At 62.9% G+C, this 57,318-nt stretch carries 49 protein-coding genes and 1 other RNA gene (1 of these 50 only partly in view); 35 read left to right on the top strand and 15 right to left on the bottom strand.

The genetic code is table 11. The annotated features are described in order from the left end of the window. The 18 genes from rsmI to lpxC form a co-directional block, all read left to right on the top strand. On the top strand, window positions 1-473 hold the 3' portion of the coding sequence (gene rsmI, locus GIB19_RS22150) for a 16S rRNA (cytidine(1402)-2'-O)-methyltransferase (RefSeq protein ID WP_027594007.1). It extends 403 nt beyond the left edge of the window; 473 of the gene's 876 nt are visible here — the last part of the coding sequence; its start codon lies beyond the left edge, outside the window; it ends in the stop codon at window positions 471-473. 67 nt (window positions 474-540) lie between these two features. Beyond that, window positions 541-914: RNase P RNA component class A (gene rnpB, locus GIB19_RS22145), an RNA gene on the top strand. 308 nt (window positions 915-1,222) lie between these two features. Beyond that, on the top strand, window positions 1,223-1,678 hold the full coding sequence (mraZ, locus tag GIB19_RS22140) for a division/cell wall cluster transcriptional repressor MraZ (protein WP_004575120.1): 456 nt from the start codon (window positions 1,223-1,225) through the stop codon (window positions 1,676-1,678). Then, window positions 1,675-2,622: a 16S rRNA (cytosine(1402)-N(4))-methyltransferase RsmH gene (gene rsmH / locus GIB19_RS22135; protein ID WP_446731405.1), complete on the top strand. Its 948-nt coding sequence runs from the start codon at window positions 1,675-1,677 to the stop codon at window positions 2,620-2,622. The genes mraZ and rsmH overlap by 4 nt, the downstream gene beginning before the upstream one ends. Continuing rightward, complete coding sequence (gene ftsL / locus GIB19_RS22130) at window positions 2,619-2,912, top strand: cell division protein FtsL (protein WP_027594009.1); 294 nt, start codon at window positions 2,619-2,621, stop codon at window positions 2,910-2,912. The genes rsmH and ftsL overlap by 4 nt, the downstream gene beginning before the upstream one ends. After that, window positions 2,912-4,648 carry a peptidoglycan D,D-transpeptidase FtsI family protein gene (locus tag GIB19_RS22125; RefSeq protein ID WP_172960429.1) on the top strand — a complete coding sequence of 579 codons (1,737 nt, stop codon included), beginning with the start codon at window positions 2,912-2,914 and terminating at the stop codon, window positions 4,646-4,648. Before ftsL ends, GIB19_RS22125 begins: the two co-directional genes overlap by 1 nt. Continuing rightward, the gene (locus GIB19_RS22120) at window positions 4,645-6,135 is read left to right on the top strand and encodes a UDP-N-acetylmuramoyl-L-alanyl-D-glutamate--2,6-diaminopimelate ligase (protein WP_265968567.1); all 1,491 of its coding nucleotides are present in this window, start codon (window positions 4,645-4,647) and stop codon (window positions 6,133-6,135) included. The genes GIB19_RS22125 and GIB19_RS22120 overlap by 4 nt, the downstream gene beginning before the upstream one ends. Further along, window positions 6,128-7,495, top strand: a complete 1,368-nt coding sequence (locus tag GIB19_RS22115; protein WP_274887979.1) for a UDP-N-acetylmuramoyl-tripeptide--D-alanyl-D-alanine ligase — start codon at window positions 6,128-6,130, stop codon at window positions 7,493-7,495. Before GIB19_RS22120 ends, GIB19_RS22115 begins: the two co-directional genes overlap by 8 nt. Further along, window positions 7,495-8,577 carry a phospho-N-acetylmuramoyl-pentapeptide-transferase gene (gene mraY, locus GIB19_RS22110; protein ID WP_027594013.1) on the top strand — a complete coding sequence of 361 codons (1,083 nt, stop codon included), beginning with the start codon at window positions 7,495-7,497 and terminating at the stop codon, window positions 8,575-8,577. Before GIB19_RS22115 ends, mraY begins: the two co-directional genes overlap by 1 nt. A gap of 6 nt (window positions 8,578-8,583) precedes the next feature. Next, the gene (gene murD / locus GIB19_RS22105; RefSeq protein ID WP_099455899.1) at window positions 8,584-9,930 is read left to right on the top strand and encodes a UDP-N-acetylmuramoyl-L-alanine--D-glutamate ligase; all 1,347 of its coding nucleotides are present in this window, start codon (window positions 8,584-8,586) and stop codon (window positions 9,928-9,930) included. Next, window positions 9,927-11,141 (top strand): putative lipid II flippase FtsW, encoded by a 1,215-nt coding sequence (ftsW, locus tag GIB19_RS22100; protein WP_027594015.1) that lies wholly within the window; start codon window positions 9,927-9,929, stop codon window positions 11,139-11,141. The genes murD and ftsW overlap by 4 nt, the downstream gene beginning before the upstream one ends. Next, window positions 11,131-12,210 (top strand): undecaprenyldiphospho-muramoylpentapeptide beta-N-acetylglucosaminyltransferase, encoded by a 1,080-nt coding sequence (gene murG / locus GIB19_RS22095; RefSeq protein WP_099430365.1) that lies wholly within the window; start codon window positions 11,131-11,133, stop codon window positions 12,208-12,210. Before ftsW ends, murG begins: the two co-directional genes overlap by 11 nt. Continuing rightward, window positions 12,203-13,651 (top strand): UDP-N-acetylmuramate--L-alanine ligase, encoded by a 1,449-nt coding sequence (murC, locus tag GIB19_RS22090; protein WP_027594017.1) that lies wholly within the window; start codon window positions 12,203-12,205, stop codon window positions 13,649-13,651. The genes murG and murC overlap by 8 nt, the downstream gene beginning before the upstream one ends. Beyond that, complete coding sequence (locus GIB19_RS22085) at window positions 13,648-14,604, top strand: D-alanine--D-alanine ligase (protein WP_099430364.1); 957 nt, start codon at window positions 13,648-13,650, stop codon at window positions 14,602-14,604. Before murC ends, GIB19_RS22085 begins: the two co-directional genes overlap by 4 nt. Before the next feature lie 5 nt (window positions 14,605-14,609). Beyond that, complete coding sequence (locus GIB19_RS22080; protein ID WP_027594019.1) at window positions 14,610-15,479, top strand: cell division protein FtsQ/DivIB; 870 nt, start codon at window positions 14,610-14,612, stop codon at window positions 15,477-15,479. A gap of 14 nt (window positions 15,480-15,493) precedes the next feature. Continuing rightward, entirely contained in the window at window positions 15,494-16,756 is a 1,263-nt protein-coding gene (gene ftsA, locus GIB19_RS22075; RefSeq protein WP_027594020.1) for a cell division protein FtsA, read from the top strand. Between the two features lie 55 nt (window positions 16,757-16,811). Next, the gene (gene ftsZ / locus GIB19_RS22070) at window positions 16,812-18,008 is read left to right on the top strand and encodes a cell division protein FtsZ (RefSeq protein ID WP_003251871.1); all 1,197 of its coding nucleotides are present in this window, start codon (window positions 16,812-16,814) and stop codon (window positions 18,006-18,008) included. 112 nt (window positions 18,009-18,120) lie between these two features. Further along, window positions 18,121-19,032 carry a UDP-3-O-acyl-N-acetylglucosamine deacetylase gene (gene lpxC, locus GIB19_RS22065; protein WP_027594021.1) on the top strand — a complete coding sequence of 304 codons (912 nt, stop codon included), beginning with the start codon at window positions 18,121-18,123 and terminating at the stop codon, window positions 19,030-19,032. A gap of 52 nt (window positions 19,033-19,084) precedes the next feature. On the opposite strand, the gene GIB19_RS22060 is transcribed toward lpxC, so the two are convergent. Next, window positions 19,085-19,540 (bottom strand): DUF721 domain-containing protein, encoded by a 456-nt coding sequence (locus tag GIB19_RS22060; RefSeq protein ID WP_027594022.1) that lies wholly within the window; start codon window positions 19,538-19,540, stop codon window positions 19,085-19,087. Window positions 19,541-19,848: 308 nt separating this feature from the next. Between GIB19_RS22060 and secA the strand changes: the two genes are divergently transcribed. From secA to GIB19_RS22040, 4 genes are all read left to right on the top strand, one after another. Continuing rightward, on the top strand, window positions 19,849-22,584 hold the full coding sequence (secA, locus tag GIB19_RS22055; protein WP_099430363.1) for a preprotein translocase subunit SecA: 2,736 nt from the start codon (window positions 19,849-19,851) through the stop codon (window positions 22,582-22,584). 193 nt (window positions 22,585-22,777) lie between these two features. Further along, on the top strand, window positions 22,778-23,995 hold the full coding sequence (argJ, locus tag GIB19_RS22050) for a bifunctional glutamate N-acetyltransferase/amino-acid acetyltransferase ArgJ (RefSeq protein WP_027594024.1): 1,218 nt from the start codon (window positions 22,778-22,780) through the stop codon (window positions 23,993-23,995). Between the two features lie 136 nt (window positions 23,996-24,131). Beyond that, a complete protein-coding gene (locus tag GIB19_RS22045; protein WP_274887970.1) occupies window positions 24,132-24,764 on the top strand; it encodes a glutathione S-transferase family protein in 633 nt (210 codons plus the stop codon). Further along, on the top strand, window positions 24,761-25,705 hold the full coding sequence (locus GIB19_RS22040) for a Nudix family hydrolase (RefSeq protein WP_274887969.1): 945 nt from the start codon (window positions 24,761-24,763) through the stop codon (window positions 25,703-25,705). Before GIB19_RS22045 ends, GIB19_RS22040 begins: the two co-directional genes overlap by 4 nt. Before the next feature lie 140 nt (window positions 25,706-25,845). Here the strand turns inward: GIB19_RS22040 and GIB19_RS22035 are convergent, their stop codons facing one another. The 3 genes from GIB19_RS22035 to GIB19_RS22025 are packed head-to-tail and all read right to left on the bottom strand — an operon-like array spanning window position 25,846 to window position 29,401. Continuing rightward, the gene (locus GIB19_RS22035; RefSeq protein WP_274887968.1) at window positions 25,846-26,412 is read right to left on the bottom strand and encodes a cob(I)yrinic acid a,c-diamide adenosyltransferase; all 567 of its coding nucleotides are present in this window, start codon (window positions 26,410-26,412) and stop codon (window positions 25,846-25,848) included. Between the two features lies 1 nt (window position 26,413). After that, window positions 26,414-28,444, bottom strand: coding sequence for an ATP-binding protein (locus GIB19_RS22030; protein ID WP_085273638.1), 2,031 nt, complete (start codon window positions 28,442-28,444; stop codon window positions 26,414-26,416). A 39-nt stretch (window positions 28,445-28,483) separates the two neighbouring features. After that, window positions 28,484-29,401 (bottom strand): putative 2-dehydropantoate 2-reductase, encoded by a 918-nt coding sequence (locus GIB19_RS22025; protein ID WP_186677725.1) that lies wholly within the window; start codon window positions 29,399-29,401, stop codon window positions 28,484-28,486. A gap of 100 nt (window positions 29,402-29,501) precedes the next feature. Between GIB19_RS22025 and GIB19_RS22020 the strand changes: the two genes are divergently transcribed. The 3 genes from GIB19_RS22020 (at window position 29,502) to GIB19_RS22010 (ending at window position 32,407) form a co-directional block, all read left to right on the top strand. After that, on the top strand, window positions 29,502-29,987 hold the full coding sequence (locus GIB19_RS22020; protein ID WP_027594030.1) for a YajQ family cyclic di-GMP-binding protein: 486 nt from the start codon (window positions 29,502-29,504) through the stop codon (window positions 29,985-29,987). Window positions 29,988-30,101: 114 nt separating this feature from the next. Next, window positions 30,102-30,944, top strand: a complete 843-nt coding sequence (locus tag GIB19_RS22015; RefSeq protein WP_027594031.1) for a mechanosensitive ion channel family protein — start codon at window positions 30,102-30,104, stop codon at window positions 30,942-30,944. A gap of 218 nt (window positions 30,945-31,162) precedes the next feature. After that, complete coding sequence (locus GIB19_RS22010; protein WP_027594032.1) at window positions 31,163-32,407, top strand: MFS transporter; 1,245 nt, start codon at window positions 31,163-31,165, stop codon at window positions 32,405-32,407. Window positions 32,408-32,554: 147 nt separating this feature from the next. On the opposite strand, the gene GIB19_RS22005 is transcribed toward GIB19_RS22010, so the two are convergent. Both GIB19_RS22005 and GIB19_RS22000 read right to left on the bottom strand, forming a co-directional pair. Continuing rightward, a complete protein-coding gene (locus GIB19_RS22005) occupies window positions 32,555-34,102 on the bottom strand; it encodes an AmpG family muropeptide MFS transporter (protein ID WP_027594033.1) in 1,548 nt (515 codons plus the stop codon). Between the two features lie 43 nt (window positions 34,103-34,145). Next, complete coding sequence (locus tag GIB19_RS22000) at window positions 34,146-34,499, bottom strand: MGMT family protein (RefSeq protein ID WP_027594034.1); 354 nt, start codon at window positions 34,497-34,499, stop codon at window positions 34,146-34,148. A 153-nt stretch (window positions 34,500-34,652) separates the two neighbouring features. On the opposite strand from GIB19_RS22000, the gene GIB19_RS21995 reads away from it, so the two are divergent. From GIB19_RS21995 to groL, 5 genes are all read left to right on the top strand, one after another. Then, on the top strand, window positions 34,653-35,663 hold the full coding sequence (locus tag GIB19_RS21995; protein ID WP_274887966.1) for a DUF481 domain-containing protein: 1,011 nt from the start codon (window positions 34,653-34,655) through the stop codon (window positions 35,661-35,663). A 75-nt stretch (window positions 35,664-35,738) separates the two neighbouring features. Then, window positions 35,739-36,470, top strand: a complete 732-nt coding sequence (locus GIB19_RS21990; RefSeq protein WP_099430359.1) for a HugZ family pyridoxamine 5'-phosphate oxidase — start codon at window positions 35,739-35,741, stop codon at window positions 36,468-36,470. Window positions 36,471-36,534: 64 nt separating this feature from the next. After that, the gene (locus GIB19_RS21985) at window positions 36,535-36,999 is read left to right on the top strand and encodes an FxsA family protein (protein ID WP_027594037.1); all 465 of its coding nucleotides are present in this window, start codon (window positions 36,535-36,537) and stop codon (window positions 36,997-36,999) included. Window positions 37,000-37,245: 246 nt separating this feature from the next. Then, window positions 37,246-37,539, top strand: coding sequence for a co-chaperone GroES (locus GIB19_RS21980; RefSeq protein WP_012274036.1), 294 nt, complete (start codon window positions 37,246-37,248; stop codon window positions 37,537-37,539). A 48-nt stretch (window positions 37,540-37,587) separates the two neighbouring features. Next, a complete protein-coding gene (gene groL / locus GIB19_RS21975) occupies window positions 37,588-39,231 on the top strand; it encodes a chaperonin GroEL (RefSeq protein ID WP_265970262.1) in 1,644 nt (547 codons plus the stop codon). Between the two features lie 253 nt (window positions 39,232-39,484). Here groL and GIB19_RS21970 read toward each other — a convergent pair whose 3' ends face one another. Beyond that, entirely contained in the window at window positions 39,485-40,213 is a 729-nt protein-coding gene (locus GIB19_RS21970) for a phosphatase PAP2 family protein (RefSeq protein ID WP_274887965.1), read from the bottom strand. A 181-nt stretch (window positions 40,214-40,394) separates the two neighbouring features. Here GIB19_RS21970 and colR point away from each other — a divergent pair, with 181 nt between their 5' ends. From colR to GIB19_RS21945, 5 genes are all read left to right on the top strand, one after another. Then, entirely contained in the window at window positions 40,395-41,078 is a 684-nt protein-coding gene (colR, locus tag GIB19_RS21965; RefSeq protein WP_003255215.1) for a two-component system response regulator ColR, read from the top strand. Next, on the top strand, window positions 41,068-42,378 hold the full coding sequence (locus GIB19_RS21960; RefSeq protein ID WP_099430357.1) for a sensor histidine kinase: 1,311 nt from the start codon (window positions 41,068-41,070) through the stop codon (window positions 42,376-42,378). The genes colR and GIB19_RS21960 overlap by 11 nt, the downstream gene beginning before the upstream one ends. Window positions 42,379-42,485: 107 nt before the next feature. Further along, a complete protein-coding gene (locus tag GIB19_RS21955) occupies window positions 42,486-43,166 on the top strand; it encodes a class I SAM-dependent methyltransferase (protein WP_027594041.1) in 681 nt (226 codons plus the stop codon). A 6-nt stretch (window positions 43,167-43,172) separates the two neighbouring features. Then, window positions 43,173-43,874: a lipopolysaccharide kinase InaA family protein gene (locus GIB19_RS21950; RefSeq protein ID WP_099430356.1), complete on the top strand. Its 702-nt coding sequence runs from the start codon at window positions 43,173-43,175 to the stop codon at window positions 43,872-43,874. Next, the gene (locus tag GIB19_RS21945; RefSeq protein ID WP_027594043.1) at window positions 43,871-44,098 is read left to right on the top strand and encodes a hypothetical protein; all 228 of its coding nucleotides are present in this window, start codon (window positions 43,871-43,873) and stop codon (window positions 44,096-44,098) included. The genes GIB19_RS21950 and GIB19_RS21945 overlap by 4 nt, the downstream gene beginning before the upstream one ends. 179 nt (window positions 44,099-44,277) lie before the next feature. Here GIB19_RS21945 and GIB19_RS21940 read toward each other — a convergent pair whose 3' ends face one another. The 8 genes from GIB19_RS21940 to GIB19_RS21905 all read right to left on the bottom strand — a co-directional run bounded on the left by GIB19_RS21940 (window position 44,278) and on the right by GIB19_RS21905 (window position 57,086). Then, window positions 44,278-47,334 carry a multidrug efflux RND transporter permease subunit gene (locus GIB19_RS21940; RefSeq protein ID WP_274887954.1) on the bottom strand — a complete coding sequence of 1,019 codons (3,057 nt, stop codon included), beginning with the start codon at window positions 47,332-47,334 and terminating at the stop codon, window positions 44,278-44,280. 12 nt (window positions 47,335-47,346) lie between these two features. Continuing rightward, window positions 47,347-48,525 (bottom strand): efflux RND transporter periplasmic adaptor subunit, encoded by a 1,179-nt coding sequence (locus GIB19_RS21935; RefSeq protein ID WP_274887953.1) that lies wholly within the window; start codon window positions 48,523-48,525, stop codon window positions 47,347-47,349. 273 nt (window positions 48,526-48,798) lie between these two features. Next, complete coding sequence (locus tag GIB19_RS21930) at window positions 48,799-49,896, bottom strand: DUF1513 domain-containing protein (RefSeq protein WP_274887952.1); 1,098 nt, start codon at window positions 49,894-49,896, stop codon at window positions 48,799-48,801. Window positions 49,897-49,898: 2 nt separating this feature from the next. Next, complete coding sequence (locus GIB19_RS21925) at window positions 49,899-50,963, bottom strand: imelysin family protein (RefSeq protein ID WP_099430352.1); 1,065 nt, start codon at window positions 50,961-50,963, stop codon at window positions 49,899-49,901. Between the two features lie 19 nt (window positions 50,964-50,982). Then, window positions 50,983-52,410 carry a di-heme oxidoreductase family protein gene (locus GIB19_RS21920; protein WP_274887951.1) on the bottom strand — a complete coding sequence of 476 codons (1,428 nt, stop codon included), beginning with the start codon at window positions 52,408-52,410 and terminating at the stop codon, window positions 50,983-50,985. A 273-nt stretch (window positions 52,411-52,683) separates the two neighbouring features. Then, window positions 52,684-54,024: an imelysin family protein gene (locus GIB19_RS21915; protein WP_274887950.1), complete on the bottom strand. Its 1,341-nt coding sequence runs from the start codon at window positions 54,022-54,024 to the stop codon at window positions 52,684-52,686. Window positions 54,025-54,171: 147 nt separating this feature from the next. Further along, complete coding sequence (locus tag GIB19_RS21910; RefSeq protein WP_027594050.1) at window positions 54,172-56,223, bottom strand: putative bifunctional diguanylate cyclase/phosphodiesterase; 2,052 nt, start codon at window positions 56,221-56,223, stop codon at window positions 54,172-54,174. Window positions 56,224-56,489: 266 nt separating this feature from the next. Next, on the bottom strand, window positions 56,490-57,086 hold the full coding sequence (locus GIB19_RS21905) for a superoxide dismutase (protein ID WP_027594051.1): 597 nt from the start codon (window positions 57,084-57,086) through the stop codon (window positions 56,490-56,492). Between the last annotated feature and the right edge of the window lie 232 nt (window positions 57,087-57,318).

Here is a 57,318-nt window from a genome sequence, read left to right as displayed (position 1 = left end):
TGCCCTCCGACCGTTTCATCTTCGAAGGCTTTTTGCCGGCGAAGACGGCGGGGCGCCGGGCACGCCTGGAGCAGGTGAAGGAAGAGCCACGTACGTTGATCTTCTATGAGGCCCCTCACCGCATCCTCGAGTGCCTCGAAGACATGGAGGCAGTGTTCGGTGCTGAGCGCCCGGCGCTGTTGGCGCGCGAGCTGACCAAAACCTTCGAAACCCTCAAAGGGCTGCCCTTGGCTGAGTTGCGTGCTTTTGTCGCGGCCGATAGCAATCAGCAGCGCGGAGAGTGCGTTGTATTGGTGGGCGGCTGGAGTGCGCCTGAGGGCGAGCAGGCCATCAGTGTCGAGGCGCAGCGTGTGCTGGACTTGCTGTTAGCGGAGTTGCCGCTCAAACGGGCGGCGGCACTTGCGGCGGAAATTACCGGCGTACGTAAGAACCTGTTGTATCAACTTGCCTTGGAAAAGCAGAAAGCACAGTAGTGGCAATTTGATATAGTTTACGGTATCGCTTGTTCTTGAGCGCGGCTGCCGTTAACCTTGTCAGCGGAGAGTCGATTGGACAGTCGCTGCCTGCTTTTGTTCCGCAGCTTTTGTTGCGAAACGGCAGGGGGAGGAAAGTCCGGGCTCCATAGGGCAGAGTGCCAGGTAATGCCTGGGAGGCGTGAGCCTACGGAAAGTGCCACAGAAAATAACCGCCTAAGCACTTCGGTGCCGGTAAGGGTGAAAAGGTGCGGTAAGAGCGCACCGCGCGACTGGCAACAGTTCGTGGCTAGGTAAACCCCACTCGGAGCAAGACCAAATAGGGTTCCATTAGGCGTGGCCCGCGTCGGAACCGGGTAGGTTGCTAGAGGCGTCCAGTGATGGCCGTCGTAGAGGAATGACTGTCCTCGACAAAACCCGGCTTACAGATCGACTCTCCACCTCTCCCTCCCTGCTTGAATCGATAGCAGGCGCGCTCTGGTAATACCGAAAAAATCTTACTCTTAATAAATCACTTTAACTTCGAACTCCATACGCTTGCGTGGGTTTGATTTTTCTCGTGTTTTTTTTCCGCCTGAACTCTTTCCACATTCCTTTATCGCGCTAAATCTCGGTCCTGTAAGGCTTTTCCTTATGAACGTGCCTTGACGGTGCAGCGGGCGGATTCCTATAGTGTGCGCAAGTGGCAGAAAGTGGGATGAAGTGGGTTTTCTGGCACAAAAAAGCTACCATTGTGGGGAATCGCAGCCGTGTTCCGCGGAGCCAACGCCGTCAGCCTCGATGCCAAAGGCCGTCTCGCCATGCCGAGCCGGTACCGCGACGAGCTCGATTCGCGTTGCAATGGTCAGCTGATCGTGACCATCGATGCTGTAGACCCCTGCTTGTGTGTCTACCCCCTCGATGAGTGGGAACAGATAGAAGCCAAGTTGCGTGCCTTGCCGTCGTTGCGTGAGGAAAACCGCCGCCTGCAGCGTTTGCTGATCGGTAATGCGGTTGACCTGGAGCTCGATGGCAGTGGGCGTTTCCTGGTACCGCCCCGCCTGCGTGAGTACGCCAAGCTCGACAAGAAGGCGATGCTGGTGGGGCAACTGAACAAATTCCAGCTGTGGGATGAGGATGCCTGGAACGCGGTTTCGGCAGCCGACCTTGCAGCTATTCAACAACCGGGCGCCATGCCCGACGAATTGCGTGACCTGATCCTGTGACCATAGATAGCGGCTTCAACCACATTACCGTCCTGCTCGACGAAGCTGTCGAGGCATTGGCCCTGCGCGCCGACGGTTGCTATCTGGACGGCACCTTTGGCCGTGGCGGACACAGCCGTCTGATCCTCAGCAAGCTCGGGCCGCAAGGGCGGCTGCTGGGCTTCGACAAAGATCCACAGGCGATTGCCACAGGGCAAGCGCTGGCGGCCGAAGACGGCCGCTTTGTCATTGTGCAGCGCAGCTTTGCCGAGTTGGGCGCGGAAGTGGCCGAACGCGGCCTGGCTGGCAAGGTCAGCGGTATCCTGCTTGACCTGGGCGTTTCCTCGCCGCAGCTGGATGATCCTGAGCGCGGCTTCAGTTTCCTCAATGATGGCCCGCTGGACATGCGCATGAACCCTGACCAGGGCATCAGCGCTGCCGAGTTCATCGCTACCGCATCCGTGGAAGAAATTGCCCGCGTATTCAAAGAGTACGGCGAGGAGCGTTTTGCCGGGCGCATGGCGCGCGCCGTCGTGGAACGCCGCGAAAAGCAGCCCTTCACCCGTACTGCCGACCTGGCCGAAGTGCTCAAGGTCGCCAACCCGGCGTGGGAAAAGGGCAAGAACCCGGCCACCCGCGCCTTCCAAGGCCTGCGCATCCACGTCAACAACGAGTTGGGTGACCTTGAGGCTGGGCTTGAGGCCGCGCTCGATGCGCTGGAAATCGGTGGTCGCCTGGCGGTCATCAGCTTCCACTCGCTCGAAGACCGCATCGTCAAATTGTTCATGCGCAAGCTGGTCAAGGGCGAGGCAGACAACCTGCCGCGCAACCTGCCGGTACAGCACAAGGTCTTCGAACCGAAAATCAAGCTCATCGGCAAGGCGCAGTTCGCGTCCGAGGCTGAGCTCAAGGCCAACCCGCGGTCGCGCAGCGCCGTGATGCGGGTGGCGGAGAAGCTGCGGTGAGCAGGCTGTTTGCCAAGCCATTGCCAGGCGGAAGCTTCCTGATGCTTCTGCTGTTCGTCGGTGTCCTGGTTTCGGCCATCGCCGTGTCCTACAGCGCCCACTGGAACCGTCAGTTGCTCAATACCCTGTACGGCGAATTGAGCGAGCGCGACAAGGCCCAGGCCGAATGGGGGCGCTTGATCCTTGAGCAAAGCACCTGGACCGCCCACAGCCGTATCGAGAGCCTCGCTTCCGAGCAATTGAAAATGCGCGTCCCTGCGGCTGACGAAGTGCGGATGGTGGCGCCATGATGAAGCTCGAAGGCGCACTCTACCCCTGGCGCTTCCGGGTAGTGATCGGTTTGCTGGCACTGATGGTGGGTGCCATCTGCTGGCGCATCATCGACCTGCAAGTCGTCGACCGTGACTTCCTCAAGGGCCAGGGTGATGCCCGCAGCCTGCGGCATATTCCGATTCCTGCGCACCGTGGCCTGATCACCGACCGCAACGGCGAGCCGCTGGCGGTCAGTACGCCGGTCACCACCCTGTGGGCCAACCCCAAGGAAATGCAGGCCGCCAAGGACCGTTGGCCGCAGTTGGCGGCTGCATTGGGGCAAAACGCCCAGCAGTTGACCGAGCGCCTGACCCAACAGGCCAACAAGGAATTCATCTACCTGGTCCGCGGGTTGACCCCGGAGCAGGGCCAGCAGGTGCTCGACCTGAAAGTGCCGGGCGTGTATGGCCTGGAAGAGTTCCGCCGTTTCTACCCGGCCGGTGATGTCACCGCGCACATGGTCGGCTTTACCGACCTCGATGACCACGGGCGTGAAGGGGTAGAGCTGGCCTACGACGAATGGCTGGCCGGCGTGCCGGGCAAGCGACAGGTGATCAAGGACCGGCGCGGCCGGCTGATCAAGGACATTCAGGTCACCAAAAACGCCAAGGCCGGTAAGACCTTGGCGTTGTCGATAGACCTGCGCCTGCAATACCTGGCCACCCGTGAACTGCGCAACGCCATTGCCGAACAGGAAGCCAAGGCCGGCAGCCTGGTGATCATGGACGTCAAGACCGGTGAAGTCCTGGCCATGGTCAACCAGCCGACCTACAACCCGAACAACCGCCGCAGCATGTTCCCTGCCGCGATGCGTAACCGGGCGATCATCGACGTGTTCGAGCCAGGTTCGACCGTCAAGCCGATCTCCATGAGTGCGGCGCTGCAGAGCGGGCGCTGGAAAACCACCGACAAGGTCGAGGTTTACCCGGGCAGCCTGCAGATCGGCCGCTACACCATCAAGGACGTTTCCCGCAGCGAGGGCCCGATCCTCGACCTGACCGGCATCCTGATCAACTCCTCCAACGTCGGCATGAGCAAGATCGCTTTCGACATCGGTGGCGAGGCCATCTACCGGGTCATGTCCCAGGTTGGCCTGGGGCAATACACCGGCCTGGGCTTCCCGGGCGAGCGGGTGGGCAACCTGCCTAACCACCGTGAGTGGCGCAAGGCCGAGACCGCGACCCTGTCCTATGGCTATGGCGTATCGGTGACTGCTTTGCAGCTGGTGCATGCCTACGCGGCGCTGGCCAACGACGGCAAGATGGTGCCGCTGTCGATCCTCAAGGTGGACAAGGCGCCCGAGGCTGTTCAGGCGATTCCGAAAGAAACCGCCGAAACCGTCCAAGGCATGCTGCAGCAGGTGATCGAGGCGCCGCGCGGGGTATTCCGTGCGCAGGTGCCGTTCTATCACGTGGGTGGCAAGTCCGGTACGGCGCGTAAGGCGACCGTTGGTTCCAAGGGCTACACCGAAAACGCCTACCGCTCGCTGTTCGCAGGCTTCGGCCCGATGAGCGATCCGCGTTACGCCATCGTCGTGGTCATTGATGAACCGAGCAAGGGCGGCTACTTCGGTGGTCTGGTTTCGGCGCCTGTGTTCAGCAAGGTCATGTCGGGCACCCTGCGTTTGATGAACGTGCCGCCAGACAACCTGCCGCCGCCACCCACCGCACAACCACAAGTCACTGCAGCTGCCGCCAAGGGAGGGCGTGGATGATGACAATGCCATTGAGCAAGCTTTTCGCCCACGCCAGCCGCGATCCGCTGATCCGCGAGCTGACCCTGGACAGCCGCGCCGTGCGTCCGGGTGACCTGTTCCTGGCCGTCCCGGGTGCCAAGGTCGATGGCCGCGACCATATCGCCGATGCCTTGGCCCGTCGTGCTGCCGCCGTTGCCTACGAAGAGCAGGGCGCTACCGTGCTGCCGATCACCGACGTGCCGCTGATTCCGGTCAAGGGCCTGATCGCCCAGCTGTCGGATATCGCCGGTCGCTTCTATGGCGAACCGAGCCGCCAGTTGAACCTGGTCGGGGTTACCGGCACCAACGGCAAGACCAGCGTGACTCAGTTGGTGGCGCAGGCGCTTGACGTGCTGGGCCAGCGTTGCGGCCTGATCGGCACCCTGGGTACCGGCTTCTACGGTGAGCTGCAGAGCGGCCGCCTGACCACGCCAGACCCAATCGCGGTGCAGTCGACGCTCTACGACCTGAAAAAGGGCGGTGCCAAGGCTGTAGCGATGGAGGTGTCCTCGCATGCCCTGGAGCAGGGGCGCGTCGCCGCGCTGGAATTCGATATCGCGGTCATGACCAACCTGTCCCGTGATCATCTGGATTACCACGGCAGCATGGAGGCCTATGAGGCCGCCAAGGCCAAGCTGTTCGCCTGGCGCAGCCTGCGCTGCCAGGTGGTCAACCTGGATGACGATTTTGGCCGCCGCCTGGCGCTGGCGTATGCCCGCCGTCCGAGTGCCGATCATATCGAGACCCGGCTGCTCAGCTACAGCCTGGAAAACCCGGAAGCGTCGTTGTATTGCCGTGAAGCCACCTTCGATGACGATGGCGTGCGCGCAATCCTCGTGACCGCCCAGGGTGAGCGTACCTTGCGCAGCCAGCTGCTTGGCCGCTTCAACCTGAGCAACATGCTTGCGGCCGTGGCCACGCTGCTGGCCCTGGATTACTCGCTGGACGAAATTCTCAAGGTCACCCCGCAGTTGCAAGGGCCGGTTGGCCGCATGCAGCGCTTGGGTGGCGGCGACAAACCGCTGGTGGTGGTTGATTACGCCCACACCCCGGATGCCCTGGAAAAAGTACTCGAGGCCCTGCGCCCACATGCGCACGGCAAGCTGCTGTGCCTGTTCGGCTGCGGTGGCGACCGTGACCGTGGCAAGCGCCCGCTGATGGCCGGTGTGGCCGAGCGCCTGGCTGACCGCGTGCTGGTTACCGATGACAACCCGCGCAGTGAAGACCCACTGCGGATCTTCGACGATATCCGCCCTGGTTTTGCCAAGCCAGACAGCGTCGAGTTCGTCGCTGGCCGCGGCGAAGCCATCGCCCACCTGATCGCCACTGCCGCAGCCGATGACGTTATCGTCCTTGCCGGCAAGGGGCACGAGGATTACCAGGAGATTCACGGCGAGCGCCACGATTTCTCCGATCTGGTCGAAGCCGAGAAGGCACTTGCAGCCTGGGAGGCTCCACATGCTTAAAGCCATGACACTCAGCCAGCTGACTACAGCACTGAGTGCTCGCCTGGTCAACGCCGACGCCAGCTTTAACGGCGTCAGCATCGACAGCCGCAGCGTCACTGCCGGGCAGTTGTTCGTCGCGCTGACGGGGCCACGCTTCGATGGCCATGATTACCTGGCCGATGTAAAAGCCAAGGGCGCCGTTGCCGCGCTGGTCGAGCGCGAAGTTGCCGATGTCGACCTGCCGCAGTTGCTGGTCGCCGACTGCCGTCTGGCCCTGGGCCAGCTCGGGGCGCTGAACCGCGCTGCGTTCGACAAGCCTGTCGTAGCCATCACCGGCTCCAGCGGCAAGACCACGGTCAAGGAAATGCTGGCCAGCATCCTGCGCACCCGGGGCCTGGTGCATGCCACCCGCGGCAACCTGAACAACGACCTCGGTGCCCCGCTGACCCTGCTGGAAATCGCCCCGGAGCACAGCGCGGCGGTGATCGAACTCGGCGCTTCGCGCATCGGTGAGATCCGCTACACCGTCGGCCTGACCCAGCCCCAGGTGGTCATCATCAATAACGCCGGCACCGCCCACGTGGGTGAGTTCGGCGGCCCTGAGAAAATCGTCGAAGCCAAGGGCGAGATCCTCGAAGGCCTGGGCGAGGGCGGCACGGCCATCCTCAACCTGGACGACAAGGCCTTTGGCATCTGGAAGGCACGTGCAGGGGCGCACACGGTCATCAGCTTCGCCCGCACTAACGTTAGCGCCGATTTCCATGCCACCGACATTGGTCGTGATGCGCGTGGTTGCCCGTCGTTCAAGCTGCATGGCGCCGGTGAAACCGTAGACGTGCAACTCAACGTGCTGGGCGAGCACAACGTCAGCAACGCGCTGGCCGCCGCCGCCGCTGCCCATGCCGTCGGTCTGAGCCTGAGCGGCATCGCCGCCGGGCTGAACGCCGTGCAACCGGTCAAGGGCCGCACCGTGGCGCAGATCGCGCCGAACGGTGTGCGCGTGATCGACGACAGTTACAACGCAAATCCCACCTCCATGTGCGCGGCCATTGATATACTCGCCGGCTTTTCCGGCCGCACCGTCCTGGTGCTCGGGGATATCGGCGAATTGGGCCAATGGGCGGAAGAAGGCCACCGTCAGGTGGGTGACTACGCGCGTGGCAAGGTCGACGCCCTGTACGCAGTGGGTACCAACATGACACATGCGGTCAAGGCGTTCGGCGCCAATGGCCGTCATTTCGCTACTCAAGCTGAGCTGATCGACGCGGTTAGCGCCGAAAATGCCAGCGACACCACAATCTTGATCAAGGGCTCGCGTAGCGCTGCGATGGAAAACGTCGTGGCGGCTTTGTGTGGTTCAAGCGGGGAGAAACATTAATGCTGCTGCTGTTGGCTGAGTATCTGCAACAGTTCCATAAAGGCTTCGCGGTCTTCCAGTACCTGTCCCTGCGCGGGATCCTGGGTGTACTGACCGCGTTGTCACTGGCGCTGTGGCTGGGCCCTTGGATGATCCGTACCCTGCAGATCCGCCAGATCGGTCAGGCTGTCCGTAACGACGGCCCGCAATCGCACTTGTCCAAATCCGGCACCCCCACCATGGGCGGCGCGCTGATCCTTTCCGCTATCGCCGTCAGCACCCTGCTGTGGGCTGACCTGTCCAACCGCTACGTGTGGGTCGTGCTGATCGTCACCCTGGCGTTTGGCGCCATCGGCTGGGTCGACGACTACCGCAAGGTGATCGAAAAGAACTCCCGTGGCTTGCCAAGCCGCTGGAAGTACTTCTGGCAGTCGGTGTTTGGCCTGGCTGCTGCGGTCTTCCTTTACAAGACCGCCCCGACCAGCGTCGAAACCACACTGATACTGCCGTTCATCAAGGATGTCACCATCCCGCTGGGCGTTGGCTTCATCGTACTGACCTACTTCGTCATCGTCGGCTCCAGCAACGCGGTCAACCTCACCGATGGCCTCGACGGCCTGGCCATCATGCCAACGGTCATGGTGGGCGGTGCATTGGGCATCTTCTGCTACCTGTCGGGTAACGTGAAATTCGCTGAGTACCTGCTGATCCCGTATGTGCCGGGTTCGGGGGAACTGATCGTGTTCTGCGGCGCATTGATCGGCGCCGGCCTGGGCTTCCTGTGGTTCAACACTTACCCGGCGCAAGTCTTCATGGGTGACGTTGGCGCGCTGGCGCTGGGCGCCGCGCTGGGCACCATCGCGGTGATCGTTCGCCAGGAAATCGTCCTGTTCATCATGGGCGGCATCTTCGTGGTGGAGACCCTGTCGGTGGTGATCCAGGTCGCCTCCTTCAAGTTGACCGGTAAGCGTGTGTTCCGCATGGCGCCGATCCACCACCACTTTGAACTCAAGGGCTGGCCTGAGCCACGGGTGATCGTCCGTTTCTGGATCATCACCGTGATTCTGGTGCTGGTCGGCCTTGCAACCCTGAAACTGAGGTAGATGAGCGTGTCACTGATCGCTTCCGACCAATTCCGCATCGTTGTCGGCCTCGGCAAGAGCGGCATGTCCCTGGTTCGCTTCCTGGCGAGCCGGGGCATTGCCTTTGCGGTCGCCGACACCCGCGAGCAACCGCCGGAACTGGACACCCTGCGCCGTGATTACCCGCAGGTGGAAGTGCGCTGTGGCGAGCTGGACGTGGACTTCCTGTGCCGCGCCAACGAACTGTACGTGAGCCCGGGCCTGGCCTTGTCCACCCCGGCGCTGCAACAGGCTGCGGCACGGGGTGTGGCCCTGTCGGGCGACATCGAGCTGTTCGCCCGCCATGCCAAAGCGCCAATCATCGCCATCAGCGGCTCCAACGCAAAAAGCACCGTGACCACCCTGGTCGGTGAAATGGCCGCCAAGGCGGGCAAGCGCGTGGCCGTGGGCGGTAACCTCGGCACGCCAGCCCTGGACCTGCTGAGCGATGAGGTGGAACTGTATGTGCTGGAGCTGTCCAGCTTCCAGCTGGAAACCACAGACCAGCTCAACGCCGAAGTCGCCACCGTGCTGAACATCAGCGAAGACCACATGGACCGCTACAGCGGCCTGCCGGCTTATCACCTGGCCAAGCACCGCATCTTCCGGGGCGCTCATCAGGTGGTGGTGAACCGCCAGGACGCGCTGAGCCGGCCATTGCCGGTCGAAGGCCGGCCGTGCTGGAGCTTTGGCCTGAACCAACCGGACTTCAAGGCCTTCGGCCTGCGTGAGGTCGACGGCGAGAAGTACCTGGCGTTCGAATTCCAGAACCTGATGCCCGTGCGCGAACTGAAAATTCGCGGTTCGCACAACCACAGCAACGCCCTCGCAGCCCTGGCCCTCGGCCATGCCGCAGGCTTGCCGTTTGCACCGATGCTCGACGCCCTGCGCGAGTTTGGCGGCCTGGCCCATCGTTGCCAGTGGGTGCGCGAGCGCAACGGTGTCAATTGGTACGACGACTCCAAGGCCACCAACGTCGGTGCTGCGCTGGCGGCCATCGAAGGCCTGGGCGCGGATATCGCCGGCAAGCTGGTGTTGATCGCCGGCGGTGACGGCAAAGGTGCCGACTTTGCCGCGTTGCGTGAGCCAGTGGCGCGCTTCTGCCGTGCGGTGGTGCTGTTGGGCCGTGATGCCGAGCGCCTCGCCGAAGCGTTGGGCGAAGGTGTACCGCACGTGCGGGTCAAGACCCTGGAAGACGCCGTCGAGCAGTGCGCCGCCCTGGCTCAGCCGGGTGATGCCGTGCTGTTGTCGCCGGCCTGCGCCAGCCTCGACATGTTCAAGAACTTTGAAGAACGCGGGCGCCTGTTCGCCCAAGCGGCGGGAGGGCTGGCATGATCTTCGGCATCTTCAAGCCGTACCCGTCGCCGCTGATCAGTGGCCGTGGCATCGACCTCGACTTCGCCATGCTTGCCGGCTGCCTGGCATTGCTGGGCCTGGGCCTGGTGATGATCACCTCGGCGTCCTCGGAAGTGGCCGCGGTGCAGTCGGGCAACCCGCTTTACCACATGTTCCGTCACCTGGTGTACGTGGTCATCGGCCTGGTCGCCTGCGGCGCCACCATGCTGGTGCCGATTGCCACCTGGCAGCGCATGGGCTTCATGATGCTGCTGGGCGCTTTCGGCCTGCTGGTGCTGGTGCTGGTGCCGGGTATCGGACGGGAAGTGAACGGTTCCATGCGCTGGATCGGTTTCAGCTTCTTCAACGTGCAGCCGTCGGAGATCGCCAAGGTCTTCGTGGTCATCTACCTGGCCGGCTACCTGGTGCGCCGGCAGACCGAGGTGCGTGAGAGCTGGATGGGCTTCTTCAAACCGTTCATCGTGCTGCTGCCGATGGCTGGCCTGCTGCTGATGGAGCCGGACTTCGGTGCCACCGTGGTGATGATGGGCGCTGCGGCGGCCATGTTGTTCCTCGGCGGGGTGGGGTTGTTCCGCTTCAGTTTGATGGTGGTGCTGGCGGTGGTCGCGGTGTTTGTCCTGGTGCAGGCCCAGCCGTACCGGATGGCACGTTTGATCACCTTTACCGACCCCTGGTCCGACCAGTTCGGCTCGGGCTACCAGTTGACCCAGGCCTTGATCGCTTTCGGCCGCGGTGAGTGGCTGGGCGTTGGCCTGGGCAACAGCGTACAGAAGCAGTTCTACCTGCCCGAGGCGCACACCGACTTCGTGTTCTCGGTGCTGGCTGAAGAGCTTGGCGTGGTCGGCTCGCTGGTCACCATCGCGCTGTTCGTTTTCGTCACCGTGCGCGCCTTGTACATCGGCCTGTGGGCCGAAAAGGCCAAGCAGTTCTTCGCTGCCTACATGGCATTCGGCCTGGCCTTCCTGTGGATCGGCCAGTTCCTGATCAATATCGGCGTGAACGTCGGCCTGCTGCCGACCAAGGGCCTGACCTTGCCGTTCCTCAGTTACGGGGGCAGCTCGCTGGTAATCTGTTGCGCCTGCGTGGGCTTGCTGCTGCGCATCGAGTGGGAGAGCCGCACGCACCTGGGCAGCGAGGAACACGAATTCAATGAAAGCGATTTTGCCGAGGAGACCAGTCATGGCCGCTGACGGCAAGAACGTACTGATCATGGCAGGTGGTACCGGGGGCCACGTGTTCCCGGCCCTGGCCTGCGCCCGTGAATTCCAGGCACGGGGTTACAGCGTGCACTGGCTGGGCACGCCGAAAGGCATCGAGAACGAACTGGTGCCCCAGGCCGGTCTGCCGTTGCACCTCATCCAGGTCAGCGGCCTGCGCGGCAAGGGCAAGCTGTCGCTGCTCAAGGCGCCGTTCACCCTGGTCAAGGCGGTACTGCAGGCACGGCGCATCATTCGTCAGCTCAAGCCTGTGTGCGTGCTGGGCTTCGGCGGCTACGTGACCGGGCCGGGCGGTGTGGCCGCGCGGCTGTGCGGTGTGCCGCTGGTCATTCACGAACAGAATGCGCGCGCGGGTACCGCCAATCGGTTGCTGGTGCCACTCTCGGCACGCGTCTGCGAAGCTTTCCCAAACACCTTCGCGGCCAGCGGCAAACGCCGCACCACCGGCAACCCGGTGCGCCCGGAGCTGTTCATGGACGCGCAACGCGCACCCTTGGCCGAACGCCGTGCACGCCTGCTTGTGCTCGGGGGCAGCCTGGGTGCGGAACCATTGAACAAATTGTTGCCTAAGGCCCTGTCTGAAGTGCCTGCAACACTGCGGCCAGAGGTGTTCCACCAGGCTGGCAAGCAGCACGCGCCGATCACCGCCGAGCGTTATCACGAGGCGGGCGTCGAGGCTCAGGTAGAGCCTTTCATCAAGGACATGGCCCAAGCCTATGGCTGGGCCGACATCGTGGTGTGCCGGGCCGGTGCCCTGACCGTCAGCGAACTCGCGGCGGCGGGCCTGCCTTCGATGCTGGTGCCGTTGCCCCATGCGATCGACGATCACCAGACCCACAACGCCCACTATCTGGCTCGGGAAGGCGCTGCCTTCCTGATGCCACAAGCGACAACTGGCGCAGCGCAGCTCGCTGAACGCCTGAACGAGGTGCTGATGCAACCCGAGAAACTCAACACCATGGCTGGCACCGCACGGCGCCTGGCCAAACCTGCCGCAACCAGCACCGTGGTCGACATCTGCCTGGAGGTGGCCCATGGTTGAAAGCCAGAAAGCCATGCCGCAGCCAAAAATGGGCCGCATCCGTCGCATCCACTTCGTCGGTATCGGCGGCGTGGGCATGTGCGGCATCGCCGAAGTGCTGCTGAACCTGGGCTATGAAGTGTCCGGTTCCGACCTCAAGGCCTCGCCGGTTACCGAGCGGCTGGAGTCGTTCGGCGCAGAGATCTTCGTTGGCCACCGTGCCGAAAACGCTGCCAACGCCGACGTACTGGTCGTGTCCAGCGCCATCAACCCGGCCAACCCGGAAGTCGCCACTGCCCTGGAACGTCGTATTCCGGTGGTGCCGCGCGCCGAGATGCTCGCCGAGCTGATGCGCTACCGCCATGGCGTGGCCGTTGCCGGCACGCACGGCAAGACCACCACCACCAGCCTGCTGGCCTCGGTGTTCGCCGCTGGCGGCCTGGACCCGACGTTCGTCATCGGCGGGCGCCTGACCGCAGCGGGCACCAATGCCCAGCTGGGCACCAGCCGCTACCTGATCGCCGAAGCGGACGAGAGCGACGCCAGCTTCCTGCACCTGCAACCGATGGTCGCCGTGGTCACCAACATCGACGCCGACCACATGGCCACCTACGAGGGTGACTTCAACAAACTGAAGAAAACCTTCGTCGAGTTCCTGCACAACCTGCCGTTCTATGGGTTGGCAGTGATGTGCCTGGACGACCCGGTGGTGCGCGAGATCCTGCCGCAGGTCAAACGCCCCACGGTCACCTACGGCTTCAGCGAAGAGGCCGACATCCGCGCCATCAATGTGCGCCAGCAGGGCATGCAGACGCATTTCACCGTCCTGCGCCGCGACTGCGAGCCGCTGGAGGTGTCGGTGAACATGCCCGGCAACCACAACGTGCTCAATGCCCTGGCAACCATTGCCATCGCCTCTGACGAAGGGATCAGCGACGAGGCCATCGTCCAGGGGCTGTCCGGCTTCCAGGGCGTCGGCCGACGCTTCCAGGTCTATGGCGAGCTGCCGGTCGACGGCGGCAGCGTGATGCTGGTCGACGACTACGGCCACCACCCGACTGAGGTCGCTGCGGTGATCAAGGCCGTGCGCGGGGGCTGGCCAAGCCGCCGCCTGGTGATTGTCTACCAGCCGCACCGTTACAGCCGCACCCGCGACCTGTACGACGACTTCGTACAAGTGCTGGGCGACGCCAACGTGCTGCTGCTGATGGAAGTCTACCCGGCCGGTGAAGAGCCGATTCCGGGTGCGGACAGCCGTCAGCTGTGCCACAGCATCCGCCAGCGCGGCAAGCTCGACCCGATCTACATCGAACGTGGCGCCGAGCTTGCGCCCCTGGTCCAGCCGCTGCTGCGTGCCGGCGACATCCTGCTGTGCCAGGGTGCCGGTGATGTTGGTGGCCTGGCCCCGCAATTGATGAAAAGCCCGCTGTTCGCTGGCGCCAAGCAGGAGAAGTCGAAATGACCAGCGCCTACGACAAGCTGCACTCGACCCTGGACGTCAAGGCGTTCGGCCGCGTCGCTGTGCTGTACGGCGGCAAGAGTGCCGAGCGTGAAGTCTCGCTCAAGTCCGGCGCCGCCGTGATCGACGCCTTGACCCGCGCCGGTGTCGACGTGGTTGCCATCGATGTGGGCGACGACCTGCTCGACCGCCTGCAAAGCGAGAAGATCGACCGCGCCTTCATCATCCTCCACGGCCGTGGCGGTGAAGACGGCAGCATGCAAGGCCTGCTCGAGTGCCTGGGCATCCCTTACACCGGCAGCGGCATCCTCGCGTCGGCCCTGGCCATGGACAAACTGCGCACCAAGCAGGTGTGGCAGAGCCTGGGCATTCCGACCCCGCGCCACGCGGTATTGGCCAGCGAAAGCGATTGTTTGAAGGCCAGTATGGAACTGGGCTTCCCGCTTATCGTCAAACCCGCCCATGAAGGCTCTAGCATCGGCATGGCCAAGGTGAACAGCGAGCAGGAACTGGTCGCCGCCTGGCAGGACGCCGCCAAATACGATTCCCAGGTACTGGTGGAGCAGTGGATCCACGGGCCGGAGTTCACCATCGCGGTACTGCGCGGCCAGGTGCTGCCGCCGATCGCCCTGGGTACGCCGCACGTGTTCTACGACTACGACGCCAAGTACATCGCCAACGATACCCAGTACCGCATCCCGTGCGGCCTGGACAGCGTCAAGGAACAGGAACTCATCGACCTGACCGCGCGCGCCTGCGATGCCATCGGCATCGAAGGCTGGGGGCGGTTGGATGTGATGCAGGACGAGCAGGGCCGGTTCTGGCTGCTCGAAGTCAACACCGCACCCGGCATGACTGATCATAGCCTGGTGCCCATGGCGGCCCGCGCGGCCGGCTTGGACTTCCAGCAACTGGTGCTGGCAATCCTGGCCGCCAGCGTCGAGACGCGAGGTTAACAGCCATGCAAGGCGCGATGTTACGTCATCAGCAACCCGCCACCGGCCGTAACAAGCCGGTGCCGCGCGGTGCCAGTCGAATGGTGGCCAAAGAGCCCATGTCGGCGCGCCTGCCCAAGGCCAACTTCAGTGGACTCAAGCGCCTGCTCTGGCCGGTGCTGCTGGTGGCAGCAGGCTTCGGCGCCTATGAAGGCGCCATTCGCCTGATGCCCTACGCCGACCGGCCGATCACCAAGATCGCGGTGCAGGGCGACCTCAGCTACATCAGCCAGCAGGCGGTGCAGCAGCGGATCGCCCCGTTCATGGCGGCGAGCTTCTTCAGTGTCGACCTGCCGGCGATGCGCGCAGAGCTCGAGCAGATGCCGTGGATCGCTCACGCCGAGGTGCGGCGCGTGTGGCCGGACGAGGTGGTGATCCGCCTGGAAGAACAGCTGCCAGTGGCACGCTGGGGTGACGAAGCCTTGCTCAATAACCAGGGCCAGGCCTTTACCCCGCGTGAGCTGGCCAACTATGAGCACCTGCCGCAGCTGTTCGGGCCGCAGCGTGCTCAGCAACAAGTCATGCAGCAGTATCAGGTATTGAGCCAGATGCTGCGCCCCATGGGCTTTTCCATCGCTCGCCTGGAGCTGCGCGAGCGAGGCAGCTGGTTCCTGACCACCGGTGCGGGCAGCACCGGGCCAGGCATCGAACTGCTGTTGGGGCGCGACCATCTGGTGGAGAAGATGCGCCGTTTCATTGCCATTTACGACAAGACGCTTAAAGAGCAGATCACCAACATCGCCCGCATCGATCTGCGATACGCCAACGGACTTGCCGTTGGTTGGCGGGAACCGATTGCACCGACGACGGCCCAACCCGCCGTTGCGAAGAATTAGAGAGAGGCAGGACCATGGCAAACGCGCATAGCGGCAAAATGATCGTCGGGCTGGACATTGGCACCTCCAAGGTGGTGGCGCTGGTCGGCGAAGTGGGCGAAGACGGCACCCTGGAGATCGTCGGGATCGGTACCCATCCGTCCCGCGGCCTGAAGAAGGGCGTGGTGGTGAACATCGAGTCGACCGTGCAGTCGATCCAGCGCGCGGTGGAAGAAGCGCAGCTGATGGCGGGCTGCCGGATCCACTCGGCGTTCGTCGGCGTGGCCGGCAACCATATCCGCAGCCTGAACTCCCACGGCATTGTCGCCATTCGCGACCGTGAGGTCAGCGTTGCCGACCTTGAGCGCGTGCTCGACGCCGCCCAGGCCGTGGCCATCCCGGCCGATCAGCGTGTTCTGCACACCCTGCCGCAGGACTACGTGATCGACAACCAGGAAGGCGTGCGCGAGCCGCTGGGCATGTCCGGCGTGCGTCTGGAAGCCAAGGTCCACGTGGTCACCTGTGCGGTCAACGCGGCGCAGAACATCGAGAAGTGCGTACGCCGCTGCGGCCTGGAAATCGACGACATCATCCTTGAGCAGCTGGCTTCGGCCTACTCGGTGCTGACCGACGACGAAAAAGAGCTCGGCGTGTGCCTGGTGGACATCGGTGGCGGTACCACCGACATCGCCATCTTCACTGAAGGTGCGATCCGCCACACCGCGGTCATCCCGATTGCCGGCGACCAGGTGACCAACGACATCGCCATGGCCCTGCGCACTCCGACCCAGTACGCCGAAGAAATCAAGATCCGCTACGCCTGTGCACTGGCCAAGCTGGCCGGCGCCGGCGAAACCATCAAGGTGCCGAGCGTGGGTGATCGCCCACCGCGCGAGCTGTCGCGCCAGGCCCTGGCCGAGGTGGTGGAGCCGCGTTACGACGAGCTGTTCACCCTGATCCAGGCCGAACTGCGCCGTAGTGGCTACGAGGACCTGGTGCCGGCCGGCATCGTCCTGACCGGCGGCACCGCGAAGATGGAAGGCGCCGTTGAACTGGCCGAGGAAATCTTCCACATGCCGGTACGCCTGGGCGTACCGCACAGCGTTCGGGGGCTGAGCGACGTGGTGCGCAACCCGATCTATTCCACCGGCGTGGGCCTGCTCACCTACGGCCTGCTGAAGCAGTCCGAGGACATGGTCCTGACCGGTAACAGCAACAGCAGCAGCAACAGCTATGGCGATGAACCGAAGGCCCCAGTGCTTGAGCGCTTCAAGCGGTGGGTCCAGGGCAATTTCTAAGTTTCAAAGCAGTAGTGGTAGGCGCAACAACTAGAGAACTGTAAGGAGAGGGAAAATGTTCGAGCTCGTAGACAACGTCCCGCAAAGTCCGGTCATTAAAGTGATCGGCGTTGGCGGTGGTGGCGGCAACGCCGTCAACCACATGGTCAAAAGCAGCATAGAAGGCGTGGAATTCATCTGCGCCAACACCGATGCTCAGGCGCTGAAAAACATCGGCGCGCGTACCATCCTGCAATTGGGCACTGGCGTGACCAAAGGCCTGGGTGCAGGTGCCAATCCAGAAGTCGGCCGTCAGGCCGCGCTGGAAGACCGTGAGCGCATCGCCGAGGTGCTGCAGGGCACCAACATGGTGTTCATCACCACCGGCATGGGTGGCGGTACCGGTACCGGTGCAGCCCCGATCATCGCCGAAGTGGCGAAGGAAATGGGCATCCTCACCGTCGCCGTGGTGACCCGTCCGTTCCCGTTCGAAGGCCGCAAACGTATGCAGATCGCCGATGAAGGCATCCGCATGCTGGCCGAGAGCGTCGACTCGCTGATCACCATCCCCAACGAGAAGCTGCTGACCATCCTGGGCAAGGATGCCAGCCTGCTGTCCGCCTTTGCCAAGGCTGACGACGTGCTCGCCGGTGCCGTGCGCGGGATCTCCGACATCATCAAGCGCCCTGGCATGATCAACGTCGACTTCGCCGACGTGCGTACCGTGATGGGTGAGATGGGCATGGCGATGATGGGTACTGGCTGCGCCAGCGGCCCGAACCGTGCGCGTGAAGCCACCGAGGCGGCGATCCGCAACCCGTTGCTCGAAGACGTCAACCTGCAGGGCGCCCGCGGCATCCTGGTGAATATCACCGCCGGCCCTGACCTGTCGCTGGGTGAGTACTCCGACGTAGGTAGCATCATCGAAGCCTTCGCCTCTGACCACGCGATGGTCAAGGTCGGCACCGTGATCGACCCAGACATGCGCGATGAGCTGCACGTCACCGTGGTCGCCACTGGCCTGGGCGCACGCATCGAGAAGCCGGTCAAAGTGGTGGACAACACCCTGCAGACCGCTCAACAGGCGTACGAGGCTTCCAACCCGGCACCGGTTCGCCAGGAGCAGCCAGCGGTCAACTACCGTGACCTGGAGCGCCCGACTGTAATGCGCAACCAGGCCCATGCAGGTGCCGCCGCGGCAGCTAAACTCAACCCTCAGGATGACCTGGACTACCTTGATATCCCGGCTTTCCTGCGTCGTCAGGCTGATTAATGGAATTTATCAGGGGTATAAAGGTGATTGGTATTCAGCAAAGGTCGGGTCTGTTATCATCCCCAGCCTTTGTTGATACCTGTTCGCAATTTGCGCTGAAGCGGCCAATGCCATGATTAAACAACGCACCCTGAAGAATACCATCCGTGCCACAGGTGTCGGTCTGCACTCCGGGGAGAAGGTATACCTGACCCTCAAGCCTGCACCTGTTGACACCGGCATCGTCTTCCGCCGCGCTGATCTCGACCCTGTGGTCGAAATCGCAGCGCGTGCGGCCAACGTTGGCGAGACAACCATGTCGACGACGTTGGTCAACGGTGACGTCAAGGTCGATACGGTCGAGCACCTGCTCTCCGCCATGGCGGGCCTGGGCATCGATAACGCCTACGTCGAGCTCTCCGCCTCGGAAGTGCCGATCATGGATGGCAGCGCCGGACCCTTTGTATTCCTGATTCAGTCTGCCGGCCTGGAAGAACAGGACGCAGCCAAGAAGTTCATCCGCATCCTGCGCGAAGTGACAGTGGAGGAGGGCGACAAGCGCGCTACCTTCCTGCCTTTCGACGGGTTCAAGGTGAGCTTCGAGATCGACTTCGATCACCCGGTCGTCAGCGGCCGGACCCAGAGCGCCAGTGTCGATTTTTCCAGCACGTCGTTCGTGAAAGAAGTCAGCCGTGCCCGCACCTTCGGTTTCATGCGGGACATCGAGTACCTGCGCAAGCATAACCTTGCGTTGGGCGGCAGTGTGGAAAACGCCATCGTGGTAGACGAGACAGGCGTGTTGAACGAAGACGGCCTTCGCTATGAAGACGAATTCGTGAAGCACAAGATTCTCGACGCCATCGGTGACCTCTACCTGCTGGGCAACAGCCTGATCGGCGAGTTCAAGGGCTACAAGTCCGGGCACGCGCTGAACAACCAACTGTTGCGCAAGCTCATTGCTGAAACCGATGCCTGGGAAGTGGTCACTTTCGAAGATGCCAGCACGGCACCGATCTCGTACATGCGCCCTGTTGCGGCCGTGTAAGTTCGAACACTCTCTAGTTCATTAAGGCCACCTTCGGGTGGCCTTTTTTATTTCAGCCTTTATCCCGGGCGTGGCTGGCAAGGCGTTCCAGGGCAGCGCGCAATTTCGGGTCGGCAATCCCCTCGGCGGTATCGCGAAGGCTTTCGGCGGCATTGCTCGACAGCGCCGCAGCATGCCCGCCACGCTTGGCAGGCACCAATGGCGGTTGCACCTTGTACAAGATGCGCCGCAGGTTGCCGAACGCTTCCATGGCCTGCAATTCGCGCATGAGGCGCTTTTGCTGATAGCGCAAGCGAGTAGCCCAATGGCCGTCGGTAACCACCAGCAACAATACGCCATCACGCCACGATGCCACGTGGCAGTGTTCGCGGGCAGCCGGTTGCAGTTGGCTTTCCAGCAAGCGCTGCAGGTGTTCCAGGCGTTCGGCCTGGTTCAGCAGCAGGCGCAGCGGGCGCACCTGGCGCAGCAGGGCGGACGGTAGCTGGGCAGGGGAGGGTTTGTAGGCCATGGTGGTCGCAGGAGGTTACAAGAGCGGCAGTTTAACACCTCTGTTGCCTGTGCCGGCCTCTTCGCCGGTACAGACCACACAAGGTAAGACTCATTCTCGATACGTTTCATCTTGCTGAGCCTTGAACTCAGGGAAAATGACCCTATCTAAGAAACGCCCCTGCCAAAACGCTGTATCAGCATCGTGGAAATCCACCACTTTCCTCACCATCGTTTCCGGGTAGAATGCTCGTTCGCATGCGGCCTCAGGGCTGCACGGGCGACTCATGGGGCCGCCCTCCATCCCTACGTGTGGAAGATCCTGCCGATATGTTTGCGCCTTTGTTAAAGAAACTTTTTGGAAGCAAGAATGAGCGTGAAGTCAAACGCATGCTCAAGACGGTGACTATCGTCAATGCCTTCGAAGAGAAGATGGTGGCCCTCTCCGATGAGCAACTGCGGGGCAAGACCGCAGAGTTCAAGGAGCGCTTGGCCAAAGGCGAGACACTGGACCAATTGCTGCCCGAAGCCTTCGCCGTCGCCCGTGAGGCCGGCAAGCGCGTCATGGGCATGCGCCACTTCGACGTGCAGCTGATCGGCGGCATGACCCTGCACGAGGGCATGATCGCAGAAATGCGCACCGGTGAAGGCAAGACCTTGGTCGGTACCCTGGCCGTCTACCTCAACGCATTGTCCGGCAAAGGCGTGCACGTGGTCACCGTCAACGACTACCTGGCCCGCCGTGACGCCAACTGGATGCGCCCGCTGTACGAGTTCCTCGGCCTCTCCGTGGGCATCGTCTCGGCCTTCCAGCCGCCGGAAGAAAAGCGCGCTGCCTACGCCTCCGACATCACCTACGGCACCAACAACGAATTCGGTTTCGACTACCTGCGCGACAACATGGCGTTCAGCCAGGAAGAGAAGTTCCAGCGTGAACTCAACTTCTCGGTGATCGACGAAGTCGACTCGATCCTCATCGACGAAGCCCGTACCCCGCTGATCATCTCTGGCCAGGCCGAGGACAGCTCCAAGCTGTACATCGAGATCAACCGCCTGATCCCGCGCCTGACCCAGCACATCGAAGAAGTCGAAGGCCAGGTCACCCAGGAAGGCCACTTCACCATCGATGAGAAGAGCCGCCAGGTCGAACTCAACGAAGCCGGTCACCAGTTCATCGAAGAGATGCTCACCCAGGCTGGCCTGCTGGCCGAAGGCGAGAGCCTCTACTCGGCGCACAACCTGGGCCTGCTGACCCACGTCTACGCCGGCCTGCGCGCGCACAAACTGTTCCACCGCAACGTCGAGTACATCGTCCAGGACGGCCAAGTCCTGCTGATCGACGAGCACACCGGCCGTACCATGCCTGGCCGTCGCCTGTCCGAAGGCCTGCACCAGGCCATCGAGGCCAAAGAGAACCTGAACATTCAGGCCGAGAGCCAGACCCTGGCGTCGACCACCTTCCAGAACTACTTCCGTCTTTACACCAAGCTGTCCGGCATGACCGGTACCGCCGACACCGAAGCGTTCGAGTTCCAGTCGATCTACGGCCTGAACGTGATGGTGATCCCGCCGAACAAGCCGCTGGCGCGTAAGGACTTCAACGACCTGGTGTACCTGACCGCCGACGAGAAATACGCCGCGATCATTGCCGACATCAAAGAGAGCATGACCCAGGGCCGTCCGGTGCTGGTGGGTACCGCCACCATCGAGACCTCCGAGCACATGTCCAACCTTCTGCTGAAGGAAGGCATCGAGCACAAGGTCCTCAACGCCAAGTACCACGAGAAGGAAGCCGAGATCATCGCCCAGGCCGGTGCGCCAGGCGCGTTGACCATCGCCACCAACATGGCCGGCCGTGGTACCGACATTCTGCTGGGCGGTAACTGGGAGGCCGAAGTGGCCGTCCTGGACAACCCGACCCCTGAGCAGATCGCCCAGATCAAGGCCGACTGGCAGAAGCGTCACCAGCAGGTGATCGAGTCGGGTGGCCTGCACGTGATCGCTTCCGAGCGTCACGAATCGCGCCGTATCGACAACCAGCTGCGTGGTCGTTCCGGCCGTCAGGGTGACCCGGGCTCCAGCCGCTTCTACCTGTCGCTCGAAGACAGCCTGATGCGCATCTTCGCCTCTGACCGGGTGAAGAACTTCATGAAGGCACTCGGCATGCAGTCTGGCGAGGCGATCGAGCATCGCATGGTCACCAACGCCATCGAAAAAGCCCAGCGCAAGGTCGAAGGGCGCAACTTCGACATCCGCAAGCAGTTGCTCGAATACGATGACGTGGCCAACGAGCAGCGCAAGGTGATCTACCACATGCGCAACAGCCTGCTGGCGGCCGAGAACATTGGCGACACCATTGCCGAGTTCCGCAAGGAAGTGCTGGACGCTACCATCAGCCAGCACATTCCGCCGCAATCGCTGCCCGAGCAGTGGGACGTGGCCGGCCTGGAAGCCTCGCTGTCGAGCGATTTCGCCATGAAGCTGCCGATCCAGCAATGGCTCGACGAGGACGACCACCTCTACGAAGAGACCCTGCGCGAGAAGCTGCTGAGCGAGATCACCAGCGCCTACACCGAGAAGGAAGACCAGGCCGGCATCGACGCCCTGCGCACCTTCGAGAAGCAGATTCTGCTGCGCGTGCTGGACGACCTGTGGAAAGACCACCTGTCGACCATGGACCACCTGCGCCACGGTATTCACCTGCGCGGTTATGCGCAGAAGAACCCGAAGCAGGAGTACAAGCGCGAGTCGTTCACCTTGTTCCAGGAGCTGCTCGAGTCGATCAAGCGCGACACCATCCGCGTGCTGTCGCACGTTCAGGTGCGCCGCGAAGACCCGATCGAAGAGGAAGCCCGCCTGCGCCGCGAGGCCGAAGAGCTGGCCAGCCGCATGCAGTTCCAGCATGCTGCCGCGCCAGGCCTTGAAAGCGAAGCGCTGAACGAGGAGGGCGCCGAAGTGGCCGTGGCCGCAGCGCCGGTGCGCAACGACCAGAAGCTGGGCCGCAACGAGCCATGCTGGTGCGGTTCGGGCAAGAAGTTCAAGCATTGCCACGGGCAGATCGAGTGATCTGAGCCAGTCGCAGTAACGTGACAAACGGGGCCGCTGTGCGGCCCATTCGCGGCACAAGGCCGCTCCCACAGGGACCGCACCGGCTCAGAAGGCTGCGCTTGCCCTGTGGGAGCGGCCTTGTGCCGCGAATGGGTCGCGAAGCGGCCCCGCTCTTCCATCATCATTTCACCGTTTTTCTAGGAGCGCTCTAATGGCTGTTGGTCTTGGTCCTTTGCCCACCCTGCACCCGGTTCCGGGTTTTGAACTCGGCATCGCTTCTGCCGGCATCAAGCGCCCTGGGCGCAAGGATGTGGTGGTCATGCGCTGTGCCGAAGGCTCCAGCGTTGCTGGCGTGTTCACCCTCAACGCCTTCTGCGCAGCACCGGTGATCCTCTCCAAGCAGCGTGTTCAGGGCACTGTGCGTTACCTGCTGACCAACACCGGCAACGCCAACGCCGGTACCGGTGCACCGGGCCTGGCCGCTGCCGAGCGCACCTGCGCCAAACTCGCCGAGCTGACCGGCGTGCCGGCCGAGTCGGTACTGCCGTTCTCCACTGGCGTAATCGGCGAGCCGCTGCCGGTCGAGAAGATCGAAGGCGCCCTGCAGGCTGCCCTGGACAACCTGTCGGAAAACAACTGGGCTGAAGCCGCCACGGGCATCATGACCACCGACACCCTGCCCAAGGGTGCCAGCCGCCAGTTCCAGCACGATGGCGTGACCGTGACCGTGACCGGCATCAGCAAAGGCGCCGGCATGATCCGCCCGAACATGGCCACCATGCTCGGCTACATCGCCACTGACGCCAAGGTCGCACCCAAGGTGCTCAAGGACCTGATGCTCGACGGCGCCAACAAGTCGTTCAACCGCATCACCATCGACGGCGACACCTCGACCAACGACTGCTGCATGCTGATCGCCACCGGCAAGGCCAACCTGCCAGAAGTCACCGAAGCCAGCGGTGCGCTGTTCGAAGCCCTGAAAAAGGCGGTGTTCGACGTGTGCATGGAGGTGGCCCAGGCCATCGTCCGTGATGGCGAAGGCGCCACCAAGTTCGTCACGGTGCAGGTCAACGGAGGTGGTAACCACCAGGAATGCCTGGACGTCGGTTACGCCGTCGCTCACTCGCCGCTGATCAAGACCGCGCTGTTCGCCTCTGACCCCAACTGGGGCCGCATCCTGGCCGCCGTCGGCCGTGCGGGCGTGCCGGAGCTGGATGTCAGCCTGATCGATGTGTACCTGGACAACGTCTGCATTGCCAGCCAAGGCGGGCGCAGCCCGAGCTACACCGAAGCGCAAGGCTCTGCGGTCATGGCCCAGGAAGAGATCACCATCCGCATCGAACTGGGCCGTGGTGCGTGCAGCGAAACCATCTGGACCACCGACCTGTCCCACGAGTACGTGAAGATCAACGCCGAATACCGCACCTGATTCAATTGGGGCCGCTTTGCGGCCCTTCGCGGCACAAGGCCGCTCCTACACCGGTCTGCGCTGTACCTGTAGGAGCGGCCTTGTGCCGCGAAGGGCTGCGAAGCAGCCGCAAAACCCCGACAAATGGAGCCGAACCATGAGCTATCACCTGATCATCGGCGACAAGCTGTATTCTTCCTGGTCGCTACGCGGCGCCCTGGCCCTCGAACTGGCCGGCGTCCCCTACGAAGAAACCCTGGTCAAACTCAACCAGCCCGACACCCGTCAGCGCCTGCTCGCCTACTCTGCCACCGGCAAAGTGCCGCTGCTCAAGACCGAGCATGGCGTGATCGCCGACTCCCTGGCCATCGCCGAATACCTCAACGAACGCCACCCCGAAGCGCAGCTCTGGCCTGCCGACGTGGCCGCCCGTGCCCAAGCCCGTTCGGCCTGCGCGCAGATGCACAGCGGCTTCTTCGCCTTGCGCGGGGCGATGCCGTTCGATCTGTCCCGTGACCAGGCCCTTGAGTCTGTGCCGCTGGAGGTGCAGATCGACATCGACCGTATCGTCGCGCTGTGGTCCGAATGCCGCCTGGTCGCCAAGGACACGGGCCCGTTCCTGTTCGGCAAGCCGACCCTGGTGGATGCCTACTTCGCCCCGGTGGCCGTGCGCTTGCGCAGCTACCGCGTCGAAGTCCCGGCAGAGGCGGCGGCTTACATCGAGACTATTTACCAGTGGCCGGCATTCAAAGCCTGGCAGCAGGCTGGCCTGGCGGAGCGCGAAGGGTGAAACGCATTCATGTAGCGGCAGCGGTAATCCGCGGTGCCGATGGCCGCATTCTGATTGCGCGGCGGGCAGATACCCAGCACCAGGGCGGCCTTTGGGAGTTCCCGGGTGGCAAGGTGGAAGAGGGCGAAAGCGTCGAAGCGGCGCTGGCCCGTGAACTGCGCGAGGAACTGGGTATCGACGTGACCCGGTCGCGGGCGCTGATCAAGGTCAGCCATGACTACCCGGACAAACAGGTGCTGCTGGACGTTCGCGTTGTCGAAGCGTTCACGGGTGAACCCCATGGCGCCGAGGGCCAGCCTTTGGAGTGGGTAGCACCGCGCGACCTCGCGCAGTACGACTTCCCTGCCGCCAACAGGCCGATTGTTGCCGCTGCACGGCTGCCGGATCAGTACCTGATCACGCCGGAGGGCCTGGAAGTGCCGCAGATGCTCAAGGGCATCCAGAAGGCCGTGGCCAACGGTACCCGGCTGATCCAGCTGCGAGCGCCGGACATGTACGACCCCAAGTATCGCGATGTGGCGGTGGATGCAGTCGGCCTGTGCGGTGGCAAGGCCCAATTGATGCTCAAAGGGCCGCTGGAGTGGCTGGGCGACTTCCCGTCGGCCGGTTGGCACCTGACAGCCGCGCAGTTGCGCAAGTATGCGGCCAAGGGGCGGCCGTTTCCTGAGCACCGCTGGCTGGCGGCGTCCTGCCACAGTGCTGAAGAGTTGGCATTGGCAGAGCAGATGGGGGTCGATTTTGTCACCTTGTCGCCGGTGCAGGCGACCCAGACGCATCCTGAGGCGGTGCCTTTGGGGTGGCAAGCGGCGCAGCGGGCGATTGCAGGTTTCAGCCGGCCAGTGTTCTTGCTGGGTGGGGTAGGGCCGGGTGATCGTGAGCGGGCCTGGGAAGCGGGCGCGCAGGGTGTGGCCGGGATCCGGGCGTTCTGGCCTGAGGTCTGAGTCGCTTGTGATTGGGGCCGCGGCGCGGCCCATTCGCGGGCAAGTCCACTCCCACAGGTAACTGCGCAGGCTCAGACCTTGTGAGGGCCCGGTAGGAGCGGGCTTGCCCCCGAATGGGCTGCGTAGCAGCCCCAGCACGCTCAGCCCTGAGGCTTCTCAGCAGGCTGCCACAACACCTCGGCAACCCCCTGCCGCCGCCCAATGATCCGCGCTGCCACAAACAACAGATCCGACAGCCGGTTGATATACGCCAACCCAGCACCCTCCAACGGCTCCAGCGCATTCAGTTGCTGACACCGCCGCTCCGCACTGCGCGCCAGGCACCGGCACACATGCGTCTGCGCCACCAACGCCGAACCACTGGGCAAAATGAAATTCTTCAAAGGCCCCAGCTCTTCGTTCCACACGTCGATTGCCGCTTCCAACCGCTCTACCTCGGCCAGGTTCAACGCCTGGTAACTGGGCATTGCCAGCTCGCCACCGAGGTCGAACAAGCGGTGCTGACAGGGCGCAAGCACATCGCTCACTTCGTCCAGCCCCTGCTCAGCCAGGCCGGCGAGCAGCACCCCTAACTGGCTGTTGAGGCTATCCACCTCACCGATGGCTTCGATACGCGGGTGGTCCTTGGGCACCCGGCGGCCGTCGCCCAGGCCGGTTTCGCCTTTGTCGCCAGTGCGGGTGTAGATCTTCGACAGGCGGTAGCCCATGTCATGCCTCCGTGGTGTTTGGTGCCGTCGCTGCCGGCTGGCCGAGGGGCAGGCGCAAGGTGAAGCAGGTACCCTGGCCGGGCGTGGACTGCACCTCCATCTGCCCCTTGTGGTTGTTGGTGATGATGAAATACGAAACCGAAAGGCCAAGCCCTGTGCCCTGGCCGATCTCCTTGGTGGTGAAGAACGGCTCGAAGGTGCGCTTGCGCACCGCTTCAGGCATGCCCACGCCGTTGTCCTCGACCTGGATCTCGGCCCAGGGTGGGTTGAGCCGGGTGCGCAGGGTGATGCGCCCGGGCTCGCTGGGTTGCGGGCGCAGGTGGATGGCCTGGGCGGCATTTTTCAGCAGGTTGAGCAGCACTTGTTCCAGCTCGTTGGCGGTGCAAGGCACTGGCCCAAGGTTTGGGTCGAACTGGCGGACAATGGCCTGGCCCTTGAAGTCAAAGCCAATGGTCAGGTCGAAGTCGTTGCTGGCGATTTCCACAGCCTGGTCGATCAGCGCTGGCAGGTCGCAAGGTGCCAACTGGCGGTTGCTGCGGCGGCTGAAACTAAGCATGTGGGTGACTATCTTGGCCGCCCTGGCGCCGGCCTGTTGAATACCGTCGAGCAGTTGCGGCACTTCGCGGCTTTCGAGGTAACGGTTGACGGTGGGCAGGTCGATGCCCAGCTCTTCGGCCTGCTCCTGGTTGCGCGGCAACTCCGGGGACAGGCGCCGACGGATATTCTGCACGTTATGCAGGATCGCCCCCAGCGGGTTGTTGATCTCGTGCGCCATGCCCGCAGCCAGCCCGCCCACCGAGAGCATCTTTTCCGATTGCACCATCATTTCTTCCAGCGACAGGCGCTGGGTAATGTCGTCGATGCGGATCACCACGCCGCGGCCGCCGCCGCCCATCAGCGGATAGAACGTCAGGGCGTAGTGGCGCAGGTCCTCGCCCTTGGGCCAGGTCACCCGCTCGATTTTCGCCACTCGGTGTTTCTCTACGGTTTCCTTGAGCTGCGGTAAAAACGGTTTGAGCGGCTCGAAGGCGATGAAGATCGGCTGGTTCAGCGCCTCGTCCAGGGGCGTTCCGGAGAGCACCGTGGCCTCGTGGTTCCACTGGGTGACGTAGAGCTGCTCGTCGAGGGCGATCAGCGCCGAGGGCATGGAGTCGATGATGCTGTTGAGGTAGTTCTGGAAGCCTGTGAGTTTTTTCTCGATCTTGCTGCGCACCTGGACTTCCAGCTCCAGCTTGCGGTTGGTGTGGCGGGTTTCTTCGGCCAGGCCCTGGGCCTGGTCATAGGCGGTCTGGAATTCGTCGCGGGTGCGCTTGAGCTGCTGCTCGCGGGCCTCGATGCGCGAGAGCATGGTGTTGAAGGCCTCGGCCAGGCTGCCGATTTCGTCATCGTTGCCGCGGCGGGCACGCAGGGCGTAGCTTTCTTCGCGGGTGACCTGGCGGCTGAGCTCTTCGAGCTGGTTGATCGGCTGGGTGATCAGGCGCTTGATCTGCCGCGCAACGACGATCCACAGCAGGATGCTGAACACCAGGATACCGAGGCTGGCACTGAGCGTGCCGGTGTAGAAGGCGGTCGGCAGTTCGCTGCTGGCCACCAGCAGCAGGTGGGCAGGTGGGTCGGCTTCGCGGGGGATGCGAATCAACTGCGTGCTGCGAAATTCCATCAGGCGCCAGCCGTCGATGTTGCGAAATCGCTTGGGCAACGCCAGCGGTTCGCCGTGCTGCAGCTGCGCCAGCATGCGGCCGTCACCGCCGTAGACGGCGGCGGCGCGCAGTGGCATGTAGCTGTCCAGCTCCTTGAGCAGGGCATTGGCGCTGTCTGCGCTGTCGCCGGCACGCGCTGACAGCTGCGGGTTGGCGATCAGCCGGCCGATGGTCTGCAGCGCCTGGGGCGCCATGCTCTCCTGGGTGATCCAGTAGGCGGCGCTGATGAAGGTCAGGTTGGCCACCAGCAGAATGGTCACCAGCAGCACCAGCAGGGCCGCCAGCAGCTTTTGCCCGACCGGGAGGTTTTCCAGGCGTTGGCGCAGGGTCATGGGCAAGGCAGTGTCCGTATCCGGTTGAAAGGGCCAGCGTCAGGCGCTGGGCAAGCCGCGTGCCTGCAGGTTATCGACCAGTCGCTGGTGCAGGCGTTCCAGTTCCGGCAACGCCACGCCATGCCGCTCGGCGGCGCGGCACACATGGCCGAGCAGGTAATGGACCTCGGTACGTCGGCCTGCGCGCACGTCCTGGTACATGGAAGAGTAGTTGGCGGCGGTGGCGAGGATCACCCGTTGCACTTCTTCGTCCAGGTCCTCGGCAGCCTGGGGTTGGCCACAGCGGCGCAGCAGCTCTGCCAGTTCGTCGCACAGGGCGGTCACTTCGGCCAAGTGCTCCAGCAGGCCGCCATTACGACACTCATGCAGCACGGTCAGCGGGTTGATCGCGCAATTGAGCGCCAGCTTGCGCCACAGCCGGGTGAGGATATCCACGGTCCATTCGGCCGGGATACCGGCGTCGTGCAGGTCATCGAACCACGCCGGGATCCCGGGTTTGAGTGGGTCACCCAGCCAGTTGAAGCCGTGGCCGGCGAAGCGCACCTGCCAATCGCCCTCGCGGAACGCCCCTTCGGTGCTGGAGGCGAAGATGCAACGGGCATGGGGCACCTGGTCGGCGACCTCGTCCTGGCTGCCCAGGCCGTTTTGCAGCAGCACCAGCTCTGCGCCTTCGGCGAGCCGCGGTGCCAGGCGCTTGATGGCCGGCGCTGCGTCGTACGCCTTGCAGGCCACCAGCAGGCGGTGAATAGGGCCATGGGCGTCGGCCGTTTCGGCGGGGATCGCGTAATGCCTGGAGGTGTCCTGCTCGAACAAGGTCAGGCCGCCCACACGCTGATAGGCCTGCAGCCGCTGCTCGTCGCGCAGGATCAAACGTACCGCCTTGCCGGCGCGCGCCAGGCGGCAAGCCCACAGGCTGCCCAGGCTACCCGCGCCGAGAATATGCCAGGTGCTGCTCATATGCGTTTCGCAACCCGTTATAATGAGCCCGCATTTTAACCATCTAACTCAGCGTGCTCCATCTTCAGGCCGAGCGCGCTTTTATTTTTGGAGATTACCCATGCCTTCGTTCGACGTGGTATCGGAACTGGACAAGCACGAAGTGCAGAACGCTGTAGACAACGCCGTCAAGGAACTCGATCGCCGTTTTGACCTCAAGGGCAAGGGCAGCTTCGAGTTCAAGGACAAGGAACAGACCGTGCTGCTGACCGCCGAGGCCGAATTCCAGCTCGAGGCGATGATCGAGATCCTGCGCGGTGCGCTGGTCAAGCGCAAGATCGATGTCAAATGCTTGGAAACCAAGGATGCCTATGCGTCCGGCAAAGAAATGAAACAGGAAGCCAAATTCCGCGAAGGCATCGACAAAGAGCTGGCGAAGAAGATCGTCGCCCACATCAAGGATGCCAAGCTCAAGGTCCAGGCTTCCATCCAGGGTGAGCAGGTGCGTGTCACCGGCAAGAAGCGTGACGACCTGCAAGAGGCTATCGCTGCCCTGCGCGCCAAGGAATTCGACATGCCGCTGCAGTTCAACAACTTCCGCGATTGATCGAAGCGTCACCAGGAACCTCGATGGCGTAATGATGTCCATGGGGGCCGTGGCCGCGGAAATGCCCGCGGCCAGTTTTACCGTGCACATGCCGTTCGGCATCAGGAGATGAACATGGATTTGAACGCTGAAGTCGATCAGCTGGTCCGCCAATCCCAAGCCTGGGTCCCGTTGATCATGGAGTACGGCAGCCGCGTGTGCCTGGCGTTGCTGACCCTGGCCATCGGCTGGTGGGTCATCAACAAGGTCAGCGCGCGCTTGGGCAAGCTGGTCGGCCTGCGCAATGCCGACCTGGCATTGCAGGGGTTCATCAGCACCCTGGCCAATATCATCCTGAAGATCCTGCTGTTCGTCAGCGTGGCGTCGATGATCGGCATCGAGACCACCTCCTTCGTTGCGGCTATCGGTGCTGCCGGCCTGGCCATTGGCCTGGCGTTGCAGGGTAGCCTGGCGAACTTTGCCGGCGGTGTGTTGATCTTGATGTTCCGCCCGTTCCGCATTGGCGATTGGATCGAAGCGCAGGGTGTCAGCGGCACCGTGGACAGCATCCAGATCTTCCACACCGTGCTGCGCACCGGTGACAACAAGACGGTGATCATGCCTAACGGCAGCCTGTCCAACGGCATCATCACCAACACCAACCGCCAGCCGACCCGCAAAGTGGTGTTCGACGTGGGCGTGGATTATGAGGCCGACCTGCAAAAGGCGCGCAACGTGCTGCTGGAACTGGCGCAGGACCCGCGTGTGCTGGCCGACCCGGCACCGCAGGCGGTGATTTCGACGCTGGGCGACAGTTCGATCACCGTGTCGCTGCGTATCTGGACCAAGACGTCCGACTATTGGGATGTGATGTTCATGCTCAACGAGCATGCCCGTGACCGGTTGAAGGCCGAGGGCATCGATATTCCGTTTCCGCAGCGAGTGATTCGTGTGGTGCAGGAGACGGCTACCCAGTAACACTGCTGTTCAAATAAGCCGGGGCCGCTGTGCGCCCCATCGCCGGCAAGCCGGCTCCCACAGGTTCAGGTTGTCATCTAACTGTGTGGGAGCCGGCTTGCCGGCGATGGGGCGCGCAGCGGCCCCGGTTTTTTCCACCTCATTACACTTGTTCACAGCTAAACCCCGCCACTTCTGGCATATAGCCTAACCCCACCTGCCTCTACCCGAAGCTCACCATGAAACCACTGCTGTACATCACCCCCCTCCGAGCCTTGCTGTTTGGCCTCACCCTGGCCCTGTTCGAGTTGCTCACTTACCTGGCCAGCGACGCGGTCATGCCGGCCATGCCGGTGGTGGTCGGCGATCTGAACGCCAGCCCCGAATACATCCCCCATGCCCTGAACCTGTACCTGCTCGGTGGCGTGGTCCTGCAGTGGCTGATCGGCCCCCTGGCCGACCGCTATGGCCGTCGCCCGCTGCTGTTGGGGGGGTGTGTGTTCTTTGGCGTGGCGTGCCTGGCGACCTTCTGGGTTCATGACATCGGCTTGTTCAACTTGCTGCGCCTGTTGCAGGGCATCGGCCTGGGCTTTGTGGTCACGGTCAGCTACCCGGCCCTGAACGAGGCCTTCAGCGAAGCGGACGCGGTGCGCATGATGGCCCTGCTGGCCAACATTGCCCTGCTGTCGCCGCTGCTCGGCCCGCTGGTGGGGACCTTGCTGCTGCAATGGCTGGACTGGCGTTGGCTGTTCGTGGCCTTTGCCATCGGCGCGGTGCTGGCCTGGGTGCTGCTGTACCGCTTGATGCCGGAAACGCTCGGTGTGGAGCGGCGCGATGGTTCGCGGCTGCCGTTCACCCCAATTCACCTGCTGCCACTGTTGTCCGGCTACGGTCAGTTGCTGGCCAACCGGCGGTTTGTCGCCGGCAGCGCAGCCCTTGGCCTGGTCGGCTTGCCTTTGATTGGCTGGATTGGCCTGTCGCCTGTGCTGCTCATCCATGATGAGGGGCTGAGTACGATGGAATATGCCTTGTGGCAATTGCCGGTGTTCGGCGGGCTGATCATGGGCAACCTGATCATCAACCGCATTGCCGACCGTTATCCGCTGCCAGCCCTGGTGCGTGGCGCACTGTGGCCCTACCTGGCAGGCCTGTCGTTGATGGTGCTGGCGACTTGGTACTGGCCGACGGTGACCAGCGTGGTCGCTGGCATGTCGCTGTACGCGCTGGGGTTGGGTGTGGCCAACGCCGTGCTGTACCGCATGACGCTGTTCTCCAGCGAGCAGAGCAAGGGGCTGGTCTCGGCCATGCTGGGGATGATCACCATCGCCTTGCTGGGCCTGGGTGGGGCACTGCTGGCGATGATCGGGGCAGGTGCCAGCCTGCTGCACTTTGCCTTGGCAGCCAGCGTGGCGGGTGCGCTGGCGCTCTGGCCGTTGTGGTTCGTGGTGGGTGGCCGGCCTGGGGAAGGGGCGGTGGCTCAGTAGCTTGCCGGCGCCGGCCATGCGCAATTCCTGTAGGAGCAGCCTTGTGCTGCGAAGAGGCCGGTGACAGAACAGTGAATCTTCGCTGCTGTTACCGGCCTCTTCGCAGCACAAGGCTGCTCCTACAGTGAAACATGTAAATAGAGGGGTTCAGGGCCGTTCGGCCGCTGGGTTCTCCTCGGGCACGGGCTTGCCGCGCCCGGCCTCCTGACGCCACTGCAGGGCGATCAGAATCAACGTCGGCACGCCCAGCAGGGCGGTGATCAGGAAGAAGTCGTGGTAACCGAACTTCTCCACCATAACCCCCGAATAGCCGCCAATCAGCCGTGGCAGCAACAGCATGATCGAGCTCAGCAGCGCGTACTGGGTGGCCGAGAACTTCAGGTTGGTCAGGCTCGACAGGTAGGCGACGAACGCCGAGGTGGCCATGCCGGAGCTGAAGTTGTCCAGCGAGATGGTGACCACCAGCATGTCCAGGTTCGGGCCCATGTCGGCCAGCATCAGGAACAGGATGTTGGTCGCCGCCGAGGCCGCGCCACCGATGAACAGGATCGGCATGATGCCGAAGCGCACGATCAACAGGCCGCCGACGCCGGCGCCGACCAAGGTCATGATCAGGCCGAAGATCTTGCTGACGCTGGCGATCTGGTCCTTGGTGAAGCCCATGTCGATGTAGAACACGTTGGCCATCACGCCCATCACCGTGTCCGACATGCGGTAGGTGGCAATCAGCCCAAGCAGCAGCAGCGCTTGCCAGCGGTAGCGGGCAATGAAGTCGTTGACCGGGGTAAGCACCGGGGCAAGGCCACGCCGGCCCATGGTCGACAGGCACGCCCAAGTCAGCATCGCGTACAGGATCAGGCGCAGGAAGGCGCGGTCTTCGAGCAGCAGGTCGAGGGGCGTCGCATCACCGAAGAACACGCTGGCCCAGTCGGTATTGAACAGCTGGGTGAAGCTGGCAGGCACCGACACCAGCAGCACGATCAACACGAACACCGACGCCAGCTGGTGCACCAGGCCGTAACGCGCCGCCGACAGCTGAGTACGCAGCGGCACTGACGGTTCACGCATGACCAAAGTGGTGAACAGCGCCGGCAGCATCAACAGGGCGAACATGATGTAGGTGCCGGCCCAGGCCTTGTGCAAGTAGCTGAAACCGGTGGAGCCAAACCATTCGGCGAAGAACAGCGCACCGGCCGTGGCCAGCAGAGCTGCTACCCGGTAACCCGCCATGTAGCTGGCAGCCAGGGCGGCCTGGCGCTGGTCATCGGCAATCTCCAGGCGATAGGCATCGACGGCGATGTCTTGGGTGGCCGAGGCGAAGGCAACCAGAACCGCCAGGGCGATCAGCCACGACAGGTGCTGCTGTGGGTCGCACAGGCTCATGCCGACCAGCCCGATCACCACCAGTGCCTGCGACAGCAACAGCCACGAACGGCGGCGCCCCAGGCCGCCGAGCAGGGGCAGGCGCCATTGGTCGAGCAGCGGCGACCAGACCCATTTGAACGCATAGGCCAGGCCGATCAGGCTCGCGTAACCAATGGTCTCGCGGGCCACGCCAGCTTCGCGCAGCCATACCGAAAGGGTCGAGAACACCAGCATGTAGGGCAGGCCGGCGGCAAAGCCGAGCAGCAGAAGTACCAGGGTTGACGGGCTGGCATAGGCAGCGAGCGCAGCGCGCCAGGTTTTACGGGGCATGGGCCAACATCTGCCTCAAGTTTGCGAATACAAAGCGCGCACTCTAACCGCTGTGCTCCATCGGGCGCCAGCCATGGCGCGTCATATCCACACGATTATTGGTCACATTTACGCCTTCTGCGCGCAGCCGTGCCCGTTGTTCGTCGCCAGAGGGCGTGCCTAAAGCCAGGCTCAGCCGCCCGCCAGCGCCCAGTACCCGATGCCAGGGCAGGCGAGTGTCGGGTGGTAGCTGCCCGAGGGTACGCCCAACCCAACGTGCCGCGCGGCCAAGGCCCGCCAGCTCGGCAAGCTGGCCGTAGCTGACCACCTTGCCTTCGGGCACTTGCCCGAGTACCGAATACAGGGCCGTTCGTCGGGCCTCTGGCGTTTCCAATGTGTGCGCGTATGCCTCGGACATCAGTGCCCCCGTGGCCTGTGGATGAAACCGGACCAATGGTGACGGTAAATGAGTGTTGAACTCAATCGCAGGCTCCCGGTCTGTCCTTGCTCTGGTTGTCGGTATCTGGATAATGCCCGGCTTTTTTCGTCGAATCGAACCCGTAGTCCGCTTATGTATTCTAGATCCTTGTTGTGCCTGCTAGCTGCTTCCCTGTGCGCCGCGCCTGCGGTTGCCGACACCGTGTGGATGAAAAACGGTGACCGTCTCACTGGCAAGATCAAAGTCTTCGACGGTGGCAAGCTGCTGCTGGAGACCCCTTATGGTGGGTCTATCGCGCTGGACTGGAAAGCCGTCAAGACCCTGGAAAGCGACCAGGAACTGCTGGTCAAGCAGGACGCCTACAGCGGTGAGCGGGCCAAATCGCTGAAGGCCGCCGAAGACGGCAAGGTCACCCTGGCCAATGGCGAGGCGCCCAAGACCGTCGACCTGGCCAGCATCGAACAGATCATGAAGCCCAAGCCGGTGGTCGAAGACCTGGTCTGGAAAGGCAACGTCGATGTTGCCCTGGACTACAAGCGTGCCGAGAACGACACCGACGACTATGACGTAGGCTTCAAGACCACAGCACGTCATGGCCGCTGGCGGCACAACGCCGAGGGCGAATACAACCGCGAGAGCAAGGACGACGTCACCACCACCGATAACTGGAGTGCCGAGTACGCCCTCGACCGCTTCATTACCGAGAAGTGGTTCTGGCAGGGGCGCATGGAATACAAGCGCGACCACATCGAGGACCTGGCTCGCCAGCGCACCGTGGGTACAGGCCCGGGCTACCAGTTCTGGGACGACGAGCTGGGCGCGTTCTCGCTGGGCTCGCTGATCAACCGTACCGATTTCGAGTACCAGGACGGCGCCAAGGACAACTTCTATGCAGCGGCAGTCAAGTGGGACTACACCCGCTACCTGATCGGCAAGAACGTGCAGCTGTTCACCAATGGCGAAGTCGCCAAGCCGCTGGGCAACGTGGCCGACTACTCGCTGGATGCCGAGGTTGGCCTGCGCTACAAAGTCACCGAATGGGCCTCGCTCAACCTCAAGGCCGAGAAGGACATCATCAGCGGCACGCGTGACAGCGACCTGGACAAGACCCGCTACACGGCAGGCTTTGGCGTGACCTGGTAACGCGCCTACAGTGGCAGCGGCGGGTGATAATGCTTATCTTGTCACCCATCCAGTCCGCCGCCAGGAGCGCCCTTCGTGAGTAACAAAGCCATCCGCCCCGCCCGGGAACTGCTGCTCAAGGAATACCGCGGCGTGCTCTCGACCCATTCCAAGTCCATGCCCGGCTTCCCGTTTGGTTCCGTCGTGCCGTATTGCCTGGATGCACAGGGCAACCCGCTGATCCTCATCAGCCGCATCGCCCAGCACACCCATAACCTGCAAAAAGACCCTAAGTGCTCGCTGCTGGTCGGTGAGCGTGAAGCCGAGGATGTGCAGGCGGTCGGCCGCCTGACGGTGATGGCCGAAGCACACAAGCTGGTGGATGAAGCCGCCATCGAGGCCGCTGCCGAGCGCTACTACCGGTACTTCCCCGACGCGGCCAATTACCACAAGGCTCACGATTTCGACTTCTGGGTGCTGCAGCCCGTGCGCCACCGCTACATCGGCGGCTTTGGCGCCATTCACTGGCTTGACCATGTAACCCTGGCCAACCCGTTCGCGGGCAAGGCCGAGGCGAGCATGATCGAACACATGAACAGCGATCACGCCAATGCCATCGCCCATTACGTCGAACTGACCGACCTGCCACGCACAGCCCCTGCGCTGATGGTCGGTGTCGACAGCGAAGGCATGCACCTGCGTATTGGTCAGGGCATCTACTGGCTGCCGTTCCCACGCCTTTGCAATACGCCGACACAAGTTCGCGAAGCGTTGGTTTTACTGGCACGCGCCGACCAGTGGCCGGTTGCTGCTGAAGTCGAGGGTTGAAATTGGGAGCGGTCGCATCCATCTGAGGTCTTATTGGAAGGTCTCTTCCGTCGAGGAATCTTTGATGCGTGCTTTTCTACTGTTGCTTCTGCTGTTTCCTGTGCTGGAGCTGTTCGTCTTCGTCAAGGTCAGTGCGGCCATCGGGTTTTTCCCGGCGCTGCTGCTGATCATCGCCGGTTCGGCACTGGGTGTGCTGGTGATGCGCGTGGCCGGGCTGGCCACCGCACTGCGTGCCCGTGAAAGCCTGCAGCGCGGCGAACTGCCCGCTGAGGACATGTTCCAGGGGATGATGCTGGCGGTGGGGGGCGGCTTGCTGCTGCTGCCAGGTTTTATCAGCGACGTGCTGGGCCTGATCTGCCTGCTGCCGTTCACCCGTCACCTGGCTGCGCGCAAGATGCGCCAGCGTGCCGAAGAGCAGGCCATGCGCCAGCGTGCGTTTCAGGATGATCCGTTCCAGGCGCAGCCGCCGCGTGATGCCGGCCACCGCCCCAACGTGATCGAGGGCGAGTACGAGCGCCGCGACAAGTGACATTCAGGGGCCGCATCGCGGCCCCTGTTCTTTTTCCGTTCAGCGCTGATTAAAAATTTTCCGTATCAAGCCTTGTAATTGCCTATGGCGGCCTCATGTATGGGTCACCGCAAGGTTTCTGGTGGCGACACCAGACATAACTCAGGTGGTTCGCCCCGCGCGGGCCACCCCCGGCAACGCCGGACCGCATCAACCCGCCGGTGTCGATACCGGCCGATGAAAACCACAATTTGGGAGAGATCGACAATGAAGCTTCGTCCTCTGCATGACCGCGTAGTCATCCGTCGCAGCGAAGAAGAATCGAAAACCGCTGGCGGTATCGTCCTGCCGGGTTCGGCCGCTGAAAAACCAAACCGCGGCGAAGTTGTCGCCGTTGGCACCGGCCGCATCCTGGAAAATGGCGAAGTACGCGCGCTGGCCGTGAAAGTGGGTGACAAAGTGGTTTTCGGCCCTTACTCGGGCAGCAACACCGTGAAAGTCGACGGCGAAGACCTGCTGGTAATGGCCGAGAACGAAATTCTCGCCGTTATCGAAGGCTGATTTCCCCGATTTCCCGTTATTCCAAAGAATTCCAAGGATTAAACGATCATGGCTGCTAAAGACGTAAAATTCGGCGATTCCGCCCGTAAAAAAATGCTGGTTGGTGTCAACGTTCTGGCTGACGCAGTAAAAGCGACCCTGGGCCCGAAAGGCCGCAACGTGGTCCTGGCCAAGAGCTTCGGCGCACCGACCATCACCAAGGACGGCGTTTCCGTTGCCAAAGAAATCGAGCTGAAAGACGCCTTCGAAAACATGGGCGCCCAGCTGGTCAAGGAAGTCGCTTCCAAGGCCAACGATGCAGCCGGTGACGGCACCACCACCGCTACCGTTCTGGCTCAAGCCATCGTCAACGAAGGCCTGAAAGCCGTCGCTGCCGGCATGAACCCGATGGACCTGAAGCGCGGTATCGACAAGGCCACCGCCGCTGTCGTCGCCGAGCTGAAAAACCTGTCCAAGCCATGCGCCGACTCCAAGGCCATCGCTCAGGTAGGCACCATCTCCGCCAACTCCGACAACTCCATCGGTGAAATCATCGCCGAAGCCATGGAAAAAGTCGGTAAAGAAGGCGTGATCACCGTTGAAGAAGGCTCGGGCCTGGAAAACGAACTGTCTGTCGTAGAAGGCATGCAGTTCGACCGTGGCTACCTGTCGCCGTACTTCGTCAACAAGCCGGACACCATGGTTGCCGAGCTGGAAGGCGCGCTGCTGCTGCTGGTCGACAAGAAGATCTCCAACATCCGTGAGCTGCTGCCAGTGCTGGAAGCCGTTGCCAAGGCCGGCCGCCCACTGCTGATCGTTGCTGAAGACGTTGAAGGCGAAGCGCTGGCTACCCTGGTCGTCAACAACATGCGCGGCATCGTCAAGGTTGCTGCGGTCAAGGCACCTGGCTTCGGCGACCGCCGCAAGGCCATGCTGCAGGACATCGCGGTCCTGACCGGCGGTACCGTTATCTCCGAAGAGATCGGCCTGTCCCTGGAAACCGCTACCATTGAGCACCTGGGTAACGCCAAGCGCGTCATCCTGTCCAAGGAAAACACCACCATCATCGACGGCGCTGGCGTCGACGGTGACATCGAAGCACGCGTCAAGCAGATCCGTGCCCAGATCGAAGAGACTTCCTCGGACTACGACCGTGAGAAGCTGCAAGAGCGTCTGGCCAAACTGGCTGGCGGTGTTGCCGTGATCAAGGTCGGTGCTGGCACCGAAGTCGAAATGAAAGAGAAGAAAGCCCGCGTTGAAGACGCCCTGCACGCTACCCGTGCAGCCGTTGAAGAAGGCGTGGTGCCTGGCGGTGGTGTTGCCCTGGTTCGCGCCCTGAACGCGATCGTTGACCTGAAAGGCGACAACGAAGACCAGAACGTCGGTATCGCACTGCTGCGTCGCGCTGTTGAAGCCCCGCTGCGTCAGATCACTGCCAACGCCGGCGACGAGCCAAGCGTTGTGGCCGACAAGGTCAAGCAGGGTTCGGGTAACTTCGGTTACAACGCTGCTACCGGCGAATACGGCGACATGATCGAGATGGGCATCCTGGACCCAGCTAAAGTGACCCGTTCGGCACTGCAAGCTGCTGCTTCGATTGGCGGTCTGATGATCACCACCGAAGCCATGATTGCTGATGCTCCGAGCGACGCTCCAGCTGGCGGCGGCATGCCAGACATGGGCGGCATGGGTGGCATGGGCGGCATGATGTAAGCCAGCCTTACCCCTAGCGTCATAAAAAAGCCCCGGCTCGCGAGAGCCGGGGCTTTTTTTGTGCTTCGGTGGTGAGCATTGGGGCTGCTTTGCAGCCCATTCGCAGCGCAAGGCTGCTCCTACAGGTGCCACGCAGCATTGTGTGAGCATTGGGGCTGCTTTGCAGCCCATTCGCAGCGCGAGGCTGCTCTTGCAGGTTGCTTTTTGTGGGAGCAGCCTTGTGCTGCGAATGGGCCGCGCAGCGGCCCCTCACTCAGGCAACACTGGCCTCTACAGCAGGCGCCTCAAGCCGCCCGCGCCGGTACAAAACCAGGTAATACGACCCCAACCCGATCAACCAGCAGAACACCGCCGTCCACACGTTGTGCGACAAGAAGTGCGCCCCTTGCATCATCCGCCCGACCGACAGCACCGAACCGGCGACCAGCGCCACCCCCAACGCCACCCGTGCCAGGCGCGGACGTCGATCACGCAGTGCAAAGAACAACGCGAACAAGCAGAAGCCGGTCGCAGCATGCCCGCCCGGCCAGCACAGCCCCGGCTTGTCGGTGGCGGGGCGTGCCTCCAGCAGCTTGCTGTAGGTTTCCTTGCCGCCGAACTGGCTCAGGCTCCAGGGGCACTGCACATGGGTGACCTTCTTCAGCGGTGTCACAAACGCTGTGGACAAGCCCAGCGCCAACACCAGGCAACCCAGCTCCCGGCGCCAACCGAACAAACGCTTCCAGAAGAAACTCACGGCAAAGGTCAGCAAGGCCAGCAGCCCCAGCAGGATCACCACCTGCTTGACCCCATCATGCAGTACGTTCTCCAGCAAATAGCTGTGCCGGCCGATGAATTGCCCGGCAGCCGGGTCGAAGAACAGGTTGGCCACGTCCATGTCGACCGAGGTCAGCTCAAGCAGGATCAAAGCCACTGCCGTCACCAGAGGAATGCCCAGGTACAGCCAGAGATTGATCGGGCGAGGGCGGGTACGTTCGTGCATGACGACTCCAGGGCGCAAAAAAGATTGGGCATTATCGAGTGGGCGCTATCCTGTGTCCGTGAAGGATCGGTGAAAAAACTGTCAACTCCGGTGAATTTTCCCCAGGGGTGGCACAGTGCAGGCATTGGCCTTAAGCTGCGCCTGCCGCGCACCACAGCGAAGCGCCGCACAGGAGAACCCGATGCGCATTCTATTGGTTGAAGACAACCGCGATATTCTTGCCAACCTGGCCGATTACCTCGGCATGAAAGGCTACACCGTCGATTGCGCCCAGGACGGCTTGTCGGGCTTGCACCTGGCGGCCACCGAGCACTACGACCTGATCGTCCTCGACATCATGCTGCCCGGCATTGATGGCTACACCCTGTGCAAACGCCTGCGCGAAGACGCCCGGCGTGACACCCCGGTGATCATGCTCACCGCCCGCGATCAGCTGGACGACCGCCTGCAAGGCTTCCGCTCGGGTGCCGACGATTACCTGCTCAAGCCGTTTGCGCTGTCGGAGCTGGCCGCGCGCATCGAAGCGGTGCTGCGCCGTGCCCAGGGGGGTGGGCGTCGCACCTTGCAGGTCGCCGACCTGAGCTACGACCTCGACACCTTGGAAGTCACGCGCCAAGGCCGCCTGCTCAAACTCAACCCGGTCGGCCTCAAGCTGCTTGCCGTGTTGATGCAGAAAAGCCCCCACGTGCTGCGACGCGAAGTGCTGGAAGAAGCCCTGTGGGGCGACGACTGCCCTGACAGCGACAGCCTGCGCAGCCATGTGCACCAGTTGCGCCAGGTGATCGACAAACCGTTCGAAAAACCGCTGCTGCATACCGTCCATGGCGTCGGCTATCGCCTCGCCGAGGGCCGCGATGGAGTTTAAGCAAAGCCTTGCCCAGCGCATCATCATCGCCTTTGCGTTGATGAGCGCGCTGGTGGCCGGCGCCTTCGCCTTCGGCATCGTCGCCACGGTGCACCTGGTTGAAGAGCGGCTGATTTCCACCGTGCTGGGCGGCGACCTGCAACGCCTGTTGCGCATGGACAGCGTCAGTGACTGGAGCCATCGGCCGCGTCCGGACCAACTGTTCTACTTCAGTGGCGGGCGTGACGATTTCGAGTTGCCCAAAGACTTGCGCCACCTCGACAGCGGCTTCCACGAAGTATTTCGCGACCAGCTGTCGTACCACGCGATGGTCGAGATCGTCGATGGCCGTCGCTACGTATTGCTGCAAGACCAGAGCGATTTCGAAGAGCGCGAGCGTGTGCTGTTCGCTGTTGTGGTCGTCGGCTTCGTGCTCAGCCTGGTGCTGGCCGTGATCCTGGGGTGGCTGGTGGCGCGCCGGGTGATGGCGCCGGTGATCCGCCTGGCGCGCCAAGTGCGCCACCGCGACCAGCTACTCGGCCTGGCACCGCCACTGGCACCCGATTACGCGGCCGACGAAGTGGGCCAATTGGCCGTGGCCTTCGACGACACGCTGGGCCGCTTGCGCGATGCATTGACCCGCGAGCGGCTGTTCACCAGCGACGTCAGCCACGAGCTGCGAACCCCGCTGATGGTGCTGGCCACGTCGTGTGAACTGCTGCTGGAAAACCAGGCACTGGACCCGCGTGCACGCAGCCAGGTCGAGCGGGTGGCGCGGGCGACCGAAGAAATGCGCGAACTGGTCAAGACCTTCCTGATGCTTGCCCGTGCCCAACGCGATGAGGGTGCCGTGGCCTCCCAAGCGACCTTGCGCGAGGTTGCGGATGAACTCACTGGGGTTTGGCGCGAAACGATCGAGCAGAAGGGGCTCACGCTGTATTTCGACGGCCGCGTCAGCGCAAGCCCGGTGCTGTACAACGCCACCTTCCTGCAATCGGTGATGGGCAACCTGCTGCGCAACGCCGCGCACTACACCGACAGCGGTTACATTCGCCTGAGCCTGGAAGCGAACGGGTTCAGCGTCGAGGACAGTGGCGTGGGCATCCCCGAGGAGCAGCGCGAGGCGATGTTCAAACCCTTCGTGCGCGGCGCTGAGCGGCGTGGCGAAGGGCTGGGCTTGGGCCTGTCGCTGGTGCAGCGCATCTGTGACGACCAGGGGTGGCGCGTCACCTTGACCTCGACCTTGCCGCACGGCTGCCGTTTTCAGGTGGACCTGAGCCAAAGCGTGGAGAAGGGCAGCCCTTCGGGGTTGGTCGGGTAATTTTTGGTAATACCTCTCCAAAGAACTAACACTTTTTTCACATTGGCATAACCTGATTCCAACGCTTGCTTACCTAAGGTGAGCGCACTGGAGTCAGGAGATGCCCAATGCGTAGCCCCATCAAGCTTGAATTTTCCGAGAAATACGACAAAGACCACGCGCGCGAGTATTTCCTCAAGCATCAGGATGGTCTGGCCCGGCGCCTTTCCCACAAGCGTGACGAGCAGTTGGCACGTCGCGCCTTGGCGTTGGCCGGTGAGCCGGGCCTGGTACTTGACCTGCCCTGCGGTGCTGGGCGCTTCTGGCCGTTGCTGGCGGAAAAACCCAACCGCGTAATCATCGGCGCCGACAACTCCGAGGCGATGATCGAGACAGCCTGTGCCGCGCAACCGCCAGAGGTGGTCGCCCGGGTACGCCCCTTGCAGACTTCTGCGTTCGCCATTGACCTTCCTGACAATTCGGTCGACAGCATTTTCTGCATGCGGCTGTTCCATCACATCGGCGAAGCGGCCCACAGAAAGACAATTCTTTCGGAATTTCAACGAGTTAGCCGTGATAGTGTGATTCTGTCGCTGTGGGTGGACGGCAACTTCAAAGCCTGGCGCCGGAAAAAGCTCGAGCAGCGTCGCAGCGCCAAGGCCGAGCAGGACAATTACCAGAATCGTTTCGTGTTACCAGCGGACACGGTCGAAGAAGAATTTGAGGCCGCCGGTTTCAGAATCCAGGAACGCTTGGACTTCCTGCCGTTCTATGCCATGTGGCGAGTCTATGTATTGCGTAAGGGGTAGTGTTTGATGGCTGTAGCCCAGAGTGGGGAGTCGCGGTTCGATTTTTACTGGCGCCAGCAGGGCGAATGGGTTGAGGAACCCAACCAGCGGCGTGGCGGCGAAAGTGGCGTGCAACGCCTCAACGATGCCAACGGCAAACTGCTGTATGCCAAGCGCCAGGTCGGGCACATCTACCGCAGCCTGCTGCACCCCTTTGGCCGGCCGACCGTTTTGCGTGAACTCGATGCCATCAACAGCTTCGAGCAATTGGGTGTACGTGTTCCGCACATCGTCTTTTGTGGTGCCGAGCGCGATGCCGATCATCAATGGCGTGCGCTGCTGGTCAGCGAAGCGCTGGATGGCTTTGTCGAGCTCGACACCTGGCATGCCGAAGGTGCCCGCGAGCGTTACCCTCAGGCGGTGCATGAGCGCATGCTCAAGGACCTGGCGGATAACCTGGCGCGTATGCACCTGGGGCACTGGCAGCACGGCTGCCTGTACGGCAAGCATGTGTTCGTCAAGGTGATCGGCGAGGGCGAACAGGCCCGGGTCGAAGTCGCCCTGCTGGACCTTGAGAAGTGCCGGCGGCGCATCAGCTGCCAACGTGCGGCGGCGAATGACCTGCGTCAGTTGCGCCGCCACTCGTCGTTCACTGATGCGGAATGGCAGACATTGCTCTATTTTTACCAAATGGCGTTTGGCAGCGTTGTCAAAGGGTTAGGGCAATGAAACTAGAAATCGCTCGAGCTTTGTTCCTGGTGGCTGGATTGGCCGTGACCACTGTGGCGGTGGCTGCCTGGGAAGAGCCGAAGCCGACGGTGTTCAGCAAGGCCGAGATGGCTGACCAGTGCGCTTTGCCACGTGTGGCAAAGCCGCAGGAACAGGCCAAGCCGGACCAAGACCTGTTGCTGTTCCTGTTCGGTATGCGTCAGGGATTGCGGCCGTTCGGCTGAACCTGGGTGGTGCTTGAAAACCAGAGGCCCTGCATAGCGGGGCCTCTGGTTTTTTTGTTTGTGAGTGCCGTCGGCCAACTACGATTCCGGTAGGAGCAGCCTTGTGCTGCGAAGAGGCCGGTGAAAGCACCCTCAATCTTCGCTGCTGCCACCGGCCTCTTCGCAGCACAAGGCTGCTCCTACCGGGAAATGTCAGCTGGCACAGGTGCCTTGGCCACCGTCTTGTGCGCCAGCAAGGTGTAGATGCAAGGCAGCACAAACAAGGTAAACAACGTCCCGATCGACATCCCGGTCGCAATCACCGTGCCGATATCGAACCGGCTCACTGCCCCTGCGCCGGTCGCCAGAATCAACGGCACCATGCCAAACACCATCGCCGCCGTGGTCATCAGTACCGGCCGCAGGCGGATGGCGGCCGCTTCCTCGATTGCCTCACGCACGCTCAGGCCTTTTTCTTCGCGCAACTGGTTGGCAAATTCGACGATCAGAATACCGTGCTTGGTAATCAGCCCGATCAGTGTCACCAGCCCGACCTGGGTATAGATGTTCATGCTGGAAATACCCAGGAACAGCGGCAACAGCGCCCCGCAGATCGACAACGGCACAGTCACCAGAATCACCAGCGGATCGCGGAAGCTTTCGAACTGCGCCGCCAGCACCAGGAAGATGATCGCCAGCGCCAGGCCGAAGGTTACCCACAACGCGCTGCCTTCCTGAACATACTGGCGCGCCACCCCGGCATAGTCGAAGGCGAAGCCTTCCGGGGCTTCTTCGCGGGCGATGGCCTGCACGGTCTGCAATGCTTCGCCCAGGCTGACCATGGGCACGCCTTGGATGATGGCCGAGTTCAACTGCTGGAACTGGTTGAGCTGGCGCGGGCGGGCGCGGTCGCTGAGGGTGATGAGGGTCGACAGTGGCAGCAACTGGCCCTGGTCGTTCTTCACGTAGTAGTTGTTGAGCCAGCCAGGGTTGTTGCGGTACGGCCGCTCGACCTGGGCAATCACCTTGTAGCTGCGGCCCTCCAGGGTGAAACGGTTGATTTCCCCCTCGCCCAGCAGGGTGGCCAAGGTGCCGCCCAGGGCGTCCATCGAGACGCCCATCTGCGCCGCTTTGGCCCGGTCGATGTCGACCACCACTTCCGGTTTGTCGAAGGCCAGGTCGATGTCGAGGAAGGCGAACTTGCCCGATGCCTGGGCGCGTGCCTTGATACGTTGGGCCACGTCCAGCAGGACCGGGTAGTCCCCCGCGGTGTTGATCACGAACTGGAACGGCAGGCCCTCACCGGTACCGGGCAGCGACGGCAGGTTGAAGCCGAAGATCTGCAGGCCGCCGATTTCTTCAAGTTTGGCCTGCACCAGCGGCAGCAGCTCCATCTGTGTGCGCTCGCGCTCGTTCCAAGGCTTTAGCAGGAAGCCGCCAATGCCGCTCTGCACACCGTTGAAACCGTTGATCTGAAACGACGAGTAATACTCGGGGAAGGCTTTGAACAGCGGCGTGAACTGGTCGGTGTAGGCGTTGAGGTAGTCGAGGTTGGCCGGCTGCGGCGAACTGCTGATCATGAAGATCACCCCTTGATCCTCGTTGGGCGCCAGCTCGTTCTGGGTGAATTTGAGCAGTACCGGGATCAGGCACAGGACGATCACGGCGAACACCAGCACCACCGGCCGGCTGTCCAGGGTGGCGTGCAGCAGGCGCTGGTAGCGCACCTTGAGGCGCTCGAACAGCAGTTCGAGGCGATGGGCAAGGCCCGAGGGGTTCTGTTCCTGGCGCAGCAACAGCGCGCACATCATCGGTGACAGGGTCAGGGCGACGACGCCGGAGATGATCACTGCACCGGCCAAGGTCAGGGCGAATTCTTTGAATAACGCGCCTGTTAGCCCGGTCAGGAAGCCGATGGGGGCATACACCGCGGCCAGGGTGATGGTCATCGACACCACCGGCATGGCGATTTCCCGTGCACCTTCCAGCGCCGCGTCGAACGGCGTCTTGCCTTCTTCCATGTGCCGGTGGATGTTCTCCACCACGACAATGGCATCGTCTACCACCAGGCCGATGGCCAGCACCATCGCCAGCAGGGTCAGCAGGTTGAGCGAGTAGCCCATCATCTGCATGAAGAACAGCACGCCGATCATCGACAGTGGGATGGTCACCACCGGGATCAGCACCGAGCGCAACGCGCCGAGGAACAGGAACACCACGACGATGACGATCAGCACCGCTTCGCCGAGGGTCTTGATCACCTCGTCGATGGAGGCCTGGATGAACAACGTGGCGTCGTAGGCAATCGACACTTTCAGCGCCGAGGGCAACTGGCTTTGGAGTTCCGGCATGATGCGGCGGACTTCTTTGATCACCTCCAGCGGGTTGGCGGCCGGTGTGGCCTTGATGCCGATGTAGACCGAAGGGATGCCGTCGAACGAACTGACCGTGTCGTAGTTTTCTGCACCCATTTCGACCCGTGCCACATCCCCCAGCAGCACCCGGCTGTCGCCGCTGGTCTTGACCGGCAGGGCGGCGAACGCTTCGGCAGACTTGAGCTCGGTGCTGGCATTGATGCTGGTGACCACGTACTCGCCTTTTACCTCACCGGCGGCCGAGAGGAAGTTGTAACGGCGCACGGCGTTGGTCACGTCGGTGGCCGAGAGGCCGTAGCCGGCCAGTTTCACCGGGTCGATCCAGATGCGCATGGCGAACACCTGGTTGCCGAGGATCTCCGCCTCGGCCATGCCCGGCAGGGTGGCCAGTTTGGGTTGGATCACTCGGGACAGGTAGTCGGTGATCTGCGGGTTGCTCATTTCCTTGCTGTAGAAGCTGATGTACATCAGCGCCGAGGCGTCGGCGGCCTCTTTGCTCAGCACCGGGTCTTCGGCGTCTTGCGGCAGCTTGTTGCGCACCTCGTTGGCTTTGGCCAGCAGTTCGGTGAACAAACGGTCACTGTCGGCGCCGATGCGCGCATAGATGGAGATGATCGAGAAGTTCTGCCGACTCACCGAGGTCATGTAGTCGATGCCTTCGGCGCTGGCCAGGCTCTGTTGCAGCGGCTGGGTGATGTAGCCCTGGATGGTCTCGGCGTTGGCGCCGGGGTACGCGGTGGTCACCGTGATCAGGGCGTTTTCCATCTGCGGGTACTGGCGAATCTGCAGTTTGCTCCAGGCCTGAAAGCCCAGCAGCAAAATCAGCAGGCTGACAACGCTGGCCAGGACCGGGCGACGGATGAACGGGTCGGTGAACGCCATGCCTGCCTCCTGTCAGTCGTTGTGTGGGGTGCCTGGATCAGCCTTGCCTGGATCAGGAACGTTTTGCTCAGGTGTGAGCGCCTTGTCCTGGCCGATGCGGATCGCCGCGCCAGGTGTGAGCTTGAGTTGCCCAGCGGTAACCACCTGCTCGCCGGCCTGCAGGCCCTTGCTGACCACCACCACGCCGTCGCGGCGCTCGCCCGTCTGCACGGTGCGCTGCTCGGCGATGAGCGGGGGTTGGCCGTCGTCGGTTTTTTCCGGGTTGCCGTCCTTGTCCTTTTTCGGGGTGGCGACATACACCGAGTTGCCATACAGGGTGTAGGTGATGGCGCTTTCCGGCACCACCACCCGCGGCTGTGGCGCGGGCAGCAAGATCAGCAGGTTGGCGAACATGCCAGGCAGCAGCTTGCCGTCAGGGTTGGCCAAGGTTGCGCGGACCAGCAGGTTGCGGGTGCTTTCCTCGACCTTGGGGTTGATGGCGCTGAGGCTGGCGGTGAAGGTCTGGCCCGGGTAAGCGGCGACCTGCACCAGCACCTGCTGGCCTAGGCTCAGGTGCGGCAGGGCCTGCTCGGGCACGTTGAAGTCGACGTAGAGGCTGGACAGGTCTTGCAGGGTGGCGATCACCGTGCCAGCGGCGAGGTAGTCGCCGACATCCACCTGGCGAATGCCGATGGTGCCGCTGAAGGGCGCACTGATGCTTTTTTTGGTCTTCGAGGCCTTGAGCTGATCGACCACGGCCTGGTTGCGCCGGTACTGGGCGGTAAGGCGATCGTACTCGCCACGGGAGATGGCCGAGTCGCCGACCAGCTGGCTGCCGCGGCCGAAATCGACCTTGGCCAGCCCCAGGTCGGCCTGGGCGGTGCCGAGCAGGGCGGTTTCCTGTTCGTCATTGAGTTGCAGCAACAGTTGCCCGGCCTTGACCTTCTGCCCGGAGTCGAAGTGCAGGCTTTTGACGATGCCTTCCACCTCAAGGCTGAGCTCGACGCCTTGCAGGGCCTTGAGGCTGCCGACGGCGGGCAGGCGTTCTTGCCACTGGCGTTCTTCGGCCAGCGCTGCCGCCACGGTGATCGGCGGCTTGGGGGCTGTGAACACCTGGATCTGCTGGTAGATCGAGAAGGCCTTGTAGCCCCCCAGGGCCAACACGATCAACAGAACGACGGCCAACATGATGAGCATGCGGCGGCGAAGCATAGGTCCGGTTCCTTGGAAGCGTGGTTGTTATTCGTTTTGACACGACAACGGGCGATCCTGCCCACGTGTGGATGGGGGAAGTATTGACTGTTTTTGGCAGGTGGGGAAGGGTGGGTGCAACGGGATTATTCAAACATTGGCGCGTGCACTGCCGTGTAGGAGCAGCCTTGTGCTGCGAAGAGGCCCGAGCAAACACTGGAGATTTACAGTGCGGGCTCGGGCCTCTTCGCAGCACAAGGCTGCCCCTGCATGGACCGCGATGTGCCTGGGCAATCAGGCCAGGTGCAGGTGGTTGTCCCAGAACCCGGAAGGCAGGTCCATCGGTTGCCCGATCAGCTCAGCCTTGCGGCAATCGTAGAACCGGCAACGCCCCTGCCCGGAGGTGACGACAAAGCCATCCTTCACCGCGCCAACCCCGGCGCAATCTGGCATCGGCGCATCCAGCTTCACCGCGCCGCTGTCCAGGTCCCAGACAAACAACCGGTTGGCCCGCGGCGCCGTCAGCGCCACCAGCCGCAAGTCGCTGTGAATCGCCACGCTGGCGGTGTACTGGGCCATGGCCTGCAACTGCCGCTCCGGCACCGGGAAGGCCTTGAGCGGCTCGCCCGGGCGCTTGATCGCCAGCAGCTCGGCGGTTTCGTCGGCGTCGCCCATGAATTGCTGGCAGGCGGCAATGGTGCCGTCGTCGCCAATTGCCAGGTGACGCACGCTGTTCATCTGCTGGGCGAGGGTTTCTTTGCTCAGCAGGGTGCCGTCGCGCTGCATCAGGACCAGGCTTGGTTGCATGGCGTCGAGGTTCATCTCTACGCGGCTTTCGGCCTCGGTGCGGATGCCGCCGTTGGCCACCACCAGGGTTTCCCCGTCCGGCAGCCAGGCCACTTCATGCGGGCCGATGCCGTGGGTCGACAGCTCGCCGCTGTGCACCAGGCGTTCGCCTTCGAAACGGTACACACCGAGCACGCCGCGACCCGGGTCGGTAGTGTCGTTCTCAGTGGTGTACAGCCATTCCCCGCCCTTGTGGATGACCGCATGGCCGTAGAAGTGGCGGTTGGGCTGCGAGACCACGGTTTGCAGCAGCCGCCCGTCGCGCAGGTCGACCAGGTAGCTTTCGGTACCTGGGCGGCGGGCGACGAACAGGGCGATCGGCAGCGAGGGGTGGTTGATGATGGCATGGCAACGCTGGGCAACCTGGGTGCTGAACACCTGGGTGCCGTCCAGGCGGAACCCGACGGCGTAATGCTTGCCATCGCCGTCGTCGCGCGCCGAGAGCAGCAGGGGTTCGCTGCCTTTGTTGCGGAACAGGCTCCAGCCGCCCAGGGTGAGGGCGCTGAGCAGTACGCTACCGAGTTTGAGGGCCTGGCGTCGCAGCATGATCAGTCACCGTCGTTGGCATTGAAGCCCAGCTGGATGTTCAACGCCTTGGCCAGCTCGCCTTCGTGCAGGCGGTGGACAACGTTGAGGCTGTCGTAGATCTGGTTGAGGGTCTGCTTGCCAGCGTCGTCGGCCAGCAACTCGCCGAGGGTTTTCTGATTGTCGGCCAGCTGTTTGAGCGCAGTAGCGTAGGCGTCGTCGATCTTGTCTGCCAAGGCTTTCTGGTCGCTGCCCAACAGGCCACGCAGGCCCTTGTTGTCGACCCCGACCCAGACCGCCTGGGCGGCCTTGAGGCTGGCCTCCAGGCTTTTGAGCGAAGCGTGGCTGCGCCAGGCCTCGGCCTGCAGCGGCTGGGCAATGCCCTTGCTCTGGCGGCCCATGGGGGCGCCAAGCTTCTTCTTCAGGGTGTCCAGGGCGGTGACCTGGGCGCGCAGCAGGTCGGCGATGGCCTCGTGGGAATCGGCGTAGCGCTGGTTGGGGAACTTGGTCATCTGCGAGAGCATGCCGTCGGTGCTGTTCCAGCCCTTGAGGATCTCTTCGGCCAAGGCCTTCTGGTGCTCGGCGATGGCCACCAGCAGTGGGCAGTAGCGGGCTTTCTGCTCCGCCGTGGCAACGTCTGGCTTGCTGTCGAAGAGGATGTACTCGTAAGCCGACAGGCCGCGCACCACGACGCTGGCCTTGCCCAGGGCAGCGGCGTCGACGGGTTTGTCACCGTTGACCAACTGCTCGACCTGGCGGCCGACCAGGTTCTTCTTGTCGGGCCAGAACTGCACCTGCCAGGCGCGGTTGCCTTCGGCCAACGGGCCGACCAGCAACGGTTGCAGCTCGGCCCAGGCTTTTTGCGCAGTGAGGAAGTCGGCGCGGGCGGTGTCCAGGTTCGCCTTGCCTTCGCAATAGGCCAGGGCGCTGACGGCCAGCTGGCGGTCGGCTTCGACCCAGCGGCTGTAGGTCGGCAGGATCACCTGCTTGGCGATGGCGGCGGAGGTCACGGCTTGCGGGTCCTGCGGCGAGCAGGCACCGAGGGCGAGTGCGGCGAGGCTGGTGAACAACAGTTTGGGTCGGAACATGCCCGGCTCCTTGCGCGTTTTAAAGTGAGTTCAGGAAAGCCAGCAGCGCGGCACGCTGCTCGGCATTGAAGGTGAGGACGAAATTACGTGCCGCTTCGGCTTCGCCACCGTGCCAGAGCACGGCTTCGAGCAGGTTGCGGGCGCGGCCGTCGTGCAGGAACTGGCTGTGGCCACTGACCGTTTCACTCAGGCCGATGCCCCACAGCGGCGGGGTGCGCCAGTCCTGGCCATTGGCCGCGAATTCAGTGCGTTCATCGGCCAGGCCCGGCCCCATGTCATGCAACAGCAGGTCGCTGTAGGGGCGGATCACCTGGCCGGCCAGCTCAGGTTCGGCCGCATTTGCGGCGGTGGTGAACTGCGGGGTGTGACAGCCCTGGCAACCGGCCTGGAAGAACAGGTTCTTGCCTGCCAGTACCTGCGGCGCACCCACGTCACGACGGGCAGGCACGCCCAGGTTGCGGGTATAGAAGGTCACCAGGCGCAGGATGTTGTCGCTGACTTCCTTTTCGCCCCCCATGCCATCGCCATTGGGCGCGGCCAGGCAGTCGACTTGCGCTGCGGTGCAGTCGTCCTTGGGCTGCAGGGTGGAGGTCAGGCCCATGTCGCCGGCAAACGCATGGACGTTCTGCTGGTTGACGTTGGGTTGCCCGGCTTTCCAGCCGAAGCGGCCCACCACGGTCTTGCCCTGGGCGTCATCCCAAACCCGGTTGGCTCGGCCGCGGATGCCGTCGCGGTTGCGGTCGTCCGGGTCTTCGTTGGCGAGGATGTCGGCTTCGGGGATGGCTTCGAGCAGGCCGAGGCCGATCATCGGCGGCGCAACGCGGGCCGAGAAGCGGGTGTCAGGGTGCATTGCCCCGTAGCCCAGCTGGGTGATCTGCAAGCTGGGACGACGCAACTCGACCTGGTGGCCGTCCTTGAACGTGACGGCCTGGTTGGCGTAGGTCACGCGGACCTTGCCCTCCGGCGCCACGCCGGGGATAGCCATGTCCTGCAACTGGGTGCCGTACACGGGCTCGGGGACCACGCCCAGGCGCTCGACCACCTTGGCCAGGTAAGGCTGGTCGGGGATCGACAGGCGCACCAGCATCGACACCGCGTTGCTGTCATCGAGTTCGGGTGGGTGGCCGCGGCCATCGCGCACGTGGCAGTTCTGGCAGGCATTGGTGTTGAACAGCGGGCCGAGGCCATCACGCGCGGTGGTGGTGGACGGGGCGATCACCCAGGGGTTGCGGAAAAAACTGTTGCCGACGGCGAAGTCCAGGCGCCGCTCGGGCGAAAGGTTGGCCGAGGGCAGGGAATAGGCATTGCGATCGCTGCGCTGCACCGTCGCCTTGCCACCCGACAGCGCTTCGCCGGGCTCTGCCTGGGTGAAACGCGGGGCGTCGTCACAGGCGGCGAGGGCAAAGGCCAGCAGCAGGGGAGAGAGTTTGAACAGCGACGAGGACATCAAGGATCCTGGGCGTGAGCGAAAAACCGGCGTGCAAGCTTAGCAAAGTGGGGATGTTTGAATAAGAGCAATTTGCAATTGCTGGATGAAATCAGTGTCAGCTACATCTGTTGCCTGTGCCGGCCTCTTCGCGGGTAAACCCGCTCCCACACAGATCTCAGGAATCATGCCGTCCTGGTGGGAGCGGGTTTACCCGCGAAGAGGCCGGCACAGTCAGCACTAAACGAAAAAGGCGACCCGAAGGTCGCCTTTCCCAGAACCGCTACAGCCGAATCAGAACTCGTGATCCGCAGTATCCGGGTTCAGGTTGGCAATGCCCAGCTTGCCTGCAGCCTGTTCGATCGCGCCGGTCTGCTTGACCAGCGAGGCGATGGCGTCACGCACGACTTGGTTGCCAGCGGCGTTGTCTGCAGCGATCAGTTGGTCGTAGTGCTCGCCTTTCAGGGCGTGGTCGACGATCACCTGGATCTTCGCTTCGGTGGCTTCCAGGTCGGCCTTCAGGGTGGCGTCGGTAGCCGGGTCGACCTTGGCCACCAGCGACGACAGGCTCGGGCCGGTCAGTTTGGTGCCATCCGGACGGGTGTACTCGCCCAGGTAGACGTTGCGGATACCCTTGGCGTCGTAGAAGTGCGAGTAGTGGGTGTTGTCGCTGAAGCAGTCCTGCTCGTCTTCAGGCGAGTTGGCTTCCAGCGAGACCTTCATGCGCTCGCCCGCCAGTTCGCCCAGCGACAGGCTGCCCATGCCGAACAGCATCTTGCGCAGGCCGTCGTTGACCGGCTCGGCTTCCAGGGTGGCGCGGTAGTTGTCGGCAACGTTCGGTGCCCAGTTGCCGACCATCTCTTCGAGGTCCTTGACCAGCAGGTCGGTAGCCGCCTTCAGGTAGGCACGACGGCGGTCGTTGTGGCCGCCAGTGGCACCGTTGCCTTCCAGGTAGTCGGAAGCAGGGCGGTTGCCAGCGCCTGGGCCGGTGCCGTTCAGGTCCTGGCCCCAAAGCAGGAATTCGATGGCGTGGTAGCCGGTGGCGACGTTGGCTTCGGAACCGCCCAGCTCGTTCAGGCTGGCCAGCTTCTCTGGGGTGATGTCCTTGACGTCGACCTTCTCTTCGCCGACCTGGATCTCGGTGTTGGCGATGATGTTGGCGCTGGCCGCCGGGTTGCCCAGGGCGTGCTCGTAGCTCTTGTCGACGTAGTCGATCAGGCCTTCGTCCAGGGGCCAGGCGTTAACTTGGCCTTCCCAGTCGTCGATGATGGTGTTGCCAAAGCGGAAGGCTTCGCTCTGCAGGTAAGGTACGCGCGAGGCGGCCCAGGCGTCCTTGGCGGCTTTCAGGGTTTCGTCGTTGGGCTTGGCCAGGAACGCGTCGACTGCCGTCTGCAGGGCCTTGGCGGTGCTCAGCGAGTCGCTGTAAACGGCGTAGACCATGTCGGCGTAATGCTGGACCACGGCCTTGCCGGCCGCTTCATCGACAGCCCCAGGCGCGGCGGCGGTGGTGCTGGCGGCAGCAGGCGCTTGCGCTTGCGCTTGCGGAGCAGCGGCCTTGTCATCCTTTTCGCCACATCCGGCGAGCGCGATGGCGATGGCCAGCAGACTGGCGGAGGCCAGAGGCATTCGAATCATTGTTGGTTTCCCTGCGTCGTGTGGTTGGACCGTGCGCCATGGCACGCGAAACCGCAACATCATGCGAAAGATTTGCATTTGCTGTAAAGAGGCGAGCGCGCAATTCATGTAAATGCCCGTCACGGCCTGTAACCGGGGCCGCCAGGGCTACAGCATGGACACCTGATTGCGCTGTGCCTGCTTGAGGTAACTGGTCAGCTCGCGGGCCGACAGTGGCTTGCTGTAGTGGTAGCCCTGACCCTCGTGGCAACCCTGGGCGATGATGTAGGTCTCCTGCTCGGCGGTTTCCACGCCTTCAGCGATAACCTGCATGCCCAGGCTTTTGCCCAGCTGGATGATGGCGCGCACGATGGTGGCGTCGTCATCGTCGTCGAGCAGGTCCTGGACGAAGCTCTTGTCGATCTTGATCTTGTCCAGCGGCAACGACTTCAGGTAGCTGAGCGACGAGTAGCCGGTACCGAAGTCGTCAATGGCGATCAGTGCCCCGGAGCGCCGCAGGCTGAGCAGGTGCTGGGCGGCGGTGCTGATGTCTTCCATCAGGCCGGTCTCGGTCACTTCCAGCTCCAGGCTGCGCGGCGGCAGGCGGTAGGCCTGCAGCAGGTTGTTGACCACGCGTGGCAGTTCGCTGTGGTGCAACTGCACGGTCGACAGGTTGACCGCCATGCGCAGGTCGCTGAAGCCCAGGTCGTGCCATTCGCGCAGCTGCCGGCAGGCCTGGTCGAGTACCCATTCGCCGATGGTGATGATGTTGCCGTTCTGCTCGGCCAGCGGGATGAACTGGTCGGGCGGAACCATGCCCAGCTCCGGGTGTTGCCAGCGCAGCAGGGCCTCGACGCCAACCACGCGGTGGTCGCGGTAGCTGATCTGCGGCTGATACACCAGGTACAGCTGATTGCGCGGCAGGGCTTCGCGCAGGTCTTTTTCCAGCTCGCGGCGGCGGCGCATTTCACTGTCGACGCTGGCGATGTAGAACTGGTAACGGTTGCGTGAGCGGGCCTTGGCCAGGGTCATGGTCTGTTCGGCTTTTTGCAGCAGCTTCTCGGTGCTGTCGCCGTCTTCTGGGAACAGGGTGATGCCGATGGTGGCACGCAGGCGGATCTGCTGATGGTCGAGGTCGAAGGGCACCTCCAGGTCATCGAGGATGCTCTGGGCCAGCTCGGCAGCCTCATACGGCTGCTCGATGTTGGCCTGAACCAGGGCGAACTGGTCGCCACCCAACCGCGCCAGCGCCCCCAGGCGGCCACTGTGGGCGCGCAGGCGGTCGGCCAGGGCCAGCAGCAACTGGTCACCGACCTGGTAGCTGAACTGCTCGTTGATGCCTTTGAAATCGTCCAGGCCTACGCACAGCACTGCGACGCGATGCTGCAGGCGGCCGCCATCGACAAGGATCTTGTCCAGCTGTTGCTGCAGCTGCTGGCGGTTGGGCAGGCCGGTGAGGAAGTCGTACTGGGCCATGCGTTGCAGGCTGTTCTCGGCCTCGTGGCGCAGGTGGGTATTGCGCTCGATGGAGGCGAGCAGCTGGTTGGCTGTGTTCACCCACAGGCCCAGTTCGTTTTTCTCGTGGCCCTTGAGCAGCGGGATCTGGTGCTGGCTGGGGCGATCGGGGTTGATCTGGGTAAGGTGCTCGATGATTTTCGACAGTGGCTTGGTCAGCAGCCAGTGGTACACCAGGTACAACACCAGGCCCATGGCCAGGGCGCGCAGCACGCCGGAGATGAAGATGATCACGGCGTTAATCAAAAAATCTTCGCCATACGACGAGGTGTCGAGGGTGATGCTCAGGTCGCCGTAGTATTCGCTGTAGGGGCCGCGACCGACCAGTTGGGTGGTGTAGGTGCGTTCCTGGCCGAGGATCAGGTCGGTCAGCCAGCGCATGGACATGTCCTGCAGCGGGCGGGACTTTTCGGCCAGCATGGTTTCATTGGGGTGGCCGATGGACGCCATGCGCACCGACTCGTCCTGGAACAGGCCTTCCATCACCTGCATGCCCATCTCCCGGTCAAGGCTGTACACCGCCTGGGTAGAGGGGTCACGGAACATGTCGAGGATGCGCTGGGCATCGTTGTCGACAGCCTGGCGGGTCTTGTAGGTGTCGTAGACGATTTGCGCACAACTGAGCACGACGCCCACTGCGAGCGCCGACAGCAGCACGACCCTGAGCAACTTGACCGACAAGCTGTTCCGCAATTCCAGCTTCAATGGGGTTTCCTTAATCCATGCGCATGGCATCATTTTGCCATCAATGAAACCAATACACTATCGGCCGGTGTGCCACGGACACAGCGCGAGAAGCGGGGTTGTCCTGGGCAGTATATCGGTCGCCTGGCCCTGCAACTTGAGTGCGCTGTATCAAGTTTCCAGAGGTTTGATGTTAGCGTGCAATCCGTGCTGAGCAAGAGGCTGTTACAGGCCCATAAAAAAACCCGGCACCAAGGCCGGGTTCTTCGTTCAAGGCTGGATATGCATCAGGCCTTGAAGGTCTTGCCTTCGAACTGTTCGGCAACGAAAGCCCAGTTGACCAGGTTCCAGAACGCCTCGACATACTTCGGACGCACGTTGCGGTAGTCGATGTAGTAGGCGTGTTCCCAGACGTCGCAGGTCAGCAGCGGGGTGTCGCCATTGGTCAGCGGGTTGCCGGCGCCGATGGTGCTGGCCAGGGCCAGGGAACCGTCAGCTTTCTTCACCAGCCAGCCCCAGCCGGAGCCGAAGGTGCCGACGGAAGTCTTGGTGAACTCTTCCTTGAACTTGTCGAAGGAACCGAAAGCGGCGTTGATGGCTTCGGCCAGGGCACCGGTCGGTTGACCACCGGCGTTAGGCGCCAGGCAGTTCCAGTAGAAGGTGTGGTTCCAGACTTGAGCGGCGTTGTTGAAGATACCGCCCGAAGAGGTCTTGACGATCTCTTCCAGGGTCTTGCCTTCGAATTCGGTGCCTGGGACCAGGTTGTTCAGGTTCACGACATAGGTGTTGTGGTGCTTGTCGTGGTGATACTCCAGGGTTTCCTTGGAGATGTGCGGCTGCAGGGCATCGTGGGCGTACGGCAGCGGCGGCAATTCAAAAGCCATGGTGGATCTCCTGATTCAGGTCTATTTGCGGTTTGCGCAAGGCCGATCACGGGCGGCCCGATCAACGTCGGCGAGTTTGTACTCTTTGCGACGCGAGGGCTGGATCATAGCACCGGGCCCGGCGCATAACCACGCAACAAAGATAGGGAATAGAGGTTCCAGAGCGGTTGGCCGGTGCCGACCAGTGGTGTTTGCCGCGGCGTTTGTATCGCCTGTGAGATCGAGCGCCGCC

The organism is Pseudomonas sp. ITEM 17296 (assembly GCF_028895205.1).
GTDB classification, from domain to species: domain Bacteria; phylum Pseudomonadota; class Gammaproteobacteria; order Pseudomonadales; family Pseudomonadaceae; genus Aquipseudomonas; species Aquipseudomonas kermanshahensis.
Note: the sequence above shows the minus strand (reverse complement) of the source record. Positions and strands in the feature narration are given on the sequence as shown.

Excerpts from the sequence above, each read along its gene's own strand:
- GIB19_RS21995 (WP_274887966.1), top strand. The coding sequence starts at position 34,653 with ATGTATTCTAGATCCTTGTTGTGCCTGCTAGCTGCTTCCCTGTGCGCC.
- groL (WP_265970262.1), top strand. The coding sequence starts at position 37,588 with ATGGCTGCTAAAGACGTAAAATTCGGCGATTCCGCCCGTAAAAAAATG.
- colR (WP_003255215.1), top strand. The coding sequence starts at position 40,395 with ATGCGCATTCTATTGGTTGAAGACAACCGCGATATTCTTGCCAACCTG.
- GIB19_RS21960 (WP_099430357.1), top strand. The coding sequence starts at position 41,068 with ATGGAGTTTAAGCAAAGCCTTGCCCAGCGCATCATCATCGCCTTTGCG.
- GIB19_RS21940 (WP_274887954.1), bottom strand. The coding sequence starts at position 47,334 with ATGGCGTTCACCGACCCGTTCATCCGTCGCCCGGTCCTGGCCAGCGTT.
- mraY (WP_027594013.1), top strand. The coding sequence starts at position 7,495 with ATGCTGCTGCTGTTGGCTGAGTATCTGCAACAGTTCCATAAAGGCTTC.
- GIB19_RS21970 (WP_274887965.1), bottom strand. The coding sequence starts at position 40,213 with ATGCACGAACGTACCCGCCCTCGCCCGATCAATCTCTGGCTGTACCTG.
- GIB19_RS21950 (WP_099430356.1), top strand. The coding sequence starts at position 43,173 with ATGGCTGTAGCCCAGAGTGGGGAGTCGCGGTTCGATTTTTACTGGCGC.
- GIB19_RS22120 (WP_265968567.1), top strand. The coding sequence starts at position 4,645 with ATGATGACAATGCCATTGAGCAAGCTTTTCGCCCACGCCAGCCGCGAT.
- GIB19_RS21935 (WP_274887953.1), bottom strand. The coding sequence starts at position 48,525 with ATGCTTCGCCGCCGCATGCTCATCATGTTGGCCGTCGTTCTGTTGATC.
- GIB19_RS22005 (WP_027594033.1), bottom strand. The coding sequence starts at position 34,102 with ATGCCCCGTAAAACCTGGCGCGCTGCGCTCGCTGCCTATGCCAGCCCG.
- argJ (WP_027594024.1), top strand. The coding sequence starts at position 22,778 with ATGGCTGTTGGTCTTGGTCCTTTGCCCACCCTGCACCCGGTTCCGGGT.
- GIB19_RS21915 (WP_274887950.1), bottom strand. The coding sequence starts at position 54,024 with ATGATTCGAATGCCTCTGGCCTCCGCCAGTCTGCTGGCCATCGCCATC.
- GIB19_RS22125 (WP_172960429.1), top strand. The coding sequence starts at position 2,912 with ATGAAGCTCGAAGGCGCACTCTACCCCTGGCGCTTCCGGGTAGTGATC.
- GIB19_RS22045 (WP_274887970.1), top strand. The coding sequence starts at position 24,132 with ATGAGCTATCACCTGATCATCGGCGACAAGCTGTATTCTTCCTGGTCG.
- GIB19_RS21980 (WP_012274036.1), top strand. The coding sequence starts at position 37,246 with ATGAAGCTTCGTCCTCTGCATGACCGCGTAGTCATCCGTCGCAGCGAA.
- ftsW (WP_027594015.1), top strand. The coding sequence starts at position 9,927 with ATGATCTTCGGCATCTTCAAGCCGTACCCGTCGCCGCTGATCAGTGGC.
- GIB19_RS21925 (WP_099430352.1), bottom strand. The coding sequence starts at position 50,963 with ATGTTCCGACCCAAACTGTTGTTCACCAGCCTCGCCGCACTCGCCCTC.
- ftsA (WP_027594020.1), top strand. The coding sequence starts at position 15,494 with ATGGCAAACGCGCATAGCGGCAAAATGATCGTCGGGCTGGACATTGGC.
- murC (WP_027594017.1), top strand. The coding sequence starts at position 12,203 with ATGGTTGAAAGCCAGAAAGCCATGCCGCAGCCAAAAATGGGCCGCATC.
- murG (WP_099430365.1), top strand. The coding sequence starts at position 11,131 with ATGGCCGCTGACGGCAAGAACGTACTGATCATGGCAGGTGGTACCGGG.
- ftsZ (WP_003251871.1), top strand. The coding sequence starts at position 16,812 with ATGTTCGAGCTCGTAGACAACGTCCCGCAAAGTCCGGTCATTAAAGTG.
- GIB19_RS21930 (WP_274887952.1), bottom strand. The coding sequence starts at position 49,896 with ATGCTGCGACGCCAGGCCCTCAAACTCGGTAGCGTACTGCTCAGCGCC.
- GIB19_RS21905 (WP_027594051.1), bottom strand. The coding sequence starts at position 57,086 with ATGGCTTTTGAATTGCCGCCGCTGCCGTACGCCCACGATGCCCTGCAG.
- GIB19_RS22085 (WP_099430364.1), top strand. The coding sequence starts at position 13,648 with ATGACCAGCGCCTACGACAAGCTGCACTCGACCCTGGACGTCAAGGCG.
- GIB19_RS22015 (WP_027594031.1), top strand. The coding sequence starts at position 30,102 with ATGGATTTGAACGCTGAAGTCGATCAGCTGGTCCGCCAATCCCAAGCC.
- GIB19_RS22030 (WP_085273638.1), bottom strand. The coding sequence starts at position 28,444 with ATGACCCTGCGCCAACGCCTGGAAAACCTCCCGGTCGGGCAAAAGCTG.
- GIB19_RS22000 (WP_027594034.1), bottom strand. The coding sequence starts at position 34,499 with ATGTCCGAGGCATACGCGCACACATTGGAAACGCCAGAGGCCCGACGA.
- GIB19_RS22035 (WP_274887968.1), bottom strand. The coding sequence starts at position 26,412 with ATGGGCTACCGCCTGTCGAAGATCTACACCCGCACTGGCGACAAAGGC.
- secA (WP_099430363.1), top strand. The coding sequence starts at position 19,849 with ATGTTTGCGCCTTTGTTAAAGAAACTTTTTGGAAGCAAGAATGAGCGT.
- GIB19_RS22115 (WP_274887979.1), top strand. The coding sequence starts at position 6,128 with ATGCTTAAAGCCATGACACTCAGCCAGCTGACTACAGCACTGAGTGCT.
- GIB19_RS22080 (WP_027594019.1), top strand. The coding sequence starts at position 14,610 with ATGCAAGGCGCGATGTTACGTCATCAGCAACCCGCCACCGGCCGTAAC.
- GIB19_RS21920 (WP_274887951.1), bottom strand. The coding sequence starts at position 52,410 with ATGTCCTCGTCGCTGTTCAAACTCTCTCCCCTGCTGCTGGCCTTTGCC.
- lpxC (WP_027594021.1), top strand. The coding sequence starts at position 18,121 with ATGATTAAACAACGCACCCTGAAGAATACCATCCGTGCCACAGGTGTC.
- GIB19_RS21985 (WP_027594037.1), top strand. The coding sequence starts at position 36,535 with ATGCGTGCTTTTCTACTGTTGCTTCTGCTGTTTCCTGTGCTGGAGCTG.
- GIB19_RS22010 (WP_027594032.1), top strand. The coding sequence starts at position 31,163 with ATGAAACCACTGCTGTACATCACCCCCCTCCGAGCCTTGCTGTTTGGC.
- GIB19_RS21945 (WP_027594043.1), top strand. The coding sequence starts at position 43,871 with ATGAAACTAGAAATCGCTCGAGCTTTGTTCCTGGTGGCTGGATTGGCC.
- GIB19_RS22060 (WP_027594022.1), bottom strand. The coding sequence starts at position 19,540 with ATGGCCTACAAACCCTCCCCTGCCCAGCTACCGTCCGCCCTGCTGCGC.
- GIB19_RS22025 (WP_186677725.1), bottom strand. The coding sequence starts at position 29,401 with ATGAGCAGCACCTGGCATATTCTCGGCGCGGGTAGCCTGGGCAGCCTG.
- GIB19_RS21955 (WP_027594041.1), top strand. The coding sequence starts at position 42,486 with ATGCGTAGCCCCATCAAGCTTGAATTTTCCGAGAAATACGACAAAGAC.
- GIB19_RS22020 (WP_027594030.1), top strand. The coding sequence starts at position 29,502 with ATGCCTTCGTTCGACGTGGTATCGGAACTGGACAAGCACGAAGTGCAG.